General features: G+C 62.4%; 57 protein-coding genes and 1 pseudogene (2 of these 58 running past the window's edge). 35 read left to right on the plus strand and 23 right to left on the minus strand.

Features of this window, described 5'->3' with window-relative positions; all coding sequences use genetic code 11:
- From FS665_RS20985 to FS665_RS20995, 3 genes are all read right to left on the minus strand, one after another.
- Positions 1-280, minus strand: the 5' portion of a protein-coding gene (locus tag FS665_RS20985) for a PQQ-dependent dehydrogenase, methanol/ethanol family (RefSeq protein WP_145192918.1). Its footprint begins 1,889 nt before the window's first position; the window shows 280 of its 2,169 coding nt (coding positions 1-280); the start codon lies at positions 278-280; the stop codon falls past the left edge of the window.
- A 212-nt stretch (positions 281-492) separates the two neighbouring features.
- A complete protein-coding gene (locus FS665_RS20990) occupies positions 493-1,167 on the minus strand; it encodes a TraX family protein (RefSeq protein ID WP_145192920.1) in 675 nt (224 codons plus the stop codon).
- 3 nt (positions 1,168-1,170) lie between these two features.
- Entirely contained in the window at positions 1,171-2,250 is a 1,080-nt protein-coding gene (locus FS665_RS20995; RefSeq protein ID WP_145192922.1) for a metal-dependent hydrolase, read from the minus strand.
- Positions 2,251-2,865: 615 nt separating this feature from the next.
- On the opposite strand from FS665_RS20995, the gene FS665_RS21005 reads away from it, so the two are divergent.
- The 11 genes from FS665_RS21005 (at position 2,866) to FS665_RS21055 (ending at position 14,234) form a co-directional block, all read left to right on the plus strand.
- A complete protein-coding gene (locus FS665_RS21005; protein WP_145192926.1) occupies positions 2,866-3,927 on the plus strand; it encodes a 3-deoxy-7-phosphoheptulonate synthase in 1,062 nt (353 codons plus the stop codon).
- Between the two features lie 82 nt (positions 3,928-4,009).
- A complete protein-coding gene (locus tag FS665_RS21010) occupies positions 4,010-4,291 on the plus strand; it encodes a peptidylprolyl isomerase (protein ID WP_054899523.1) in 282 nt (93 codons plus the stop codon).
- Positions 4,292-4,324: 33 nt separating this feature from the next.
- Positions 4,325-6,259: an extracellular solute-binding protein gene (locus FS665_RS21015; RefSeq protein ID WP_145193031.1), complete on the plus strand. Its 1,935-nt coding sequence runs from the start codon at positions 4,325-4,327 to the stop codon at positions 6,257-6,259.
- Entirely contained in the window at positions 6,256-7,314 is a 1,059-nt protein-coding gene (locus tag FS665_RS21020; protein ID WP_145192928.1) for a microcin C ABC transporter permease YejB, read from the plus strand. Before FS665_RS21015 ends, FS665_RS21020 begins: the two co-directional genes overlap by 4 nt.
- Complete coding sequence (locus FS665_RS21025) at positions 7,314-8,330, plus strand: ABC transporter permease (RefSeq protein ID WP_145192930.1); 1,017 nt, start codon at positions 7,314-7,316, stop codon at positions 8,328-8,330. Before FS665_RS21020 ends, FS665_RS21025 begins: the two co-directional genes overlap by 1 nt.
- Before the next feature lie 84 nt (positions 8,331-8,414).
- A complete protein-coding gene (hbdH, locus tag FS665_RS21030) occupies positions 8,415-9,185 on the plus strand; it encodes a 3-hydroxybutyrate dehydrogenase (protein WP_145192932.1) in 771 nt (256 codons plus the stop codon).
- Between the two features lie 54 nt (positions 9,186-9,239).
- A complete protein-coding gene (eco, locus tag FS665_RS21035) occupies positions 9,240-9,716 on the plus strand; it encodes a serine protease inhibitor ecotin (RefSeq protein ID WP_145192934.1) in 477 nt (158 codons plus the stop codon).
- Positions 9,717-9,807: 91 nt separating this feature from the next.
- Positions 9,808-10,083, plus strand: a complete 276-nt coding sequence (locus FS665_RS21040) for a peptidylprolyl isomerase (RefSeq protein WP_008095636.1) — start codon at positions 9,808-9,810, stop codon at positions 10,081-10,083.
- A gap of 136 nt (positions 10,084-10,219) precedes the next feature.
- Entirely contained in the window at positions 10,220-12,661 is a 2,442-nt protein-coding gene (locus FS665_RS21045) for an autotransporter outer membrane beta-barrel domain-containing protein (protein ID WP_145192936.1), read from the plus strand.
- Between the two features lie 78 nt (positions 12,662-12,739).
- Positions 12,740-13,558 (plus strand): AraC family transcriptional regulator, encoded by an 819-nt coding sequence (locus FS665_RS21050; RefSeq protein WP_145192938.1) that lies wholly within the window; start codon positions 12,740-12,742, stop codon positions 13,556-13,558.
- Positions 13,559-13,619: 61 nt separating this feature from the next.
- Positions 13,620-14,234 (plus strand): LysE family translocator, encoded by a 615-nt coding sequence (locus tag FS665_RS21055; RefSeq protein ID WP_145192940.1) that lies wholly within the window; start codon positions 13,620-13,622, stop codon positions 14,232-14,234.
- On the opposite strand, the gene FS665_RS21060 is transcribed toward FS665_RS21055, so the two are convergent.
- Complete coding sequence (locus tag FS665_RS21060) at positions 14,182-14,907, minus strand: metallophosphoesterase (RefSeq protein ID WP_145192942.1); 726 nt, start codon at positions 14,905-14,907, stop codon at positions 14,182-14,184. The two genes, FS665_RS21055 and FS665_RS21060, sit on opposite strands and share 53 nt — an antisense overlap.
- 179 nt (positions 14,908-15,086) lie before the next feature.
- Here FS665_RS21060 and FS665_RS21065 point away from each other — a divergent pair, with 179 nt between their 5' ends.
- Complete coding sequence (locus FS665_RS21065) at positions 15,087-15,329, plus strand: hypothetical protein (protein ID WP_145192944.1); 243 nt, start codon at positions 15,087-15,089, stop codon at positions 15,327-15,329.
- 8 nt (positions 15,330-15,337) lie between these two features.
- Here FS665_RS21065 and FS665_RS21070 read toward each other — a convergent pair whose 3' ends face one another.
- Positions 15,338-15,838, minus strand: coding sequence for a methylated-DNA--[protein]-cysteine S-methyltransferase (locus FS665_RS21070; RefSeq protein WP_145192946.1), 501 nt, complete (start codon positions 15,836-15,838; stop codon positions 15,338-15,340).
- Positions 15,839-16,030: 192 nt separating this feature from the next.
- Between FS665_RS21070 and FS665_RS23460 the strand changes: the two genes are divergently transcribed.
- A complete protein-coding gene (locus FS665_RS23460) occupies positions 16,031-16,183 on the plus strand; it encodes a hypothetical protein (protein ID WP_178108386.1) in 153 nt (50 codons plus the stop codon).
- A gap of 60 nt (positions 16,184-16,243) precedes the next feature.
- Here the strand turns inward: FS665_RS23460 and FS665_RS21075 are convergent, their stop codons facing one another.
- Positions 16,244-16,573, minus strand: coding sequence for a hypothetical protein (locus tag FS665_RS21075; protein ID WP_145193033.1), 330 nt, complete (start codon positions 16,571-16,573; stop codon positions 16,244-16,246).
- Positions 16,574-16,711: 138 nt separating this feature from the next.
- Here FS665_RS21075 and FS665_RS21080 point away from each other — a divergent pair, with 138 nt between their 5' ends.
- Together FS665_RS21080 and FS665_RS21085 are read left to right on the plus strand one after the other, a co-directional pair.
- On the plus strand, positions 16,712-17,068 hold the full coding sequence (locus tag FS665_RS21080; RefSeq protein ID WP_256675121.1) for a hypothetical protein: 357 nt from the start codon (positions 16,712-16,714) through the stop codon (positions 17,066-17,068).
- A 272-nt stretch (positions 17,069-17,340) separates the two neighbouring features.
- Positions 17,341-17,577, plus strand: coding sequence for a hypothetical protein (locus FS665_RS21085; protein ID WP_145192948.1), 237 nt, complete (start codon positions 17,341-17,343; stop codon positions 17,575-17,577).
- A 7-nt stretch (positions 17,578-17,584) separates the two neighbouring features.
- On the opposite strand, the gene FS665_RS21090 is transcribed toward FS665_RS21085, so the two are convergent.
- Positions 17,585-18,859: a Y-family DNA polymerase gene (locus tag FS665_RS21090; protein WP_145192950.1), complete on the minus strand. Its 1,275-nt coding sequence runs from the start codon at positions 18,857-18,859 to the stop codon at positions 17,585-17,587.
- Positions 18,849-19,277, minus strand: a complete 429-nt coding sequence (locus tag FS665_RS21095; protein ID WP_145192952.1) for a LexA family transcriptional regulator — start codon at positions 19,275-19,277, stop codon at positions 18,849-18,851. Before FS665_RS21095 ends, FS665_RS21090 begins: the two co-directional genes overlap by 11 nt.
- A gap of 102 nt (positions 19,278-19,379) precedes the next feature.
- On the opposite strand from FS665_RS21095, the gene FS665_RS21100 reads away from it, so the two are divergent.
- The 3 genes from FS665_RS21100 (at position 19,380) to FS665_RS21110 (ending at position 21,157) form a co-directional block, all read left to right on the plus strand.
- Positions 19,380-20,099: an SOS response-associated peptidase gene (locus tag FS665_RS21100; RefSeq protein ID WP_145192955.1), complete on the plus strand. Its 720-nt coding sequence runs from the start codon at positions 19,380-19,382 to the stop codon at positions 20,097-20,099.
- Positions 20,100-20,127: 28 nt separating this feature from the next.
- Positions 20,128-20,448, plus strand: coding sequence for a hypothetical protein (locus tag FS665_RS21105; RefSeq protein ID WP_145192957.1), 321 nt, complete (start codon positions 20,128-20,130; stop codon positions 20,446-20,448).
- 91 nt (positions 20,449-20,539) lie between these two features.
- Positions 20,540-21,157, plus strand: coding sequence for a polysaccharide lyase family 7 protein (locus FS665_RS21110; protein ID WP_145192959.1), 618 nt, complete (start codon positions 20,540-20,542; stop codon positions 21,155-21,157).
- Positions 21,158-21,261: 104 nt separating this feature from the next.
- On the opposite strand, the gene FS665_RS21115 is transcribed toward FS665_RS21110, so the two are convergent.
- The 5 genes from FS665_RS21115 to FS665_RS21135 form a co-directional block, all read right to left on the minus strand.
- Positions 21,262-21,738: a nuclear transport factor 2 family protein gene (locus tag FS665_RS21115; protein ID WP_145192962.1), complete on the minus strand. Its 477-nt coding sequence runs from the start codon at positions 21,736-21,738 to the stop codon at positions 21,262-21,264.
- Between the two features lie 72 nt (positions 21,739-21,810).
- On the minus strand, positions 21,811-22,371 hold the full coding sequence (locus FS665_RS21120; protein ID WP_145192964.1) for a TetR/AcrR family transcriptional regulator: 561 nt from the start codon (positions 22,369-22,371) through the stop codon (positions 21,811-21,813).
- 126 nt (positions 22,372-22,497) lie between these two features.
- Positions 22,498-24,921 (minus strand): TonB-dependent receptor, encoded by a 2,424-nt coding sequence (locus tag FS665_RS21125; RefSeq protein WP_145192966.1) that lies wholly within the window; start codon positions 24,919-24,921, stop codon positions 22,498-22,500.
- Positions 24,922-25,026: 105 nt separating this feature from the next.
- Positions 25,027-25,950 (minus strand): FecR domain-containing protein, encoded by a 924-nt coding sequence (locus FS665_RS21130; RefSeq protein WP_145192968.1) that lies wholly within the window; start codon positions 25,948-25,950, stop codon positions 25,027-25,029.
- The gene (locus tag FS665_RS21135; RefSeq protein WP_145192970.1) at positions 25,947-26,462 is read right to left on the minus strand and encodes a sigma-70 family RNA polymerase sigma factor; all 516 of its coding nucleotides are present in this window, start codon (positions 26,460-26,462) and stop codon (positions 25,947-25,949) included. The genes FS665_RS21130 and FS665_RS21135 overlap by 4 nt, the downstream gene beginning before the upstream one ends.
- 214 nt (positions 26,463-26,676) lie before the next feature.
- On the opposite strand from FS665_RS21135, the gene FS665_RS21140 reads away from it, so the two are divergent.
- Complete coding sequence (locus FS665_RS21140) at positions 26,677-27,258, plus strand: GNAT family N-acetyltransferase (RefSeq protein WP_178108387.1); 582 nt, start codon at positions 26,677-26,679, stop codon at positions 27,256-27,258.
- Positions 27,259-27,267: 9 nt separating this feature from the next.
- Complete coding sequence (locus FS665_RS21145; protein WP_145192974.1) at positions 27,268-27,624, plus strand: cupin domain-containing protein; 357 nt, start codon at positions 27,268-27,270, stop codon at positions 27,622-27,624.
- Between the two features lie 266 nt (positions 27,625-27,890).
- Here FS665_RS21145 and FS665_RS21155 read toward each other — a convergent pair whose 3' ends face one another.
- On the minus strand, positions 27,891-28,883 hold the full coding sequence (locus tag FS665_RS21155) for a hypothetical protein (RefSeq protein ID WP_145192978.1): 993 nt from the start codon (positions 28,881-28,883) through the stop codon (positions 27,891-27,893).
- 393 nt (positions 28,884-29,276) lie between these two features.
- Between FS665_RS21155 and FS665_RS21160 the strand changes: the two genes are divergently transcribed.
- From FS665_RS21160 to FS665_RS21175, 3 genes are all read left to right on the plus strand, one after another.
- Complete coding sequence (locus FS665_RS21160) at positions 29,277-29,798, plus strand: GrpB family protein (RefSeq protein WP_145192980.1); 522 nt, start codon at positions 29,277-29,279, stop codon at positions 29,796-29,798.
- Positions 29,799-30,918: 1,120 nt separating this feature from the next.
- Positions 30,919-32,505 carry an ABC-F family ATPase gene (locus FS665_RS21170; RefSeq protein WP_145192982.1) on the plus strand — a complete coding sequence of 529 codons (1,587 nt, stop codon included), beginning with the start codon at positions 30,919-30,921 and terminating at the stop codon, positions 32,503-32,505.
- A gap of 162 nt (positions 32,506-32,667) precedes the next feature.
- A complete protein-coding gene (locus tag FS665_RS21175) occupies positions 32,668-33,861 on the plus strand; it encodes an MFS transporter (RefSeq protein WP_145192984.1) in 1,194 nt (397 codons plus the stop codon).
- Here FS665_RS21175 and FS665_RS21180 read toward each other — a convergent pair.
- From FS665_RS21180 to FS665_RS21200, 5 genes are all read right to left on the minus strand, one after another.
- Positions 33,823-34,866 (minus strand): dienelactone hydrolase, encoded by a 1,044-nt coding sequence (locus tag FS665_RS21180; protein ID WP_145192986.1) that lies wholly within the window; start codon positions 34,864-34,866, stop codon positions 33,823-33,825. The two genes, FS665_RS21175 and FS665_RS21180, sit on opposite strands and share 39 nt — an antisense overlap.
- Positions 34,867-34,997: 131 nt before the next feature.
- Positions 34,998-35,609 carry an FMN-dependent NADH-azoreductase gene (locus tag FS665_RS21185; RefSeq protein WP_145192988.1) on the minus strand — a complete coding sequence of 204 codons (612 nt, stop codon included), beginning with the start codon at positions 35,607-35,609 and terminating at the stop codon, positions 34,998-35,000.
- Between the two features lie 134 nt (positions 35,610-35,743).
- Positions 35,744-36,697 carry a LysR substrate-binding domain-containing protein gene (locus tag FS665_RS21190; RefSeq protein WP_145192990.1) on the minus strand — a complete coding sequence of 318 codons (954 nt, stop codon included), beginning with the start codon at positions 36,695-36,697 and terminating at the stop codon, positions 35,744-35,746.
- 114 nt (positions 36,698-36,811) lie between these two features.
- Complete coding sequence (locus FS665_RS21195; RefSeq protein ID WP_145192992.1) at positions 36,812-37,249, minus strand: DUF1294 domain-containing protein; 438 nt, start codon at positions 37,247-37,249, stop codon at positions 36,812-36,814.
- A gap of 1 nt (position 37,250) precedes the next feature.
- Positions 37,251-38,081, minus strand: a complete 831-nt coding sequence (locus FS665_RS21200) for an undecaprenyl-diphosphate phosphatase (protein WP_145192994.1) — start codon at positions 38,079-38,081, stop codon at positions 37,251-37,253.
- Between the two features lie 389 nt (positions 38,082-38,470).
- Here FS665_RS21200 and FS665_RS24015 point away from each other — a divergent pair.
- From FS665_RS24015 to FS665_RS21250, 11 genes and pseudogenes are all read left to right on the plus strand, one after another.
- A pseudogene (locus FS665_RS24015) lies at positions 38,471-39,142 on the plus strand (cache domain-containing protein); the annotation flags it as partial.
- A 138-nt stretch (positions 39,143-39,280) separates the two neighbouring features.
- The gene (locus FS665_RS24020; RefSeq protein WP_371921309.1) at positions 39,281-40,015 is read left to right on the plus strand and encodes a methyl-accepting chemotaxis protein; all 735 of its coding nucleotides are present in this window, start codon (positions 39,281-39,283) and stop codon (positions 40,013-40,015) included.
- A 119-nt stretch (positions 40,016-40,134) separates the two neighbouring features.
- Positions 40,135-40,701 (plus strand): nicotinamide riboside transporter PnuC, encoded by a 567-nt coding sequence (gene pnuC / locus FS665_RS21210; RefSeq protein ID WP_145192999.1) that lies wholly within the window; start codon positions 40,135-40,137, stop codon positions 40,699-40,701.
- On the plus strand, positions 40,698-41,249 hold the full coding sequence (locus tag FS665_RS21215; RefSeq protein ID WP_145193000.1) for an AAA family ATPase: 552 nt from the start codon (positions 40,698-40,700) through the stop codon (positions 41,247-41,249). Before pnuC ends, FS665_RS21215 begins: the two co-directional genes overlap by 4 nt.
- Positions 41,250-41,545: 296 nt before the next feature.
- The gene (locus FS665_RS21220) at positions 41,546-41,977 is read left to right on the plus strand and encodes a hypothetical protein (RefSeq protein ID WP_145193002.1); all 432 of its coding nucleotides are present in this window, start codon (positions 41,546-41,548) and stop codon (positions 41,975-41,977) included.
- Between the two features lies 1 nt (position 41,978).
- Complete coding sequence (locus FS665_RS21225) at positions 41,979-42,557, plus strand: adhesin (RefSeq protein WP_145193004.1); 579 nt, start codon at positions 41,979-41,981, stop codon at positions 42,555-42,557.
- 47 nt (positions 42,558-42,604) lie between these two features.
- Entirely contained in the window at positions 42,605-44,086 is a 1,482-nt protein-coding gene (locus FS665_RS21230) for a heme utilization protein (RefSeq protein ID WP_145193006.1), read from the plus strand.
- A 69-nt stretch (positions 44,087-44,155) separates the two neighbouring features.
- Positions 44,156-44,836 (plus strand): C39 family peptidase, encoded by a 681-nt coding sequence (locus tag FS665_RS21235; RefSeq protein WP_145193008.1) that lies wholly within the window; start codon positions 44,156-44,158, stop codon positions 44,834-44,836.
- A gap of 32 nt (positions 44,837-44,868) precedes the next feature.
- The gene (locus FS665_RS21240; protein ID WP_145193009.1) at positions 44,869-45,618 is read left to right on the plus strand and encodes a hypothetical protein; all 750 of its coding nucleotides are present in this window, start codon (positions 44,869-44,871) and stop codon (positions 45,616-45,618) included.
- A gap of 47 nt (positions 45,619-45,665) precedes the next feature.
- Positions 45,666-46,964: a transporter gene (locus FS665_RS21245; protein WP_145193011.1), complete on the plus strand. Its 1,299-nt coding sequence runs from the start codon at positions 45,666-45,668 to the stop codon at positions 46,962-46,964.
- A 102-nt stretch (positions 46,965-47,066) separates the two neighbouring features.
- Positions 47,067-49,289, plus strand: a complete 2,223-nt coding sequence (locus FS665_RS21250) for an LTA synthase family protein (RefSeq protein ID WP_145193013.1) — start codon at positions 47,067-47,069, stop codon at positions 49,287-49,289.
- Here FS665_RS21250 and FS665_RS21255 read toward each other — a convergent pair whose 3' ends face one another.
- A complete protein-coding gene (locus FS665_RS21255) occupies positions 49,290-50,615 on the minus strand; it encodes a sigma-54 dependent transcriptional regulator (RefSeq protein WP_145193015.1) in 1,326 nt (441 codons plus the stop codon). It abuts the gene before it with no gap.
- Between the two features lie 346 nt (positions 50,616-50,961).
- Between FS665_RS21255 and FS665_RS21260 the strand changes: the two genes are divergently transcribed.
- Positions 50,962-51,228, plus strand: coding sequence for a hypothetical protein (locus FS665_RS21260; protein WP_145193017.1), 267 nt, complete (start codon positions 50,962-50,964; stop codon positions 51,226-51,228).
- Positions 51,229-51,337: 109 nt separating this feature from the next.
- On the opposite strand, the gene FS665_RS21265 is transcribed toward FS665_RS21260, so the two are convergent.
- The 3 genes in view from FS665_RS21265 to cobN are tightly spaced (at most 35 nt apart) and all read right to left on the minus strand, a layout consistent with a single transcriptional unit that may run on beyond the window.
- A complete protein-coding gene (locus tag FS665_RS21265) occupies positions 51,338-51,970 on the minus strand; it encodes a VWA domain-containing protein (protein ID WP_145193019.1) in 633 nt (210 codons plus the stop codon).
- 35 nt (positions 51,971-52,005) lie between these two features.
- On the minus strand, positions 52,006-53,010 hold the full coding sequence (locus FS665_RS21270) for an ATP-binding protein (protein WP_145193021.1): 1,005 nt from the start codon (positions 53,008-53,010) through the stop codon (positions 52,006-52,008).
- 1 nt (position 53,011) lies between these two features.
- Positions 53,012-55,500, minus strand: the 3' portion of a protein-coding gene (cobN, locus tag FS665_RS21275) for a cobaltochelatase subunit CobN (RefSeq protein ID WP_145193023.1). 1,273 nt of this gene lie beyond the right edge of the window; the window shows 2,489 of its 3,762 coding nt (coding positions 1,274-3,762); the start codon falls outside the window, past its right edge — the gene reads right to left on this strand; its stop codon occupies positions 53,012-53,014.

The following is a 55,500-nucleotide window of genomic DNA, read 5'->3' on the forward strand; positions in this document are numbered from 1 at the left end:
CGCCATCGACCACGATGGGCGTGGCTTCGACGCCACGGTCGAGGTCGAGCTTGTAGCTCCAGGCCAGCCCCAGCTGATTGACGTTGTTTTGATCGATGGCTTTGAGGGGGCTGAAGCGTTGTTCGTCATAGGTGCGGCCATGGCTCATCCAGTTGCCGGGTTCCTTGTCGGCGTCGATGATGCGCTGGCCGTCGACCTGCGCGGCGAAAGCAGGCGCACTGCACACCAGGACCAAGGCCAGGCAGCGTGAGGCAAGGCGGTGCGGGCCGGATCGGTTCATGCTGATTCTCCGTTCTTGTTATGGCGACGCCGCAGTGGACGTCTGCAAGCTACAGAGCAACGCCCGTGCCAGCCCTGACGGTCACCCGTGTAGGCCACGTGCTAGAGCTTGCGGTCAGACAGTGGGCAACCCTTGCGGCCCCTGGCAGTGCGGCAGCGATGACACAGCTGGGCGTGCCTATGACACACCTGTGCCACTGTGCAATTGACGGGCTAGGCGAACAGGGCGATCAGCCCCAGGTGGGCCGGGTAGAACAGGTAGCCCCAGCGCCGCACTGCCGGCAGTGGGCTATGCTCGACGCGCAGCAGCAGGCGGCCGACGCCAATGGCCAGCGCCGCCGCACTCAGGGTGATCAGGCTGATCGGCGCCAGCAGATGGTCGCGCAGCCAACTGTTGGTCAGGTTGCCACCTATCGCCAGTAAGCACGGCAAAAGCCAGGCCGGTCCACCCCGCTGCAGGGCCAACAGGCAAGCGGCGGGCAGCAGTACACCGGGCAGGCCATACATCAGCCGCTGGTGGTACAGCGCCGCCAGAGCGACTGCGCCAAGGCCGGCCAGGTGCATCCAGCCCCCACGGTATCGCACGCCCCAGGCGACCAGCAGCCCCAAGGCGAGTGTCGGCATGATGTTGAAGGTCTGGGAGTCAGCGTCCAGCCAGCGATAGGGGGCTTCAGACAGCACGGCGAAGGCAATCATCCAACCCAGATAATGCGGCTTCAAAGCGCTGGCGCGCGCCACGTTGACCGCCATCGCCAGGCAGAACAACGGGAACGCCAAACGCCCGACGATGAATAAGCCATGCGCCTGCGGCCACAGGTAGCGCAGATGATCGACGACCATGGTCGCCATCGCCACCCATTTGACCAGGTCCAGGCCTGCCGAGCGCACGTCCTAAGGCCCAGGCTCGCGGCCCTGCCCCAGCTGCTTCTCGGTCCAGGTCGCCAGCGGCAACGGTGGGCGTTGCGCGAAGATGCGCTGCCAGATCAGTACCAACGCAGCACGGTCGAACCTCGGGCCGCTGCCCTTCCATACACTTGGGCGCTCGGCCACCCATTGGCCTCGATCACCGCGGTGGGCCATCTTGAAGCGGAAGGTGTAGTCGCCGGGGATACCCATGCGCAGATCGCTGACCACCAGCGCGTCACCGACCTGGTCGTAGCGCAGCCAGTCGTCGGTGAACCAGCGCAGGCGCTCGAGCAACGGCGCGTCTTTCAACTGCGCGGCAAGGCCAAGGTTGAGCGACAGGCGCTGCATCTCTGGCGGCGCATGGTCGAAGGTGCTGCTGATGCCTTCGTAGTAATGACCGTCAGGGGTCTTGGCCAACACGCGCCAGAGCAGGCTGTTGAAGGCCAGCGGCATTGCCCGTACCTCGCTGGTTTCGATGCCTTGGGCATCGAGGGCAGTCTGCAGGCGCTGTTCGGCGGCCATGCGTCCGGCCAGGCCCAGGCCCAGATAGGCTGTGCTCAGGAGCAACGCCAGGCTCAGGCAGCGCACCGCCCTGCCGTTGAAACCGACCCAGGCGCTGTAGATCACCGCCACCAGCAAAGGCACGGTGTACAGCGGATCGATGATGAACACCGCCGCCCAGCTCAGTGGCGTGAAGGGCAACGGCCAGAACAGTTGCGTGCCGTAGACGGTGAAGGCATCGAGCAACGGATGCGTGACCAGCACCAGCCAGAACGCCAGGAACAGCCTGCCCAGGCTGTAACCCTTGTCGGGCCAGCGCTTGCGGGCAAGCTGATGGACCAACCAGGCGAGCAACAGGGCGAGGCCTGTCAGCACGAAAATCGAATGGGAGAAACCGCGGTGATAGGTCATTTGCGAGACCGGATCGGCGTAGCGTATCACCACGTCCAAATCCGGCACGCTGCCCAGCAGCGCCCCGTAGATCAGCGAGCGGCGGCCCTGAATGCGGCCTAGCACCGTACCCTGCAGGGCGGCGCCGAGTACGGCTTGGGTTATCGAGTCCACGGCAAAGCTTCCTGAGGGCAACGGTAGGAAACTAACCCTCTGGCAGCACACCGTGCAAATGCCTGAGCACTCCAGGCTTGTCCAGATATTACGGCGATAGCATTTATCCATTGAACAGTGCCCACCCGTGCAGTAAGCTCGGGTTCATTCACTGGAGCCGCACATGCCCAAGCACACCCGCAATCATGCCAACCACACCGGCCGCAGCCTGCGCCGTGTGCTGGCCGTTGCTGACTGCCAGGCCGCCGCGCGTTCCTATTTTGGGTATTGGTTTAGCCACTAGGCGCCGATACCCACACGGCGCCCACCTTCGAGGGGCCGCCGAACATGAGAATACTCAAACCCCCGGTCGGCTCCCCGATCGGGGGTTTTGCTTTTTCAGGCTTCGCACTTTCAACGATTCACATCGAGGACAGCTCCATGACTTACGCCACTTATCACTATGCAAGCACCTACGCCTGGCGATTTAGCCAATTCCGTTCGGGCCAGCCTGCCGCCTCCGTTCGGTCCATCCCCGGTGGCAATGCTGCAGACCATCACTCATCGATCAGTCGAACACCTCGATAGGGCCGACTGCGCGGGCCAGAACCCGCCGTCCGCCCAAGGAATCACGCCATGCACGCTTCGAACCTCGCCCTGCCCCTGAGCCAACCACACGCGGCCAACACCACCGTCAGCCAGCGCCTGCCCAGCCCGCACCTGCTCAAGCAGCAAATGCCATTGCCCAGTGACCTCGCCCAGCAGGTGCACAGCCACCGCCAAGCCATTCGCGCCATTCTCGAAGGCCGCGACGAGCGCCTGCTCGTGGTCGTCGGGCCTTGCTCGATCCACGATCCCCGCTCCGCCTTGGAATACGCCGATCGCCTGGCGAACCTGAGCCGTGAGGTCGACGACAAACTGCTGCTGGTCATGCGCGCCTACGTGGAAAAACCGCGCACCACGGTGGGCTGGAAGGGCCTGGCCTACGATCCGCACCTCGATGGCAGCGATGACATGCACGCCGGCCTTGCCCTGTCCCGTGGCTTGATGCTGAACATGATCGAGCGTGGCCTGCCGGTCGCCACCGAGTTGCTGCAACCCATGGCGGCGGGCTACTTCGACGACGTGCTCGGTTGGGCGGCGATTGGCGCGCGCACCACCGAGTCGCAGATTCACCGGGAAATGGTCAGCGGCCTGGCGTTGCCGGTCGGGTTCAAGAATGGCACCGACGGCGGTATCGGCATCGCCTGCGATGCCATGCGCAGCGCGGCCGCGTCGCACCGCCACTTCGGCATGGATGCCCAGGGCTACCCGGCGATCATCGAAACCCTGGGCAACCCAGACACCCACCTGGTGCTGCGCGGCGGCCACCAAGGCCCGAACTTCGATGCCGGGAGCGTCGCCCAGGCCCGCCAAGGGTTGGCCAAGGCCGGTTTGCAAGCCCGCATCATGGTCGACTGCAGCCATGCCAACAGTGGCAAGGACCCTGCCCGTCAGCCTGCCGTGTTCGACGACGTGCTGGCCCAACGCCTGGCCGGTGACCGTTCGCTGGTCGGGGTGATGCTCGAGGGCCACCTGTTCGACGGCTGCCAGACCCTGGGCAAGGGCACGCTCAAGTACGGCGTGTCGATCACCGATGGCTGCCTGGGCTGGAGCGCCACCGAAACCCTGTTGCGCCAGGCGGCGATGCGGCTGTAAGGCCGATGCAGCAAGCCTGGCGAGACACGACCCGATCAAGTGCGCTAGGCTTGCCGTCTTTACCCCCCAAGGAGTAGTACCCATGGCACGCGCCACCGCCCGCCACATCCTCGTCAACTCGGAAGAAAAGTGCAACGAGCTCAAGGCCCAGATCGAAGCCGGCGCCGACTTCGCTGAAATCGCCAAGGCTAACTCCACCTGCCCATCCAGCCGTCAAGGCGGCGACCTGGGTTCCTTCGGCCCAGGCCAGATGGTCAAGGAATTCGACACCGTGGTGTTCAGCGCCCCGGTCAACACCGTGCAAGGTCCGGTCAAGACCCAGTTCGGTTATCACCTGCTGGAAGTCACCAGCCGCCAGGATTAAGTCATCGCCTTGATGGCCCTTTGCGTGGGAGCGATGCTGTTGCGCCGTGGCCGGCTCACCAAACGGTGCGCCCAGGCCACCCGCTTGCCTGAGCCGATCCATGAACAGGCGGTGCCGGCCGTCGTACCGTCGCTCCCACGCTGGCTTTCAGCACTGGCGCTGTCATGCCTGTGCTTGACCAGCCACGCTGCACCTACCCACGCCCTCACCGTCTATGGTGAAGCGCCTCGCTATAGCGAGGCATTCCAGCATTTCGACTACGTCAACCCCCTGGCCCCCAAGGGCGGCCTGCTGCGGCGCTCGGCCATCGAAATAGGCCAGTTCGACCACGTGTTGCCCTATATCGACAAAGGTACCGGCGTCAGTCAGGTCGATGGCTGGTTGTACGCGCCCCTGGCGCAGCGCTCTTTCGACGAGCCCTATACCGTCTACGGCCTGATTGCCCGGCGCATGGAGCGCGGGCCGGATGACGCCTGGCTGCGCTTCGAGATCGACCCCAAGGCGACTTTCGCCGATGGTCAGCCAGTGCGCGCCGAGGATGTACGGTTCACCTTCGACAAGCTGATGGCCGAAGGCAGCCTCAAGTACCGTACCCAGTTCGCCGAGGTTGCCGCCGTCACGGTCGAGGGCCCGCGACACGTGCGTTTCGACTTCAAGCAGCCCCACGGCCGAACCTTGGCCCTGGACTTGGCCAGCCTGCCAGTACTGCCCGAGCACGATTGGGCCCGGCGCGACTTCACCAACGGGGGCGGCTTCGAGCAGCCGGTCGGCAGCGGCCCCTACCGCATCGGGCGCATCGATAACGGGCGCAGCGTCACCTTCGAGCGCGACCCGAAGTGGTGGGCCAAGGACCTGCCGGTCAATCGCGGGCGCTATAACTTCGAACGCATCCGCATCGAATATTTTGGCGACACGGAAGTGGCACGCCAGGTGCTCAAGGGTGGCGGTTATGACTACAACCGGGAGTTCTCGGCCACCGCTTATACCCTCGGCTACAACGGCGCTCCGCTGGACGACGGGCGCCTGCAACGCGCGCACCTGGCGCCGGCCAAGCCGCAGGCGGCGCAGGGCTTCGTGTTCAACCTGGACAAAGCCATGTTCAAGGATCGCCGCGTGCGCCAGGCCCTGGCCATGCTGTGGGACTTCGAGTGGAGCAACCGGCAGATGATGCGCAACCTGTACATCCGCCAGCAGAGCGTATTTTCCAACACGCCGCTGGCGGCGCGGCAGTTGCCGGACGCAGGTGAGTTGAAGCTGCTCGAACCGCTCCGCGGGCAGATTCCGCACGAGGTATTCGAGCACGTGTACAGCGCGCCAGTCACCGATGGCTCAGGCATCATTCGTACGCAGCAGCTGCAGGCGCTCACCTTGTTGCAGCAGGCCGGGTGGCAGCCCGATGGCGACCACCTGGTCAATGCCCAAGGCGAGCCGCTGGCATTCACCTTCCTTAACGGTCAGTCGGGCATGGAGCGCCTGCTGCTGCCCTGGAAGCGCAATCTGGCGCAGATCGGCGTCACTTTGAACATCCGCAATGTCGACGCCGCGCAATACGTCAATCGCCTGATGGCCCGCGACTACGACATGATCGTCACCGGCTATCCGGTAACGCTCTCGCCCGGCGCCGAGCTGTACAACTACTTTGGCTCCGCCGCGGCCAACGACCCTGGCTCCAACAACCTGATGGTGCTCAAGGATCCCGCGGTGGACCGACTGATCGACGGCCTGGTGCGCGCCGACACACAAGCCGACATGTTGCGCCATGCCCGAGCCCTGGACCGGGTGCTGCAATGGAACTACTACTGGATTCCCAACTACTACCCGCCCGGAACCTCGACCGTATGGTGGAACCGCTTCGGCCTGCCGCGCACCCAGCCCGCTTATGACGAAGGCCTGGACAGCTGGTGGGAAGTCAGCCCGGCGGCGCTGAGCAATGCCCAGATGGCCGACCGACAGAAGACCCAGCCATGACCGCCTACATCCTGCGCCGCTTGCTGTTGATCATCCCGACGCTGCTGGCCATCCTGCTGGTGAACTTCGCCATCGTTCAAGCAGCGCCCGGTGGCCCGGTCGAGCAGGCGGTAGCGCGTTTGCAGGGGCTGGGCGGCGGCGGTGCCGGCGCGCGAGTGGAGGTGGCAGCGGGCGAGTCGCGCGCCTCGCGAGGCCTCGACCCGCAGCTGATCGAAACCATCAAGCGCCAGTACGGTTTCGACAAGTCCCCCGCTGAACGTCTGTGGCTGATGCTGGGCCAGTATGCTCGGCTGGACTTCGGGCAGAGCTTCTTCCGAGGGGCCAAGGTCACCGACCTCATCCTCGACAAGTTACCAGTCACCTTGTCGCTGGGCTTTTGGGCCACGCTGATCACGTACCTGGTCTCGATCCCGCTTGGTATCCGCAAGGCGGTCAGGCACGGCAGTCGTTTCGACGCCTGGAGCAGCGCGTTGATCGTGGTGGGTTACGCCCTGCCGTCGTTTCTGTTCGCGCTTCTGCTGATCGTCGTGTTCGCCGGCGGCACATCGCTCAATTGGTTCCCGGTACGCGGCCTGGTCTCGGACGACTTCGAGCAGCTCAGCCTGCTGGGCAAGCTCGCCGATTACTTCTGGCACTTGGTGCTCCCCGTCGGCGCCCTGGTGATCGGCGGCTTCGCCACCTCGACCTTGCTGACCAAGAACGCCTTTCTCGACGAGATCGCGCGCCAGTACGTGGTCACCGCCCGCGCCAAGGGGCTCAGTGAACGGCAGGTGCTCTACGGTCACGTGCTGCGCAACGCCATGCTGCTGGTGCTGGCCGGCCTGCCACAGGCGCTGATCACGGTATTTTTCGCCGGCTCCTTGCTGATCGAGGTGATTTTCTCGCTCGACGGCATTGGACGCATGAGTTACGAGGCCGCAGTGGCACGCGACTACCCAGTAGTCTTCGGCACGCTGTTCATCTTTACCTTGGCCGGCCTGCTGTTTCGCCTGATCGGTGACCTGGCGTTCACCGTGCTGGACCCGCGTATCGATTTCGAGACGAGGGCGCACTGATGCTTTCACCGGTATCACGGCGGCGCCTGCAGCGTTTTCGCCGCAATCGCCTGGGCTGGGTGTCGCTGTGGCTGTTCGGCGGCCTGCTGCTGCTCAGTCTGTGCGCCGAGCTGGTCGCCAACGACAAACCCTTGCTGCTCGGCTACAAGGGCGAGCTGTATGTCCCGGCGCTCAAGCGCTACACCGAGCAGCAGTTCGGTGGGCAATTGCCGTTCCAGCCTGACTATCGCAGCGCCTACGTGCGCCAGTTGATCGACAGCCAGGGTGGCTGGATGCTGTTCGCGCCCATCCCGTTCAGCGCCGATACACCCAACTACGACCTGCAAGTGCCAACTCCCAGTGCGCCGAGCCTGAGCAATTGGCTGGGTACTGACGATCAGGGCCGCGATGTATTGGCAAGGGTGTTGTACGGCACGCGCACCTCGCTGTTGTTCGCCTTTGCGCTGACCGTGGTCAGCGTGCTGATCGGCCTTGCGGCAGGTGCGCTGCAGGGTTATCACGGCGGCTGGGTCGACTTGCTCGGCCAGCGCCTGCTGGAGGTGTGGTCAGGGCTGCCCGTGCTGTACCTGCTGATCATTCTCAGTGGCTTCGTCGAGCCGGACTTCTGGTGGCTGCTCGGGATCATGGCGCTGTTCTCCTGGCTGACCCTGGTCGATGTAGTGCGCGCCGAGTTTCTGCGCGGGCGCAACCTGGAATACGTCAAGGCGGCCCGCGCCTTGGGTCTGTCTGACACCCAGGTGATGCTGCGCCATGTCTTGCCCAATGCCATGAATGCCACGCTGACTTATGTGCCATTCATGCTCACCGGTGCGATCACCACGCTCACCGCGCTGGACTTCCTTGGTTTCGGCATGCCAGCAGGCAGCGCTTCGCTGGGCGAGCTGGTGACCCAGGGCAAACAGCACCTGGAGGCGCCTTGGCTTGGCTTTACCGCGTTTTTCGCCCTGGCCTTGATTCTCTCGCTGCTGGTGTTCATCGGCGATGCCCTGCGCGAGGCGTTCGATCCGCGGCGTTGAGCTCATCGGTGGGCGGCAGGCGACAAGCGCCGCCAGTGCGTACTACTCTGGCGCACTCAATCTGCAACATTGGAGGAGCAGCGCATGACCCTGACTGGCAAAACCGCACTCGTGACCGGCTCAACCAGTGGCATCGGCCTGGGCATCGCCCAGGTGTTGGCCCGCGCGGGGGCGAATATTGTGCTCAATGGCTTTGGCGAGCCGTCTGCGGCCATGGCCGAAATTGCCCGGCATGGAGTCAAGGTGATCCATCATCCAGCCGACCTTTCGGATGTCACGCAGATCGAGGCCTTGTTCGATTCGGCCGAGCAGGCGTTCGGGGGCGTCGACATTCTGGTCAACAACGCCGGCATTCAGCACGTGGCACCGGTCGAACAATTCCCGGTCGCCAGTTGGGACAAGATCATCGCCCTGAACCTGTCGGCGGTGTTCCACGGCACGCGGCTTGCCTTGCCCGGCATGCGTCAACGCAATTGGGGCCGGATCATCAATATCGCTTCGGTACATGGGCTGGTGGGTTCGACCGGCAAGGCGGCTTATGTCGCAGCCAAGCACGGTGTGGTCGGCCTGACCAAGGTGGTCGGGCTGGAAACCGCCAGCAGCAATGTAACCTGCAACGCCATCTGTCCCGGTTGGGTATTGACGCCATTGGTGCAGCAGCAAATTGACGACCGCGCCGCCAAAGGGGTCGATCCGCAGCAGGCGCAGCATGACCTGCTGGCCGAGAAACAGCCTTCGCTGGCGTTCGTCACGCCCGAGCACTTGGGCGAACTGGTACTCTTTCTGTGCAGCGAAGCCGGTAGCCAGGTTCGCGGGGCCGCCTGGAACGTCGATGGTGGCTGGTTGGCCCAATAAGAGGCCAAGCAGGCCTGGCCGCGTTTCGCACCTGTTCATCTGCAAGGAGGCCTTATGCGCCCTTTCACCTTCATCGCGCTTGCATCCCTGAGCCTGGCGGCTACTCCGCTGCTGGCGGCCAGCCTCAAGGACGTTGCGCCCTACCCCGAAGCCGAGGCCGGTTTCACCCGCCAGGTCATCCACCTGCCCGCACAAGACGATGAGTCCGAGTACAAGCTGGAGATTCTGGCGGGCAAGACGTTGCCGGTCGACTGCAATCGTCAGCACCTGGGCGGTAGTTTGCAAGCGCACACGCTCGAAGGCTGGGGCTACAGCTACTACCGTCTGGACAAGGTCAGTGGCCCGGCCAGCACGCTGATGGCCTGCCCCGACCAGAGCAAGACCGACGCCTTCGTGCCCGTGGTGGGCGATGGTTTCATGCTGCGCTATAACAGCAAATTGCCGGTGGTGGTGTACGCACCTGAAGGCGTGCAAGTGCGTTATCGCTTCTGGTCGGCATCGCCTGAGGTGCGCACTGCCCACGTGGAGTAGTCTTTCGCGGGGCTGCGCGCCGGCGACTGGACGAAGCCCCACGATCAGGCATAATGGCGCCCTTTTTTGCTCTGCGAAGCACAGGTGTCCGATGAAAGCGCAAGCCCGTCATATTCTGGTCAAGACCGCTGACGAAGCCGAAAAGCTCAAGCAGCGCATCGCCAATGGCGAGGCCTTCGACGTGTTGGCGAAGAAGTTCTCCACCTGCCCGTCAGGTAAGCGTGGCGGCGACCTTGGTGAGGTCCGTCCGGGTCAGTTGGTTGGCGCGATTGACCAGGTGATCTTCAAGAAGCCGCTGCGCGTGGTGCATGGCCCGATCAAGAGCAAGTTCGGTTATCACCTGGTGCAAACCTTCTACCGCGATTAAATGGCCACGGGCCACCTAGCATTTCTGCCAGTTGCCCGTTTCGCCTCGCATCACCTACAAACATCGGCAGGGCCGAGGTGGCGCACGCTGCGCTGCCGCTGGTAGTGGTCCGTTCAATGGCCACGGAGACCTGCCCATGCGCTGCCCTCGCCTGCTTGCGCCCGTTGCACTGCCCTTGCTCGTCTTGCCGCTGCTCGCCCCCGCCGAATCACTGGTCGTCGGCCCGGGCGACGACCTTGGAGCGGTCAGCCAGACACCTGCCATCGACGATTTCTTCATGTCAGGTGGAACCGTGCAATCGCTCAATCAAGGGCAAGGCTACGACACCTTCGAAATGACCGGTGGACGAATCGTCGGGGCTTTCGAGGACGGTGATTCGGCCCTGTTCAAAGGCGGTCGGATCGGCCGGGTGGACCTTAAACTGGCCGACAACTATTTCGAGATGTCCCAGGATACGGCGGTCGAAACCCGCATCGATGGCAACCTGGTCAGCGGTTTCGGCAACGACACCATCATCCTTCGCGGCGGCACCATCGGTGGCAACATCAGCACCAGTGGCGGCGTCGACCTCATCACCATCAGCGGCGGCACCCTGCAGGGCAATGTGCTGGCCAGCGCTGGCAACGATGTCTTCACCTGGTCCGGTGGCAGCATCGGTGGCCGGGTAGATCTGGGTATCGGAGACGACATGGCCCTCATCAGTGGCCTCAACGCGCAGGCCTTGACGGTCGATATCGATGGCGGCAGCGGCATCGACAGCCTGCAGTTCAGCGCCAGCGAGATCCCAGGCGGCGCCCGTTACTTGAATTTCGAGTCCATCGAGCTGCTCGGCAGTCGATTGACGCTTGACGATCCCCTGACACTCGGCGACGCCGACACCGGTACCGGCCGCCTCGCGCTCGACGTCAACAGCACGCTGACGTCACGCCAGGGCTCGATCTCGCCTTTTGACAGTGGGCAGTTAGCCACCTTGAGCAATAGTGGCACCCTCGACCTGCGCCGAGGTAACGACGCCCTGGGGCGGCTGACGATCAACGGCGATTACCAGGGCAACGATGGCCAGTTGCGCGTCAACAGCGTGCTGGCCGGTGACGACTCGCCGTCTGACCGCTTGATCGTCAGCCGCGGCGCAATCAGCGGCAGTACCCGCTTGAGCGTCACCCATCTTGGCGGCCTTGGCGCTGCTACCGCGCAAAACGGTATTACCGTGGTCGAGGCGCGTGACGGTGCTACCAGCAGCTCCAACGCCTTCGTGCAGACCCAGACGCTGTCGGTTGGCGCGTACGACTACAGGTTGTTCAAGGGCGGTGTCACCGCGGGCAGCGAAAACAGCTGGTACTTGCGCTCGACCTTGGTCGCAGCGCCTGCCCCGCAACCCGTGCCGCCAATCGAGACGCCACCTGAGCAGCCTGAACAACCGGGACAGCCCGAGCAACCTGAGCAACCTGAGCAACCTGAGCAACCTGAGCAACCTGAGCAACCTGAGCAACCAGGACAGCCTACCGAGCCGGGCACGCCCTCCGAGCCTGCGGTTCCTGCCCCAGCGGTGTCGCCACCGGTCGCGGCCCCAGCGCCTGGCCAGCCCGACCTGCCAGCTGCGCTGCCCGGTCAGAGCCTGCCCCTTTATCGCCCTGAAGTGCCGGTCTATGCCGCAGCGTCCAGAGGCGCCGCGCTCATTGCCCGCCAGGCACTGGGCACCTTCCACCAACGCCAAGGCGACCAGCGCCTGCTCAAGGGTAAGGGCGGCCTGCCGGCCAGTTGGGGGCAAGCCTACGGCGCTGACGTGCGGCAACAGTGGAGCGGCAGCGTGAGCCCGCGCCTGGACGGCAGGTTGTACGGCTTCAAGGTGGGCCAGGACGTCTATGCCCGGCTCAGCGACAGCGGCTACCGCCAGCACCTGGGCGTGTATGTCAGCCATGGCCGCCTGGATGCAGACGTCCAGGGCTTCGCGCTGGCCATGGAAAATCGTGATGTCGGTGATCTGAAGCTCGATGGCGACAGTGTCGGCGCCTACTGGACCTTGGTTGGCCCCCACGCCTGGTACCTCGACGGCGTGTTGCAGTACACCACGCTCGACGGCCGCGCCCGTTCCACGCGCGGCAACAAGCTCGAGATCGACGGCCATGCCTGGACGGCTTCGCTTGAATCGGGTTACCCGATCCGCCTGTCCGAGCGCTGGAGCCTGGAACCTCAGGCCCAGCTGATTGCCCAGAAGGTCGCGATCGACAGCGCCAACGACAGCGTTTCGCGGGTCAGCCATGACGCACAACTGGAGCTGAGCGCCCGCCTTGGCGTGCGCCTCGAAGGCGCGTTAGGCAGCGCCAGTGGGCGTTCGTTGCAGCCCTATGTGCAGCTCAACCTGTGGCATGGCGACGGCGGGCGCGACACCTTGACCTTCGACAAGCTCGACACCGTCAAGACCGACTACCGCTACACCTCGATTCAGGTCGAAACCGGCCTGGTAGCACCGATCAGCGATGCCCTGAGCGTGCACGGCAGCGTGCAATACTCCAGCAACCTCGACAGTCGCCAGCAACAGGCCAGCGGTATCAACCTGGGACTGCGCTGGCAATTCTAGCGGCGCGCGGCCAGCAGCCTGATCGATGCTGTAGCATGCAGGGTGCTGTCATCCTGCATTGCCAATCAAGGATCTGCCATGCCCACTGCCCGCCTGCAACTCTGGCGCGACCCAGCGCTGCCCTGGGTGGAAAGTCGCCGCGCCTGTCATAGCCGTGCCTGTTACCAGGCGCACAGCCACCCCACCCTGTCGATCGGTGCCGTGGATGCAGGCTACAGCTGGTTCACCGGCGCCAGTGACGGGCGCGAGCGGCTGACCCCTGGCACGCTGGTGCTGGTACCGGCGCAGCGAGTCCATGCTTGCAACCCTGATCCAGGTCGGGCCTGGAGCTACCAGATGCTGCACGTGGACGCCGGCTGGTTGACCCGCCTGCGCCTGGAGTCGGGCCTCGCTGCCGTCGGGCCCGCTGCGCCGGCACGCATCAGCCGGCAAGCGGTGCTGTACCAAGCCTTTTGCGCACTGAACGATTTTTTGTTTTCCAGTGCAAGCACCGGCGAGAAGGAAGCTGCGCTGGTGGCATTTCTCGGCGACCATGATTTTGCCGCGCAGCCTGCAGCGCAGGCCGCCCCGGCTCCGGTACTGGGTAGCGCTGCCTTGGCTGCGCTGATCGAATACATCCAGACCCAGGACCCGGCTCAGCTGAGCCTCCAGGCACTTGCGCAGCAGGCCGGACTCGGCCGTTATCAACTGATCCGCGCCTTCCGCGCGGCGACGGGTTTGACGCCGCATGCCTATCTGCTCAACGCACGGGTCAACCGCGCACGGCAACTGCTGCTCGATGGTCTGCACCTGGCCGATGTCGCCTACCAACTAGGCTTTGCCGACCAAAGTCATTTCCAGCGGGTGTTCAAGGCCCATGTCGGCGTCACCCCCGGCCAGTACCGCCAGGCGCAATAATCTTCAATACCCGCCTGGGTCGCTGATCGCAAACTGCGGCTTTGCTGACCAGAGGCCGCCCATGCAACAATTCCTGATCATCGCCTGCGCCCATTTTCTTGCACTGCTGTCGCCTGGCCCGGACTTTTTCCTGGTAGCGCGCACGTCCATTGCCGCAGGTTGGCGCCTGGCCAGCGGGGTCTGCTTGGGCATCGCCCTGGCCAATGCCCTGTTCATCGCCACGGCCTTCGCTGGGTTGGCCATCCTGCGTGAAGGCAGTGCGCTGTTCATCGCCCTGCAACTGGCCGGCGCGGGCTACCTGCTGTACATCGGGTCGTTGTTTGTGCGCCATGCTGGGCGCAGTGGATTGGCCTCGGTGGCTGCCAATACGCGAGTTCACAGCTGGTGGCGCAGCTTGGGCACGGGTTTTCTGTCAGCGTTGCTCAACCCCAAGAACGCCCTGTTCTATGCAAGCCTGGCTGGCATGCTCGCCAGCGCCAGCGTTGGCTGGAAGTGGGCCTACAGCCTCTGGATGTTCGGCGTCGTGCTGGTGTGGGACCTGCTGGTGGCGCTGGCCATCGGCAACCCGCTGTTGTTGCGGCGTTTCGTGCGTGCGCTGCCATGGCTGGAACGTGCGTGCGGGCTTATGCTGATGGCGTTGGCCGTGGCCCTGGTGTTCCATATGGCGCGGGGTTGAGCAGGCGCAGGCGGTGCAGGTCCATCAGGCTGAAATGGCCACTGGCCCAGCCTGCGGTATCCAGATACCAGACATTGCCTAGCCGCTTGGCCTGCAACACCGGCGTGTGGCCCACCACCAGCGCCTGCACGCCTTGTACCGGTGTGGCGTTGGCGCTTTTCAGGCGTCGGCGCGACCATTGGCACACTTCGCGCACCTGCGCGTCATCGTCGAACAGCAGGCTGTCACGCAGCGCCGGCCAATCGTCGAAGGGGCTGTCGGCGTGCAGCAGCCCTACCGGGCCAGTGGGCGTCTGCAGTTCCAGGGCGATCGGCAGCTGCAGAAACTGCTCGACGAACACCGCCTGCCGCTCCCTGGGGCTGTCGATGAACCAGCCACCCCCGGCAGCACGGTACATCTGCAGGTCGAGCCTGCCGCCGTGGAAGCAGCTGATCGCCAGCGCCTCATGGTTACCCTGCACTGCATGAAACCAAGGCTGGGCCAGCCAATCCAGGCACTGTTCGCTGTGCGGTCCGCGATCGACCAGATCGCCGACGCTGAATAGCCGGTCGACGGCCGGATCGAAATCTACCGCATCCAGGCACTGCTGCAAGCGTTGGAAATGCCCATGGATATCGCCCACAGCCAAATCACGCCCTTTGCTATTGGCGGCTACCCGCCGAAAATGGCTCATCACGTACTCCTGTGCGCTTGGCGCTGTCTGCCCTCAGCATGGCACAGTGCGATCCCAAGCGGCAGGCGATGATGGCACCTGCCGTGCTGGTGCAGGTGGATGGACCAGTAGTATGCTCGGCACTTCACTCATTGGGGGAATGGACTCACCATGAAACTCTGCGCCGCTTTGCGTGGCTTATGAAATTCCTGCTCGCGACACTGTTCAGCTTTGGCGTTACTTACTATGTGGTCGGCCTGTTGATCCAGGGCCACATGACTGACATCGCCGAAGGTCTGCGTCATCGGCCCGACGCGCCGACGCCTGGGGAGTACCTGCGCGAGGTGCAAGCCCATGCGCGCCGGGCACGTCGGCGCTATACGTTGGGTGCCGGAGCGGTGACGGCCCTGATCGTATGCCTGCTGCTGAGCTGGCTGAGCTGAGCTTGGCGTCAGAAATCCAGAGCCAGGCTCTTGCGCCCTTCCAGCGCCAGCAAGTACTGCTTGGCCGCCAGGCCGCCAGCGAAGCCGGTCAGGCTGCCTGACGCACCTATGACCCGGTGGCAGGGCGCGATGATGGAAATCGGATTGCGCCCATTGGCTGCCCCCACCGCACGTACGGCAAGGGGGCTGCCGATTTGCCTGGCAATGTCGCTGTAGCTGCGCGTCTCGCCAAATGGGATCGTCAGCAGTGCCGTCCACACCTGGCGCTGGAATGCGGTGCCGGCAAAATCCAGCGGCAGGTCGAACCGTCGACAGGACCCGGCGAAGTACGCTTGCAACTGCCGTGCGGTCTCGCGCAATAGCGGATGCTGGTCATCGCGGTGCAGCGCGCCGAGTCGTACCCGGTCATGCCGCTCGACTTCCCACAGTACTGCTGCCAGTCGCTCGCCGCGCGCAACGAGCGTGAGCGTGCCAACGGGAGACGGCAGGTAGGTGAATGCATTGGACATTACACAATCCTGTTGAAGATACGTGCGCTCACCTTAATACGGCTGCCTTGCCATCACGCTCGGTTTCTTGCGCGTTAATCAATTGAGCAGCAATTAGCAGTGATGCCTTGCAATTAATTTGAAAATAAATGAATCGCTGCATTGCCGCGCAGGTCAAGAATTATGAATGCAGTAAGTCTGACGAGGTGAAACATGACCATCGAAGCAGAAACTCTCGCTGAACTGACCCAGGCCCTCAAAGCCCAGGGTGCCAAACGAGTGGCTGACCTGACATTCATCCGCGCGCCGTATCGGGTTGGCCATCGCTGGATCTGCAACGTCGAGCAACGCCGCGCAAACCGCTAAGTGCATGCTGTATGAGGGCCGGCCTCCCCGGCCCTCATGCACCCATGCCAATGCAGTCGTTCAGTCAAGGCACTCCCGCGCGGCAACCCGTAACTTGTTGGTCGACAAGAAGCTGCCTTTATAGAAAGTTGCTCGACTGCCCTCTTTCGATTCGATAACTTCCAATACTTCATCAGAAGCGATGGCACTCGGTGCGGTAATACGGTAGCCGTGATTGATTGACTTCTTTGTTGTCTGTGGCGACAGCGCCTGCCACTTCGGCAGTACGCAGGCGGTATATTCCGACGGCGACTTGACTGTCAGTTTGCTCGCCGTGGGCTTACCGGGATTGGCGCAACCGACCAGGCTCAACGCCACGGCGCCACTCAATACAATACGAAACATAGGCATTTGCATTTGACCCATCTGGAACATGGCGCATTCTAGCTCGGTTATCGCTTGAGCGGTATTGTCGAACCTTGCCCTCGCGCCAGGGTTAAGGCGCCAATGGGTTATTTCTTTAGGTGAGCGGAACGATTTCATACGGCCATGATTCTCATGCGTATCAAGCGCACTGTTCAGGAGAATCCCATGGTGTGGTGGCTGGAAATCCTCGCCCAATTCGTGACTTCCACGGGCCTTGCCGTGTCGAGCATCTTCGTCTTCTGGGCCTACACCCTGGCATTTGGCAGAGGCTACACAAAAGTGTTGTCGGCGGCGCTGGCAGCCGCACTGTTGAGCATTGCCGCATTCCCCCATGGGGTCAGCTTCGTGATGGGCAACCAACCCTTGCTTGGCAATGGCAGCGAATTCGTGCTGCTGCTGGCTGACGCCTTGGGCGTGATCACCGCCGTACTGGTTGCCTCGTTCTTCTTCAGCCCTGGGCGCTTGTTCGACGAAGCCTGAGGCCGGCTTATCGATCGGCCGCTCAGGGATTAGAGATCAGGCCCCTTGGTTCCAGTGATAGGCAATGGTCAATACCGCCACCACCAACACGACCTCGACCACCAGGTAGACGCCGTAAAAATCTTCCGCAAACATAGTTAGAACTTCCCCAGGCAGACAACAGACCAATGTTCGCCGCACCTCTGCGTGTTTCGGCTTATCGCTCAGAGCCGACGCCTGGCGCGGAAGTTCAGCCGAATTTCAACCTTCGTCGCATGCCTAGGAGAGACTTGATGAGTATTCGTAGCCTGGCTAAAAACCTGCCGGCTGACCCCGCTCGAGAAGGCTGGGTATTGGGCTGGGGTGTGCTGCGCGATCTTCATCCGTGGCATTTCGTCGATATCTATGCAGACCAGAGCACTGCTCAGGCTGAAGCGCGCCGTCGTGGTGAAGATTATGTCGTCGAGTTTGGCTCGCATCGACTTGGCTCGAACGACTTCATCTGTGGCGTGACGCCGCCTGAGGGCTGACAGGCGCTCAGCATTTGACCGTCCACAACTGATCGAGCCGCGTGGTATAGGACTGGCTCAACAGCTCCCTTCGCATTGCCCAATCCGCCGCAGCCGGCACGCTCGCGGTGCGCAAGGTACCCCTGCCCCAGCGCTGGTTGATATCGTCCATCACCTGCATCAGCCGGGCACAGTCCGGTGACTGCTCGAGCGCGAACAGGTCCTGGGAGAATTCGCCCGGTTGCCGTAGATCCATCAACAGCACCTCGGCCTTGCTGTAGCGCATGCCGGGGCGAAAGATGCGCGACACCGCGTCGGTCGCCAGGCGGGTCATCAGCAAGGTGTCGCAGGTCGGGTACGGCAGCTCGACCAGGGCGCCCTGGGCATGGTGCAGTTCGTCGGGGTTGAGCATGCCGGTGCGAATGCTGATGCGCATGCGCTTGCACACCGAGCCCTGCGCGCGCAGTTTCTCCGCCGCACGGCCGACGTAGGTGGCGACCGCCTGCTTGATGGGTGCGAGTTCGCTCAGGCGCCTGCCGAACATGCGACTGCAGCAGATTTCCTGCTTCGGCGGCTCAGCCTCATCCAGCTCAAGGCACGAGGTGCCAGCCAGCTCGCGAGCGGTCTTCTCGATCACCACGCTGAATTTCTCTCGCAGCGTCCAGGCGTCGGCTTTGGCCAGATCCATTGCCGTGTGAATGCCCATCGCCTCCAAGTGCGCGCTCATGCGCCGGCCGACGCCCCACACCTCTTTGACCTCGGTGTTGCGCAACACCCAATCACGCTTGAATGGCTCGGTAATGTCCACCACCCCGCCGGTCTGGGCCAGCAGGCGCTTGGCGGTGTGGTTGGCCAGCTTGGCCAGGGTCTTGGTCGTGGCGATGCCGACCCCCACCGGTATGCCGGTGCATTGGACGATCTTCGCGCGCACCTGCCGGCCGAAATGAGTCAGGTCACCCTGGATGCCTGAGAGGTCGGCGAAACATTCGTCGATGCTGTACACCTCGGTCGCCGGCACCATCGACTCGATCAACGACATCACCCGCTCGCTCATGTCGCCATAAAGCGCGTAATTGCTGCTGAAAGCCACGACGCCATGGCGGCGCAGCTTGTCCCTGGCTTGGAAATACGGCTCGCCCATCTTGACGTACGGCTTGGCGTCGTAGGACCTGGCGATCACGCAGCCATCGTTGTTGCTCAGCACCACGATTGGCGTCTTGGCGAGGTCCGGGCGGAACACGCGTTCGCAGCTCGCATAGAACGAGTTGCAGTCGATCAGCGCGAACACCGGCTCATTGCGCATGGTCACGCACGCTGTAGCGCACCACGCCCCAGAGCAGCAGCTCATCGCCTTCGAGGATATGCCGCGGCGGATAGGCGGGATTTTCCGACTTCAGCATCACCACGCCATCACGGCGGTACAGGCGCTTGCACACGGGCTCGCAATTGACTGCAGCTATCACCACGTCACCATGCTCGGCCTCACGGCTGCGATCCACGATGACAATGTCGCCTGAGTAGATACCCGCCCCTTGCATGCTGTCGCCTTCGACTTTCACCAGATACATATGGGGCGCACGCAGGTCAAAGAGTTCGTCAAGGGAGATATGGCCTTCCAGGTGGTCCGCTGCAGGCGAGGGAAAACCGGCAGGAACGCGAAATGCATAGAGCGGAAGAGGTTCAGTACTGCCGGCTGGCGTACCCAGGTAGGTGATGGTCATGATGGAAGGTCCGATGCAAACTGTATGCATATACAGTAAATCCAGCATTGGCCGCCGGGTCAATCCTGGCTCGCGATAATTCTGACGGACGAGAGGTTAATCATGTGCGGACGGTACTCGATGTACGAGTCGATGGATCATTACTTGCGGCAATTGTCGCTGGATCTGGTGGTGATCAACGGCTATGACGCGGAACCGATCAGCCGCTACAACGTCGCGCCATCGACGCAGGTACCGCTGCTGCGCCAGGTTGAAGACGGCGTGCGTGTGGACCCGCTGCGGTGGGGCTGGTCGCCGTTCTGGGCCAAGGGCAAACGCCCCGACCCGATCAATGCCAGGGCCGAGACGGTCATGACCGGCAAGTTCTTCAGTGAGCTGTGGCCGGCCGGGAGAGCCTTGGCGCCGGCCAATGGCTGGTACGAGTGGCTGCCTGATCCTACCGAACCCAAGCGCAAGCAACCTTACTACATCACCAGCGCCGACGGTTTGCCGCTGTATTTCGCCGCATTGGCCCAGGCGCACCCGGGGCTCGAAGCTGATCCGCGCGATGGCTTCGTGATCATCACCGCCGCTGCCGACCAAGGTTTGCTCGACATTCATGACCGCAAGCCCCTGGTGCTGGCGGCCGACACCGCGCGCGAATGGCTGGACCCGGCCACCACGGCCGAGCGTGCGGCAGCCATCGTGCAGCAGGGCTGCAGGCCGGCGGCAGAGTTTCACTGGTACCCGGTGGACAAGGCGGTCGGCAACGTGCGTAACGACAACGAGACGTTGATTGATCCGATAACTGACCAAAATGCTCAAGGTCAGCTAGAGTTTTAATGTGTACCCGCACCGTGAGATACCCATCATGCTAAAACAAGAAGCAGACGATGTGATTGAGCGTATCCGGGCCGACCTGATGCGCCATGGGGTGGTGATCGGTTTCGATCCGGAGCTGACCCCGGAGCAGTTCGGATGCGACCTGGACCATCATGTTGCGCACGCCAGAGACGATCAGGAAAACCGCGTCGTGCGTATCGTCATTCATGACGAGGGGCTATGGGCGCAACTTCGCCAGGGCACGGTCTACCGCTGCATCGTCAGTGAGTGCCAGGGCAAGCTGTTTGGCATGCCCATGACGATCGAGCCGAGGACCGATGCCTCCTACACCATTTTGTACAAGCTCTGAACGTCCATAGGGTTGGCTGCTGGCCAGCCAACCCTATGGACGTGCGTGGCACCCGCCGAAGGAATCGGAACTCTACGACAAGGAAGCGACCATGCAGTCTTTTGGTAACGTAACCGCTAACGGCAAGACTTATCTATACCCCGCCCTACCCCCCGCAGACCGCCTGTGGGTCGACGAGAACCAGCATGTGCATTATTGGTGTTCGGTTCAGGACGATGCGGCGGGCACTTCTCAATATCCGCGCACCGAGGGCCGGCAGACGCTGCCAGGCTCCAGTGAATCGTTCAACTGGACACCGGGCAGCGGAAGGCACGCGATGGCCGGCCGCGTGCGCGTGCAAAGCGCTCCATCCAGCGGCAAGGTCATCATCGGGCAGATTCACGCAGTCAACGCGCCCAACCCGTTTCTCATGGTGACCTGGTGGAGCGGCTCGGTACGCATCGAGTCACGCAGCTCGCCGCTTGGGCTTGCCCGCACGTTGTTGGAGAAGCCCGTAGCATTGGCGCAGACCTTCGAGTACAGCGTGCAAGTCGATGAGGGTGGAGAGCTCAGCGTTTCGCTCGATGAGCTGAGCACCAATATGGCCGTGGGTTCGGGCTGGAAAAAGTTTCAGTTCTACTTCAAAGCGGGTGCGTATGTGATTGATAACAAAGGGAAGGCATCGGAGGGAGGTTGGGTGGTTTATGAGGGATTTGAGGTCGTCGGTTGACCGACTGCAGCTTTCGAGTAGAGCCAGCGCTTACCTAGCCATACGAATGAGAGGTTAATGTCCGCAACCTGACCCTTTTAAACAAAGGATCAGGTTGCAGTGACTTACAGACCCAGCTCGGTCAGGCCCGGATGATCATCCGGGCGGCGCCCCAGAGGCCAATGGAATTTACGCTCGCTCTCCTGGATGGGCATGTCATTGATGCAGGCGAAGCGACGGTGCATCAAGCCATCGGCTTCGAACTCCCAATTCTCGTTGCCGTAGGAGCGGAACCAGTTACCTGAATCATCGTGCCACTCATAGGCATAACGCACGGCGATCCGGTTGTCGGTGAAGGCCCACAGTTCCTTGATCAGGCGGTAGTCCAACTCTTTTTTCCACTTGCGGGTCAGAAAAGCCTGTGCCTCTTCGCGATTATTTGCAAATTCGGCTCGGTTACGCCATTGGGTGTTCAGCGTATACGCCAGGGCGATCTTTTCTGGGTTGCGCGTATTCCAACCATCTTCAGCGAGTCGGACTTTCTCAATTGCCGACTCGCGAGTGAAAGGCGGCAGTGGCGGACGAGCTTGTTCATTGGACATGGGGGTACCTCCAGGTGAGTGGATGAAGCAAGACGTTGCGCAGTGGTTGAATCAGGTTGTGACGGTCAAACCTTATGGTCGCTCGGCGTGGGTGAGCAGCAACTTGGCTATTTCTCTGGCGCTGTCGAGGGCGGTAAAGTCGCCCATCACCCGAGCGACGGTGATCGTGCCCTCTATCAGCAGGAAGAACTGCCGGGCTAACGCGAGCGGATCTTTCACGCCCAGTTGATTCGTCAGCTCCACGGTGTAATCCAGCAGCTTTTGTTTATGCAGCTTGGCGATCTGCCGGACAGGGTCCTCGGCATCACCGACCTCCCCTGCCGTGTTGATGAACGCGCACCCTCGAAAACCGTCAGATGCAAACCAACTGCTGAGCACATCGAACATGCCCAGTAATCGATCCTGAGGTGAACGGGCCTTTTCGCATTCGCTACGAAACCACTGCATCCAGCGGACATCGCGTGCATTGAGCGCCGCTGCAGCGACGTCGTCTTTATTGGCGAAATGACGATAAATACTCTTGCGGGCAACGCCCGAGGTTTTTACCAGCAAGTCCATGCCAGTAGCATGGATGCCATTTTCGTAAATTAGCCTTTCAGCCGTGGCCAGAATCTTTTCGCGGGTATCGGTCATTTGCTTGTCCATGGATGCAGAGTAGAACGATCGTTCTCCATGGTCAAGCGAGTTTTACCCTATTTACCCGTTCCGGGCGTAAGGCTCGACGGCAGCTAAAATAGCCCCCGCCACCGTCGAAGCCTCCTAAAAGGCATAGCGCGTACTGAACATCACATTACGCGGCTCCCCGTAGTAACCCGTAAAGAAAGTAGGATCCAGCGCGCTGAAGTACTTTTTATCGAACACGTTGTTCACATTGACGCTTGCGCTCAGGGCCGGAGTAACGTCGTAACGCGCCAGCAAATTGAACACCGCGTACTGCTGCTGAGTGGCCTTACCCTCGCTGGTGGTCAGGCTCAGGCCGCTTTGCCAGTTCATGCCGCCGCCGACGGTCAGGCGGTTCAGCTCCCCCGGTAGGCGATAGGTAGTCCAGAGCTTGACCAGGTTAGCCGGGGCTTCGGTTCTGATGCGCTCGTGATCGGCATCCTTGGTGATGCTGTGGCTGTAACTTGCGCTGACATTCCAATCGGTCAGGACCTCGCCATAGATCTCCATGTCGATACCGCGTGTCTTGGCGCCAGCCACAGCTCGATAGGCTGATTCACGCACAGTGCCCTCGACCGTCTCGCCAGTGGCCACGCCGAGGTTGTCCTGCTTGATCGCATACAATGCCAAGGCCGTGTTGACCCGGCCATCGAGGAACTCGCTTTTCAGGCCGATCTCGTAGTTGTCACCCTCGCGCGGCTCCAGCGTTCTGCCGCTTTGGTCACGAATCGCCTGTGGCTTGTAGATCTTGGTGTAGCTGGCATAGACCGAGTGGATGTCGTTGAGGTCGTAGACCACGCCAGCATAGGGCGTGACGAAGCCGCTTTCGCGCGTTTCGGCAGAATTGGAAGAGCGGGTATAGGGTGGGTTGTAGATCGCCTTCTTCTTGTAGCTGTAGTTACCGACGCGCGCACCGACAATCAGTGACAAGTCGTCAGCAGGCTTGAACCGGGCCACCAGATAAGCGGCGTCCTGCCGTATCGTCGTATCGTCATTCATCAGCTTGCCTACCGAAATCGGGCGGGCGGTGTCGTTGTCCCACTGGTAGATATTGTCGGGGCGCATTTCCAGGTCGTCGTCGTCCGGATCGCTGTAGTCGTGGAACTCCGAGGCGCTCAAGCCGAACACCAGCTCATGCTCGCGGCCGAAAAGCTCGAACGGCCCCTGGGCCATGGCATCGATTCCGAGCTGACGCTGGGAGCCGTAGCCGTCCCCACCATACAAGTAGGCACCCTCGCCGGTTTCACGATCCGGCGTGCCGCCGCTGAGCGATGCCAGCGAATAGTCACGGGTGCTGTACATGTTGTTGACAGCCACCTTCAGCTTCCAGTCATTGACCAGGCCCTGCTCCAGGGACGCGAAGGTGTTCAGGGTGTTTTGCCGACGATAGCTCCAGCGTGCGCCAGCGTTGGTGGAGCGTGGGAAATCGGTCTGCTGGCCGTCACTGTAGAACAGCGGAAAGCTGGCGAACGACACGCCACGTGGATCGTTCTTCTGGTAGTCGAAACCCAGGGTCAGCAGGGTGCTGTCTGTGAGGTCTGCCTCAAGAATGCCGTAGTAGGTCTGCTTTTCCTGTTGGTAGTGATCGATGTAGCTGTTGCCCTGCTGATAGGCCATGACGGCCCGCCCACGCAGGCGTGCATCGTCAGTCAGTGGGCCGGACATATCCACCTCGGTGCGGTAGGTGTCCCACGAGCCGGCGCCGGCGCTCACCGAGCCCTGGAATTGCGCCGTAGGCCGCTTGCGAATCAGGTTGATGCTGCCCGATGGGTCGCCAGCCCCGGTCATCAGCCCGGTGGCCCCGCGGACGATCTCCACCCGGTCATAGATCGCGGTATCGGTCATGCTCTGCGGGCTCGCGCTCGTCTGCACGATCAACGACGTGGGGATGCCATCGAACTGGTAACTTTCGATCGCGTAACCCCGCGAATAGATGTTTACCCGCTCACTGTCGATGTTTTGTACGGAGAGCCCAGGCGTCTGCTTGAGCACATCGCTCAGCGTATTCAACTGCTGGTCCTCGATACGCTGGCGCGTCATCACGCTGACCGTTTGCGGTGTTTCGCGCAGCGAGAGTGCGAGTTTGGTGGCCGTGTTGGTGGACCCGGTCGTGTAGGAGCCGGTACCTTCTGTAGTAGCCCCCAGATCAGCGGCATTGATGCTGGTGGCACCCAGCTCCAGGGTCGCGCCGTTTTCGGTCTTGGCCAGTACGAACCGTTTCTCGCCGACCTGTACTACCCGCAAGCCGCTGCCCTGAAGCACACGGGCGAAGCCCTGATCCAGTTCGAAGCGGCCTTGCAGTCCTGGCGAACGCAAACCTGCGGTCTGTTCCGAGCTAAAGGTGATCATTACCCCGCTCACAGCGGCGAACTCGCTGAGCGCTCCCGCCAGGGTGCCGCTGCGAATGTCATAGTCGAGGGGTTTCGCCAGAGCAGGCTCCACCCGAAGTATCGATCCGGCGATACACAGGGCCAGTGCAGTCCGTTGAGCGCAGCGGGAAAAGAAGGTGGTGCGTACTTGCATGAAAGCGTTCCTGTCAACGTTGGCAATGTGTGCGTCTGATGCGCACATGCAGGTAGAGCCGAAACAGGAATGAAAATCTGTTACCCACCCATGCAAAAAATTGCTTCACGCCGTCCGACGTTCGATTCTCACCCAGTAGCGCGTCAGACGACGTACCCGCACGGGGAGTGAGTCTTGCAGATTGGCGAGAGCGCCTTCGAGATCATCGAGCAGAAATGTGCCAGTGAGCCGCAACCCGGCGACATCTGACGAGCACGTAAGAAAACCATGGCGGTAGCGGGATAGCTCGACCAGTAGCTCGTCCAGTCGCCAGTCCAGCGCGACGAGCATGCCGCGCGTCCACGCCGAGCCTTGCTCTGCAGCCGGCTGCAACGGCCCGGTACCGACCGCGCTGAAGCTCACGGCCTGTCCCGCCGCGACGCGCAACGCCTGGCCAGGAGCCGATCGTGGGCAAACGTCTACCGCGTGGGCTTCAACGGCAACCCGAGTGATGCCATCGCCTTGGCGTACCGTGAAGCGGGTACCCAGCGCCTTGATCTGCCCTTCAGCGCTTTGCACGCTCAGTGCCCGGGAGTCTTTGGCAGTTTCGACGAGGATGGTGCCCTGGCGCAGGATAATCAGCCGCTGTTGGGTGCTGAATCGCACATCGACGCGGGTGTCGGCGTCCAGCATCAAAAGGCTGCCATCAGACAGCGTGATCTGCTTGCGTTGCCCGACGCTGGTCCTGTAGTCGGCGTCGGGTACTGAAACCCGGTAGCCGCCCCAGCCCAGCACGCCAACGCCAAGTAGAAGACCAATCGTCTTTACCGCTGCACGCCTGTGCTGCCGAGCCTCCTCAAGCGTTGCGACGGCAAAGCCAGGAGGTGCCAGGCTCATGCGCTGTTGCAACTTCTCAACGCGAGCCCATGCCTTGGCATGCAACGGGTCAGCGTCAAGCCAGGCTTGCCATTGAGCCCGAGTGGCCGGCGTGGCGCCGCTGTCATGCAGGCGCACATACCATTCGACTGCCTGGGCGAGTGCCTGCGTCATTCTTCATCCATCAACAGGCAGTGCAGCATGCCTTTGGCCAAGTGCTTGCGCACCGTGCTCACCGACACCGCAAAACGCTGCGCGGTTTTTTCGTAGGTAAGCCCGTCCAGCTGCACGGCGAGAAAGATCTGCCGCGTGCGCTGGCCCAGGCCGTCAAGCATGCGATCGATGGCCACCAGGTTTTCCAGAATGATTGCACGGGTTTCTGCAGACGGCGCGTGGACTTCCGGCCTGGAGGCCAATACCTCGAGGTAGGCCTGCTCCAGGCTGCGACGGCGATAGAGATCGATGACCAGACCGCGAGCGATGGTCGCCAGGTACGGCCGCGGCTTGTGTAAAGCATCAGCCGTGCGCGCGAGCATCACACGAATGAACGTGTCCTGGGCAAGGTCAGCCGCATCGGCTGAACTGTTCAGACGCTCACGCAACCAACCGCGCAGCCAGCCGTTGTGGTCGCGGTACAGGGCATGCAGGTGTTGGTTGACCGTGGCTTGGGTGTCCGATCTGGACATCTTCTTCACTCGACCCGAAACGCGAATAGGAATGTATCGCGATTGTAGGGGTGTTGAGGCTCACTGGGAAGTGAGAGCGTGGGTCCGCGTCGCGCCTCGTGTCGTCAATGTTCGCCCAGAGCAAGATGGCAACGGTACAACCCCCCTACCCTAAGCCCCTGCCGAAGGCGCAATCCTTGATGACTAACCACCCGATCCAATGGGAACCCTGTTCATGTCTATCGACTTCAGACCCGCACACGTGTCGGATGCGCGCGATATCGCGCGCTTCTTTCAACTGACATCGGAGGGCATGGCCGATTACATATGGAGCACGCTCGCCGCACCTGGGCAGGCGTTGCTGGATGTCGGCGCGTCTCGTTATGCCAGGGAGCAAGGCGACTTCTCCTACAAAAACTGTTTGATGGCCACGTTCGACGGACGCGTCATCGGCATGATGCACAGTTACGCCTTGGGTGAACGCGGCGACAGTCCGGCAGAAATGGACCCGGTCCTGGCGCCTTACGCCGACATGGAGATACCCAACACGCTGTACATCTCCAGCCTGGCCCTGGATGAGGGCTGGCGCAACCAAGGGTTGGGCGTGCAGTTTCTTCGCCAGGCCCAGCAACGTGCTGACGACGCCGGCCTGGAGGGCCTGTGCCTGATCGATTACGCAGACAACCACGGCGCACGCCGCTTCTACGAACGTCACGGGTTTCAGGTCGTCAAGACTTGCCAGATCGTCGCGCACCCGATGCTGAACGTAACCGGTGAAGCGTACTTGATGCATCGCCCCACTCATACACGTACCTGAGAGAACACCATGAACAACCTGACCGTATTCCGCGAACTGGATATCCAACCGGTGCGCGACCTTCCCTTCTTTGAAGAAGTCATGGAAGGCGACCCGCATACGCTGACCTCCAAGTACTACCACGATGAACAGCAAGGTCGTATTTGCGGGGAATGGGAAGCGAGTGTCGGGGCGTGGCGCATCGACTACAAAGTCTGGGAGTTCTGCCATGTCTTGAGCGGGCGCTGCGTCATCGAGCTGGAAGGTCGCCCCGCGGTCATCCTGGCCGCAGGTGACACATTCATCATCGAACCGGGCGCTAAGGGTAAATGGACCGTGCTCGAAGACATGAAGAAAAACTTCGTGATTCTCCTGCCTGCGAGCTAAGCATCCGCCTTTGTTGGCTTGCCTGCTGACGACACCTCGTTGCATCGCGTTTTCATCGGCCCACCTGGTCAGTACTTTTGTGCTCAAAGCACGCAAGGGTGGGCTCATGACTGGAATCAGCCCTGCGTTCATCGCGAATCAGCTTGGCTACAGCGTCGAGATGTTGCGTTCTATCTTCGCAAAATGGATGGCGGCGCGGCTGATAACTCAGGTGAGTGCTGCATAAAACGGGGGCACTTCTGCAACCCGCCTGAGTTCGTTCAGCCTCAGCGCACTATGAGTTCATCAGGAAAATAAACCCCCATGGAACCGTTGGTTCGAACTCCCAGCACCTCGCCGGCCAAGCTCTGCACCACCGTCTGCCCGCCCTCTATGAACGTTTTGCTGCGTTGATCCAGGGCTTGCACGCCCGGTGGCAGGCTAAAGTGCATCTGGCCCTGATCACAGCTGACCTGGATATCGGCCGGATAGTGAATAGCGCCGAAGTCGAAGGGTTGGTTTGCGTAGCCTCGCCACCAGTGCGCGTCGCCGTAGGGGCGATCCAGAATCATGTTCAGTGAGCGCAGTTCGATTCCCAATAGCGTGGCCGGGCTCTCCTCGGACCTAGCCTCCCAACCCATGGTACTTGAGAACACCTCTACCGGGCCAGGCCAGACGATACCCCCTAGCTCGGTACCTCGCGCCAGTGTGCACCGGTGCATCTTCCACTCGGAAAACGTGAAATGAGCACCGAATGGAAAGCGGAACTCTACTTCCCCAGGCTCGCAGTTCCATCCTGCCAAGTCATGAGCGGACAGGGTCTCGACCGTCGCGAAACCGTGGCCCTGCGCCAGTTTCAGACGACGCACAGGCATACCCATGATGTGACCTGGCGTGCGATCGAAATCAGCCTGATCCAGGCTCTGCATGCCATAGGGCACTGGATCGCCGGACAGGTCGTTGAAAGGCTGCAGGTTGCGCAGATGGACCTGGGTACCCGCCGGAAGCACTAGATCCCCAAGCACTTCCTCGTGTTCGAGGCGGGGATTGTGCGAACGCCAATCCTGCCAGAGCCTGTGGGTGGACTCGATGTAAGGCAAGCTGCCGGCTGCCAGCAACATCAGCAACAAGCCGAACCTCCAGCGCCGCGCCAGCATATAACGACGACTTCGCGGAATCAGGAGGGCTATCAGGCCGGCGATGAAGAGCCAGAGAAAAACCTCGGAAAAAATGTAGATCATGTAGCCGAGCAACATGACCGGCAGATCGACGGGAATCATGGACGTCCTTGTGAGCCCTTCTATCGACGTTGCAGGATAAACCAGTTGGCAGTGGTGCCCCAAGCCCGATCCTGGCGCTCTACGTGCTGCAGTCGTCAACCACTTCCCCTCTCAAGATCTCGAGCATCCTCAAAGTGATCATTTGCCTATACACGGCAAGCGTCATTTTGGAAGGACCACTGCCAAGCACCGGCTCTGATCGTTCGGTGTCCGCCACGGGGGATCACAGCCGCCAGGGATGTTAGCTCGACAACGCCATTACTTGTTGTGAGCTGACTTGCCAATCACCCAGCGACTGCTGCACTGCCGGGAGTCCGTCATCTCCCACTGGCCAACGCACAAGTCTTGGGCGAGAATTTAGCGCATACAAGCATTATCGACCAGGGAATGGCAATGGCACTGACCAGCAACATCGCTTGTTACAACCCCATCTGGCCCGCGCAGTTTCAGGCAGATAAATCGATCATTGCCTCGGCTTTTGGCGATGAGCTGATCGAGATACACCATGTTGGAAGCACATCCGTTCCTGAACTCGCAGCGAAGCCTGAGATCGATGTGCTCGTCGAGGTCCTCGATCACAAAAACGCTCAGGCGCGGGACCAGCTGTTGATGGGTTTGGGTTACCTTCGAGGAACTGATCTGACGACGGACCATCATTTCTACCGACGCAACGTGAATGGAGTTCGCACGCACAAGCTTCACGTTTGTACCCGTGGCCATCTTGCGGTTGCTCAGATGCTGAAATTCAGGGACTTGCTCAGATCCAACGCCCTAATGCGTCGCCAGTATGAGGAGCTGAAGCTCAGACTCGAGGCTAGCAACACAGGTGGGATGGCTGAATACTTGAAGAAAAAAGCGCCGTTTATCATCGACGCTTTATCGGGCCTAAACGGCGTTCAGAAACCCAACACCTGAAAGCGGCTGCGCAGGGATTGAGCCATACAGCCTTTGAGACATGTATGCGGACATACCGCCCGAAGTATCTAAGCTAGTAACCATTATAGGCGGCAGTCACTCACCGATATCACACGCCCACTGAATCCGAAACCGCATGGGAACAGTGCTGACGCGCTTGCCGGCGCAGCAAGCCAGTAAGATCGGGCGACTGCTGCAACATCAGTGGGTAAAGCCCAGCTGCAACAAGGTGATGGTTGAGTGGACAATATTTCGAGACTCGAAGCGATTATTTCAGATGATCCCACTCGTTTCCGGCTACTCGCAATAGTGCGCTCCTTGGGACTGCCAGACTGCTGGGTCGGAGCAGGCTTTGTACGTCGGGACATCCCATCCGTTCCGAAAAAATAACTTGGGCGCACCCGCATATTTTAGGAGAGAACCATTAAGGCTCGCCCCCTACACCCGGGCGGAGGCCGAAATATCCACCTCACATCTCTATTCCACGCTTCGCAACGACGCCAAGAACTACGCTGCGTTCTTCGAGTTCTGCCTCTTCACCCGGGTGGTCCTGGCGAAGCCATGGGCCTGAAGTAGAAAGATGTCGACATCGCTCAGCGATCGGCAACGATTTGCCGGATCATCGTCAACCTGGCGCCGGAAAAGCCCACGAAGACCAAGCATCACCGAGCGGTGCTGCTCAACGAGCGCGCGCTCGACGCCATTGCCCAGGCCAGTGGAAGGCGACGCTTCGGCGCATAGCCTACACATCGGCGCATCCTGTGAGCCCTTTTGTGTTCCAACCGAGCAAAGGTGGGCTGTGGATCAACGAGCCAAGTGTTACAATCCGCCACTTCAAATCAGCGCTCAAGGCGCTGAACATCCGTGAACGCCGTCAGTACGACACCCGCCACACCTACGCAACCATGTGCCTCATGTCTGGGATGAACCCTGCGTTCATTGCGAACCAGCTGGGCCACAGCGTCGAGATGTTGCTTTCGACCTACGCGAAATGGATCAGCTCCTCCTCGGATTGGAGGGAGCTGGAGAAGCTGCCGCCCCGAGTCGAATTGGCCCAAAATTGGCCCAGAACTGACGAGAGGGCCTAAATACACCTCTGGAACCCCCGCAGGACAAGCACTTGATCTCTACCGCCAACATCACCATGCAGTTCGGCTCCAAGCCGCTGTTCGAAAACGTTTCGGTCAAATTCAACAACGGCAACCGCTATGGCCTGATCGGCGCCAACGGTTGTGGCAAATCGACCTTCATGAAGATCCTCGGCGGCGACCTGGAGCCTTCCGGTGGCCAGGTCATGCTCGAGCCGAACACTCGCCTGGGCAAGCTTCGCCAGGACCAGTTCGCCTATGAAGAATTCACCGTGATCGACACCGTGATCATGGGCCATGGCCAACTGTGGAAGGTCAAGGCCGAGCGCGACCGCATCTACTCGCTGCCGGAAATGACCGAGGACGACGGCATGGCCGTGGCCGAGCTGGAAACCGAATTCGCCGAAATGGACGGCTATACCGCCGAGTCGCGTGCCGGTGAACTGCTGCTGGGCCTGGGTATTCCCCTGGAGCAGCACTTCGGCCCGATGAGCGAAGTGGCGCCGGGCTGGAAGCTGCGCGTGCTGCTGGCCCAGGCCCTGTTCTCCGACCCGGACGTGCTGCTGCTCGACGAGCCGACCAACCACCTGGACATCAATACCATTCGCTGGCTGGAAACGGTTCTCACGGCGCGTAACAGCACCATGATCATCATTTCCCACGACCGTCACTTCCTCAACAGCGTCTGTACCCACATGGCCGACCTGGACTACGGTGAGCTGCGCCTGTTCCCGGGCAACTACGACGAGTACATGACCGCCGCCACCCAGTCGCGCGAGCAGCTGCTGTCGGACAACGCCAAGAAGAAAGCGCAGATCGCCGAACTGCAGACCTTCGTCAGCCGCTTCTCGGCCAACGCCTCTAAAGCCAAGCAGGCCACCTCGCGGGCCAAGCAGATCGACAAGATCCAACTGGCCGAGGTCAAGCCGTCCAGCCGCGTCAGCCCGTTCATTCGCTTCGAGCAGACCAAGAAGCTGCACCGCCAGGCGGTGGTCGTCGAGAAAATGGCCAAGGCATTCGACGACAAAGTGCTGTTCAAGAACTTCGATATCACCGTCGAAGCGGGCGAGCGCGTGGCGATCATCGGCCCCAACGGTATCGGCAAAACCACCCTGCTGCGCACCCTGGTCGGCGAAATGACCCCGGATGCCGGCTCGGTGAAGTGGACCGACAGCGCTGAAGTGGGCTACTACGCCCAGGACCATGCCCACGATTTCGAAGACGACATGACCCTGTTCGACTGGATGGGCCAGTGGACCAGCGGTGAGCAGGTCATTCGTGGCACCCTCGGGCGCATGCTGTTCTCCAACGACGAGATCCTCAAGTCGGTGAAGGTGATTTCCGGTGGCGAGCAAGGTCGCATGCTGTTCGGCAAGCTGATCCTGCAAAAGCCTAACGTGCTGGTGATGGACGAACCGACCAACCACCTGGACATGGAGTCGATCGAAGCGCTGAACCTGGCGCTGGAGAACTACCCGGGCACGCTGCTGTTCGTCAGCCACGACCGTGAGTTCGTGTCCTCGCTGGCGACCCGCATCATCGAGCTGAGCGCCGACGGCGTGGTCGACTTCAGCGGCACCTACGACGATTACCTGCGCAGCCAGGGCGTCGTGGTCTGATGTAACGGCCTGGCCGCTCGAAAGCGGCCAGGCCGATTGCTTGCTCAACTGCTTACCGCGGCAACGTGACGTCCTGTCGACTCATTCGTTAGCCTGCTTTCATTTTCTTCGCGTAGCGGCCATAGTTACGGCACGCCCAACCGCCCGCCCGCGAACGAGCCCATGACCGCGCCACAACACGCCCCCGCCAGCAGCACCTTCAGCGTCACCCTGCAGATCCTCTCGATCGTTTTCTATACCTTCATCGCTTTTCTCTGCATCGGCCTGCCGATCGCGGTGCTGCCCAGCTACGTGCATGACCAGCTCGGCTTTGGCGCGGTGATCGCCGGGGTAACCATTGGCTTGCAATACCTGGCTACCCTGCTCAGCCGTCCGTTTGCCGGGCGCGTGGCCGACACCCTGGGTGGCAAACGGGCAATCCGCTTTGGCTTGCTCGGCATCGCCGGCTGCGGCGTGTTGACGCTGTTGTCGGCCTGGACGTTGAGTGTGCCTGTTCTGAGCCTGGGGCTGCTGCTCGGCGGTCGCGTGCTACTGGGGTTGGCGCAAGGGCTGATCGGCGTGGCCACCCTGAGTTGGGGCATCAATCAGGTCGGCTCGCAGCACACGGCGCGAGTGATTTCCTGGAACGGCATCGCCTCGTACGGCGCCATCGCCATCGGTGCGCCGCTGGGCGTGCTGGCAGTGGCTGGCCTGGATTTCAGCGTGCTCGGCCCTGCCCTGCTGCTGCTCTCAGGGTTGGCACTATGGGTCCTGCGCAAGCGCCCCGACATGCCGGTGACGCGCGGCGAGCGCCTGCCGTTCTGGTCGGCATTCGCGCGTGTGGCACCCTGCGGGTTGGGCTTGACCCTGGCCTCGATCGGCTACGGCACGCTGACCACGTTCGTGACCCTGTACTACCTGGAACGCGGCTGGGTAGGTGCAGCCTGGTGCCTGAGCGCCTTCGGCCTGTGCTTCATCGTTTCACGCTTGCTGTTCGTCAATGCGGTGAACCGCTTTGGCGGCTACAACGTGGCCGTGGCCTGCATGGCGACTGAAGTGCTGGGGCTGGCGCTGCTGTGGCTTGCACCGTCGCCGGCTTGGTCGCTGGTAGGCGCCGGGCTGACGGGCTTTGGTCTGTCGCTGGTGTACCCGGCGCTGGGCGTCGAAGCGATCAAGCAGGTACCGAGCAGCAGCCGCGGCGCCGGGCTGGGCGCTTACGCCGTATTCTTCGACATGGCGCTGGCGATTGCCGGGCCATTGATGGGCGCAGTGGCGGTGCACCTGGGTTACGCCTCGATCTTCGGCGTGGCCGCCCTGCTTGCCCTGGCAGGCGTTGGCCTAACGCTGGCCCTGGCGCGGCGGGGCCAGCGCCGCTGAGGCTTCGATCGACGCTGCTGCGCCCAAAGCTTGAGAAAAAAAGGCGGCCGTATCACGCTGCAGCGAGCGATGAATATGCCTGCGATCGACGCCCTCGGCGTCCTTGCAGAGCGCCGGCATGCGTGCGCGCTGCGGCGCATCGCAACCGGCCATGAACACGAAGTGTCCGGCGCCTGCCAGCAAATGGTAGTCAGGCGTGATCGGCAGCTTGCGCGCCAGAGCCTCTGCGTTGCGGTCGACCGCGACCAGCTGATCGCCGTCGCCGCTGTAGATCAGCACCGGTACGTGCACACCAGCCAGGGCATGGCGGCCGAACATCAGGCTCAGCGGCGCCATCAGCATCAAGGCGCCGACCCGCGCATCGGCCTTGGGCGCCAGCTCGCTGCGGTCGGCAATCAGCACACCGTGGGTTTTGCAGGCGTCGGCGTCGCTGGGGCGCTCCAGGCAATAGGTGCGCAGCCGCTGCAGATCTGGCTGCGCGCCGGATAGGATCAACGCAGTTTCACCCCCTGCCGAATAGCCGATCACCCCCACCTTGCCGTCGTTCAGGGCAGGGCCCAGCAAGGTGTCCTCGCGGGCGGCGCTGATCGCCTCGCTGACTTGCAGAGGCCGGCCGTAGAGGTTGCTCAAAGTACCCAGGCGGCTGGGGTCGCGGGCATTGTCGCCGGGGTGGATGACCGCGACCACCACGAAGCCCTGGCGCGCCAGGCTGGTCGCCAGGTAGTGCAGCGCAAGCGGACTGCCGGTGTTGCCGTGGGACAGCATCAGCAGCGGGAATTGCCCCCGGGCCACTGGCGCTTCCCGCACTACGTCGAGCGAGTAACCGTCGATGCGCGCAGTGCGCGGCGTGCCGTGGGCCGGATAGAACGCCAGGGCCTGCATGGGCCGGGCATCGACTGGGTCATCCAGGATCATCTGGTGAAGGCCAGCGACCCAAGGCGCGGCCTCGGCCTGGGCGATCAGCCCGCCCAGTAGCACCGCCAGCATGCAGCGCAAGGTGTTCATCGGCCAGTGCATTCCACGACGAGCATGAGGTTAGCGTCAGCATAGAGCTGGCTTGCCGCTGGCAGATGAAAAATGGATGAAAAAACCGGCTGGCGCTAGGCGCATCAGCCGGCGGGTCTAGCAACGCATGATCAGGCCGCTGCGAACAGCTCACCTGCGATTTGCGCTTGCGCGGCGTCGAGCGCCTGGGTGCGTTGCTCCGGGCCGTAGGCCAGGCCATGGGCGCGGACGATCTGCAGGTCGGTGATGCCGATGAAACCGAGGAACACTTTGAGGAAGTCCTCATGACCAACACCGGTCGGCTGGCCGGCATGCAAGCCACCTGCGGTCGAAACCAGCACCACTTTCTTGTCACCGCACAGGCCCTGGGGACCAGCTTCGGTGTAGCGGAACGTCTTGCCGGCGACGGCGACGCGGTCGATCCAGGCCTTGAGCTGGGTCGGCACGCTGAAGTTGTACATCGGCGCACCGATCACCACGGCATCGGCAGCGAGGAATTCCTCAAGGGTTTCGGCGCTGAGTTTGGCTTCGAATGCCTGGGCGGCATCGCGCGCTTCTTCCGGGGTGCCAGCCACCATCAAGGTCGCGGAGGAAAAATGCGCGATGGCGTCGACGGCCAGGTCACGATAAACCACCTCGACGCTTGGGTCGGCGGCTTTCCAGGCCTCGACCACGTCACGGCTCAGCTGGCGAGAGGCGGAATTATCGCCAAGGATGCTCGAATCGATGTGCAGCAATTTCATAGGACGCTCCTGTAATGAAGACCGCAGCGGTGGGCGGTTACGATGGCGAGAATCCTACCGAGATGACGAATGACTGAAAAGCTGCTGAAAACGCGTTAGTTCGTCCCACCAATGGAACAATGCCGGAAGGCCGCTCAGCGAGCGGTTGCCGGCGGGAGTTTGCCTGCCGCCATGCACGCCTTGCGATCGGCTTCGGCATTCGCGCCAAGCTCCTCAGCCAACAGATCGATCAACCCCCGCACTGAGGGCAGCAAACCGCGTTTCGACGGGTAAACCGCATGGATGAGCCCGCTAGGAGGTCGATAAGCCGGCAATACCTCGACCAGCAGCCCAGCCTCCAGATCTCGCCGGACCATGACCTCCGGCATCTGTACTACGCCTACCCCCTGAAGCGCAGCACGGTGCAAGGCGTCCAGGTCGGCCGTGACCAAGCGCGGCGAGTGAGGCACCTCCACCCGATCACCTGTAGGCCCGATAAAGGCCCAGCGGTGGTCGCGATTGGCCGGCGCCAGGTCCATGCTCGGCAGCCCGACCAGATCGCCAGGTACGTCCAGGCCAAGGCCCTCGACCAGCGCAGGCTTGGCTACCAGTTTCTGATAGCTTTCGCCAAACACTTTGAGGAACAGGTTTTCATCCTGCAGCGGCGGAAAACGCACGCGCAGTGCGATGTCAAAGCCCTCGCCGAGCACATCGACGCGCCGATTGGTGCTCTCTACCTGAATCTGCACCTTGGGGTGAGCGACCATGAACTTCGCCATGGCATCGCTCACACCCATGGCGCCCAGCGCTGGTGGACAGCTCACGCGAATCAGGCCGTGGGGCTCGGACCGGGACTGCTCGATGACCTTCTCGGCAGCATCCGCCTCGATGAGCATGGCGACGCAGTGGCGATAATAGTCCTGGCCAATTTCGGTGACGGTGAACTTGCGTGTCGAGCGTTGTATGAGCCGCACGCCAAGCCGCTCCTCGAGCGCCAGGACCCGGCGGCTCAGCTTGGACTTGGGGATACCAATGGCGCGCGCAGCAGCAGCGAAGCCTTTGTGCTCGACCACCTGGGCGAAATAGTACAGTTCGTTGAAGTCAAACACGGGGCGATCCGCTGGCTGGGGACGTGCGGCATTATCGCAGGGAAGCTCAGGCATGTCCTGACGCTTGCGAGCTTCAGGATGCCTGGCCGTTCACTCGTGTGGCGGGCCTTGGCTTCAAGCAACGAACGGCAGAAAACGACTGCCCAGGAACAGATAGTCGACCCATACCGTTTGATGCACCAGCACAATCGCCCAAAACACCAGCTGATAAGACAGCTTGCGGGTCTTGTGTCGAAGCAGCTGCTGGGCCACCAGCGCGCCGGGCCAGCCGCCCAACAGCTCGCTGGCGTGCAGCACTTTTTCCGGCGTGCGCCAGGCGCCGTGCAGGGCCTGGCGCTTGTCCTGCCAGTACAGCAGCGCGCTGATCAGGCTGGCCAGTGGGTACAGCGCCAGCGGCACCCAGGTGTGCCCGTCCAGTCCCATCTTCAGCGCGCCGAGGCCCGGCAGCAGGCACAGCAGCGCCAACACCAACAGTTTCCAGCGGCCATGGCGCCCACCACCGTCTGCCCGCTTGGCGCCGTTGCGCGGCGCCGTCGTCTCAGAGCGGGCCATGTCAGCCGTGCGCCGTCGACCAGTCGACCCAGCCAAACTGCCAGGTCGCCAGGATCAACAGCCCAAAGACGATGCGATACCAGGCAAACGCCGCATAGCTATGATTGGCGATGAACTTGAGCAAGGCGCGCACGGCGATCATGGCGAAGATGAACGAAGTGACAAAGCCGATGGCGAACACTGGCAGATCCCCGGGCTGGAACAGGTCGCGGTACTTGTAGCCCGAGTACACCGCGGCACCCACCATGGTGGGCATGGCCAGGAAGAACGAGAACTCGGTGGCCGCCTTGCGTGACAGGCCAAACAGCAGGCCACCGATGATGGTGGACCCGGAGCGCGAAGTGCCAGGAATCATCGCCAGGCACTGCACGAAACCGATTTTCAAGGCGTGGCTCCAGCGCATTTCATCGACGTGCTCGACCGCCACCTGGTGCTCGCGGCGCTCGGCCCAGAGCATGATCACCCCGCCCACCACCAACGCTGCGGCCACGGTAATCGGGTTGAACAGGTACTCATGGATCAGATCGGCGAACAACACGCCCAGCACCACGGCCGGCATGAACGCGATCAGCAGGTTGCCCGTGAAACGCCGTGCCTTGGGCTGGCTGGTCAGGCCGAACACCACGTCGAGGATCTTGGCGCGAAACTCCCACACCACCGCCAGGATCGCCGCCAGCTGAATGATGATGTTGAAAGCGATCGCCCGTTCACCGCTGAAGTCGATCAGGTCGGCGACGATGATCTGGTGGCCGGTGCTGGAAATCGGCAAGAACTCCGTCAGCCCTTCGACCACGCCCAAGATGATTGCCTGAAAGGCGGTCCAAAAATCCATCATTCCCCCGATGGAGCGCTGCTCGTTGCAGGCCCCTTATTTTTTGATGTGCTGGTGATTGCCACGCCGGGCGCGCCTTTTTACAGCGACTCCTGGGACCGATGCCAGGGGAAAAGTTCACTGCGGCTAAAGGTTTCATCTTGCGCGGCCGAGATCCTAGCAAAGCGGTACGGTAAACACCCGCACGCCCGGTGACAAAGTTGCCAGTTACTAGCACTTAGCCATTAGTCGGGTGCCTGGCGCCGACAAAGCATGCTTGCATGTACCTGAATAACAAGAACAAGGCAGGAGTGGATTCGATGAGGGCATTGAGGTCGATGTCGATCAGCCGTCGTTTGTGGCTGATCCTGGTGGTGGCGGTAGGCATGTTGCTGGTGCTGGGGCTGTTGATGCTGCGCCAGATTCACGGCGACCTGTACCAGGCCAAGGCGGAAAAGACCCGCCATGTCGTGCAGACGGCAGCGGGCGTGTTGGCTTACTACCAGGGCCTGGAGGCGGCAGGCACGCTCACTCGCGAGTTGGCCCAGCAGCAGGCCTTGCAGGTGGTGCGGGCGCTGCGTTATGACCAGAACGACTATTTCTGGATCAACGACCTGACCCCGCGAATGGTCATGCACGCGGCCAATCCCAAGCTCGATGGCCAGGACCTTTCGGCGATTCGCGACCCGGACGGGTTTGCCGTGTTCAACGAAATGGTCGCCCTGGCCCGTGCACAAGGCGCAGGCCCGGTCGACTACCGCTGGCCCAAACCGGGCGCTAGCGATCCGGTCGCCAAGACCTCGTATATCCAGCTGTTTCAACCCTGGGGCTGGATCATCGGCTCCGGCGTATATGTCGACGATGTACAGGCCGAATTCGCCCGCCAGTTGCGCGACGCCTCGCTGCTCGGCCTGGGCATTGCCCTGCTGATGGCCTTGGTCGTCATGCTGATCGCCCGCAGCATCGCCCGTCCGCTGCAAGCTGCCGTGCAGGCCATGGGCAACATTGCCAGCGGCGAAAGCGACCTTACCCGGCGCCTGGACACCCAGGGCCGCGACGAGATCAGTCACTTGGGCCAGCACTTCAATCAGTTCAACGGCAAGCTGCAAGGCGTGGTCGGCCAACTACAAGATGCCGCGCAGGCCCTGGCGCAGTCAGCCGGTCACGTCGGGGACAGCGCCAGCGCGGCGCAGCAGCACAGTGCCCAGCAATCGCTGCAGATGGACCAGGTGGCCACGGCGGTGAACGAGGTCACCTACGCCGTGCACGATGTGGCTGAAACAGCCAAGCAGGCCGCTGGTGAAATGCGTGCTGCGCAGCAGCAGGTCGAGCATGGGCAGGAGGCGATCCACGGCAGCTTGCAGCAGATCGATCGCCTGTCGGCAACCATCGAGCAGGCGGTGCAGGTGATCCGTGAGCTGGCCGGGCACAGCACCCGGATTGGCGGTGTGCTCGAGGTGATCCGTGCCATCGCCGAGCAGACCAATCTGCTGGCGCTGAACGCCGCCATCGAAGCCGCCCGCGCCGGCGAGCAAGGCCGAGGCTTTGCGGTGGTGGCCGACGAGGTGCGTTTGCTGGCCCAGCGCACGGCGCAATCGACCGCCGAGATCCACACCATGATCGAGCACCTGCAAAGCCAGTCGGATGCCGCCGTCAAGGCCATCGACACCAGCAGTGAAGCATCGCACCAGACCGTCCAGCAAGCCCGTGAAGCCGGCAGCAGCCTCGAAGCCATCAGCCAGTCACTGCACAACCTCACCACGCTCAACGCCTCGATCGCCAGCGCAACCTCAGAGCAGGCCCATGTAGTCGAGGAAATCAACCGCAACGTTCTAGACACAGCCGGTATCTCGCAACAGGCGGCCGAAGCGGCGCGACAGTCCAGCGATGCAGGGGTGGCGCTGGGACGCCTGAACGACCAGCTGGAACAGCTGCTGCGCCAGTTCCGCGTCTGACGCGCGGCGGCAACGGCCCGCGACGCCAACGGCTGGCGCGCGGGCCAAAGCCGCACGCGCCTACACCTGCCGGCCAGCACAGGCTACAATCGCCGCCCTCCCCCCGCCAAGGATCGCCGATGTCCGGCCTTGAACTCATCGCCGCCGTGCTCGGCATCACTGCCGTCTGGCTCACCGTCAAACAGAACGCCTGGTGCTGGCCGATCGGCCTGGCTGCGGTGCTGATCTATGCCGAGTTGTTCTTCGAGGTGAAGCTGTATTCCGGCATGTTGCTGCAAGGCGCCTATGCATTGTTGCAGCTGTATGGCTGGTGGCAATGGAAGCGCCCCGGCCGCGTCGAGGACGCCCGACGCGTGTCGCGCTTGCCGGCAGCGGCGCTGGCATTGGGTTTGCTCGGTGGGCTGGTGCTGAGCGTGGCGCTTGGCGCGGGCATGTCGACGTGGACCGATGCCGCCCTGCCGTGGCTGGACGCGACGTTGACCGGGTTCAGCCTGGTGGCGCAGTTGTGGATGGCGCAAAAGCGCCTGCAATGCTGGCCCCTGTGGATGCTGATCGATGTCGCCTACGTCGGGCAGTACCTGCACCAGGGGTTGTATTTCACTGCAGGCTTCTTCGTCGTACTGACCGTCATCGCGGTGCGCGGCTGGCTGGAATGGCGCCGTGACCCGGCCCTGGTGCACGGATGAAAGTGGTGGTGCTGTGCGGCCCGGAGTCGAGCGGCAAAAGCTGGCTCAGCGGCGAAATCCAAGGCCATTTCGGCGGCGTCGTGGTGCCTGAATACGTGCGCCACTTCATCGACGAGCAAGGTCGTGACACGTGCTACGCCGACATCCCGAGCATCGCTCAGGGGCAATTGGCATGGGAAGACCATGCCCGCCAGCAAGCGCCCGAGCTGCTGATTCTCGATACCCACTTGCTGAGCAACATGCTCTGGAGCCAGGCGTTGTTCGGCGACTGCCCCATCTGGCTGGAACAGGCCCTGCTCACCCGCCATTATCACTTGCACCTGCTGCTGAGCCCGCAGGGGGTGGGCTGGGTCGACGACGGCCAGCGCAGCCAGCCAGCCCTTGCGGACCGCCAGGCTTTTTTTGAAGCCAGCCGTCGATGGCTGATAGGCCACGGGCAAAACTTTCAGGTCATCGAAGGCGGCTGGCCGCAGCGCAGTGCAACGGCCCTGCAGGCGATACAGCACTTGTTGCACGGCAAATTACCGGTTTGTCCTACGGAGTGTTAATGCGGTGACACACATGCCCCACGCTAACCCTCTGTATTCAATGTGCAATGCGCCTGGCCTGCACAAGTGTCAAGCGTGTGAAACATTCGTGAAAACCTCCGGGATGTCAGGCGCCTGCTAGGCAAAACGCCATCGGTCAGGAAAGGTGTCTCAGCGCTGATACAGGAAAACCCTCGGTGAAGTCAGCTAGGTGCTGCAACCGCTTGATTCACATGCAATAAACAAAAGCGGCACACATTTCGCTCTACTCCCTCGCAACGCTGAACAGACCAGCGCTCGAGGAAGGAGTAGCCGCCATGGGGAAACTGGATAAAGGCATCGCTGGCCTGCTGCTGGTCGGATGTGGATGGGCAGCGGTGCTGCCGGCATTGGCTGACAACGGCATCATCACCATCACCCGCGATGTGCAGCCGCGCATGGCCGTGCGCGCACCGCTGGCGCCCGACCCCTACCCTACCACCGCCAATGCCAATCCCGTGACGTATGTGGTCAAGCAGACCAACGAGCTCAGTGACGGCGACTTCGCCAACATCACCAGCGGTACCGGCATCTCCTCGTTGATCACCCAGCAGACCAACAACCTCGGCGGCAACATTGGCAACCAGACGCAATTGCCAAACATGGCCGCTGGGCGTGGCACGGGCGGTGGCAATGGCATTGCCAACATGGTCAATTCCAGCGTGCAACGCGGCCTGGCCCCGTTGCAGATCCTCACCGGAGGCAAATGAGATGAGGATCACGCTGCTTGTGCTGACCCTGCTGGGCAGCGCCTCGGCGCTGGCGCAATCGCCAGTCCCGCAGATCAACGACGCCACCATCGACAATTCCGGTGCCCGCTACCAGGGCAACTTCAGCGTCAACCAGGCTGCCGGCGATCAACAGCAACAGGCCAACGCCCGCGCCCTGTCCAGCGGTGATGCAGCACGCGCGACCACACAGATTCAACAGCGCCAGCAGGCCATCGTCGACCCCAACATGGGCGCGCGCGCCAGCATCCAAGGCGACGCCTTCAGCAACGGTAGTGGTGCCTTGGGCGTGAACCAAAGCGCCGGCGCCGCGACCCAACAGGCCAACGCCCTGCGCATCAGCATCAGTACACAACCGCAAAGCATCGACGACAGCGTCCTTCTGCAGCAGAACGTGGCGCTGGTCAACAACTCCGATCCAGCTGATACCTCGCCCGGCTATCGCCAGGTCACCACCGGTGATCAGGCGTTCACCGGTAGCCGTGGGGTCATTCAGCTGAATCAGAGCGCTGGGGTGGGCAACCAGACGGCAAACACCCTGAGCGTAAGGGTCGCGAACTGACCCGGACAGGTAAAGAACAACACTTAACCTACACACGGAGAGACACCATGAAACCTTCGATGGCACTCAAGCCTCTGGTTTTCGCAATTGCTGCGGTCATGGCTGTTGCTGCACAAGCGGGCCAGAACGATCGTCGTGGCAATGGCTACAACTACACCCCACCCGCCCGTGCAGTGCTGACCGATGCCACGGCCAACGCCAATGACGGGCAGCGCAGCACCGGTAACACCATCAATAACCAGGGCACCATCAACGAAGCCGAAATGAGCAGCTCCGGCACCGGTGCCAGTGGCAACGTCGGCGTCAACGTCGCGGCCGGTAATGGCAACCAGCAGGCCAACGCCTCGGCCATTGCCAATACTGCCTCCGACAACGCAGCCATCGACAACAGCTTCGTGTTCGGCACCTCCAATGCCACTGCCGAAATCACCCAGCGCAGCAATGGCAACAAGGTCAACAACTGGGGTACGCAAAGCTCGGCCGTCATGAGCGGCTCTGCTGAAGGCAGCAGTGGTAACGTGGGGATCAACATCGCCGGCGGCGACCTCAACCAGCAGAAAAACAGCATGGCGATCGCCAACAACTCGGCGGCCATCGGCAATTCCACTGCTACCGCTTCGGCCAACCAGACTGGCCCTGGCCTGGAAGTGAACAACGCTGCCGACCGCACCTACACCGTCGACACGCTGACCTTCACCACCTCCTCCAGCGGCTCGGCTTCGCGCAGCGGCTCGTACGATGCCAGCGTCGACAAGAACGCCAGCGCCAGCTACAGCGCCTCGGGCAGCAACAGCAGCAGCGCCAGCGGCTCGCACAACAGCAGCTCCAGCGGCTCTACCAGCCTGACCGCCAGTGGCTCGAACAGCAGCAGCGCAAGCGGCAGCAACAGCGCCAGCGCCAGCGGCTCGAACAACTGGGCAGCCAACGGCTCTGCCAGCAGCGACCACAGTTCGTCGTCCAACACTACCCTCAGCGCCTCGCTCGATGCCAGCGCCAACGGCAGTGCTTCGTCGTCGCAGACCTTCGGCAACTTCACCCGCTCGCAAAACTCGGACTTCGACAACTCGCTCAGCGCATCCTTGGACGCGTCGGTCGACAAGTCGCATGAGTCGGCGAGCAATTCGTCGTTCGACAAGTCGCTGAGCGCCTCTTTCGACCGTGCCTACGATTCTTCGTATGACCGTAGCCGCGACTCGTCCTACGACAAGGCGCGTGATACCTCCTACGAGAAAGCCAACGCCTCGGCATGGGACAAAGCCAACGAGTCGGCCTACGACAAAGCTGGCGAAACGGCCTCGCAGTCTTCGGACAGCATCTCCAAGAGCTTCAGCGAGTCTAGCGAGTTTGCCCTGAGCAACACCGTGTCGTTCCAGGTGCTGACCCCTACCGGCTGGGCCAACCCAGTCACCAATACCGCAACCCTCAGCGGTTCGGTCAATGGCGGCAGTGGCAACCTGGGCGTCAACGTGGCAGCCGGTGTGGGCAACCAGCAGAGCAACTCGCTGGCCATCTCCAACACCTCGATGTAACAGCGCCGGTCCAGAGGCTCCCTACGGGGAGCCTCTGTCTAACAAGAAAAAGACAGGGGGGCGTGGAGCATGCGTATTTTCGCCTTGGCATTGTTGCTGAGCCTTGCCGCTACCGGCGAAGCCTCGCAAATGCCGTTGTCCGTGCTGCCAGGCGGTGCAGTGATCTACAAACCGATCCAGAGCATCCGCGAACGCAAGTTCGTCGACCTGGTTCAGCAAAAGACCGATTTCAGCTGCGGTGCAGCGTCGCTGGCGACCATTCTGCGTCAGGCCTACTGGCTCGATGTCGATGAGCACCAGGTGATCGAGGGCATGTTGGCCCACGCCAACCAGGACCTGGTCCGCACCCAGGGTTTCTCGATGCTCGACATGAAGAAATACGTCGAAAGCCTGGGCATGCGCGCACGTGGCTACAAAGTGGCACCCGACACCCTGCACAGCATCCGCATCCCGGTGGTGGTGCTGATGGACATTCGTGGCTACAAGCACTTCGTGGTCATGCAGAAAGTCGACCGTGGCTGGGTCTACATCGGCGACCCGGTACTGGGCCACAAACGCTTCAAGCTCGATGATTTCGTCAAGGGCTGGAACGGCATCATCTTCGCCGTGATCGGCCAAGGCTACGACAAGCAGAACGTCCTGCTCGATCCACCCTTGCCCCTGAGCGCCAAGGGCCAGGTCAGCAACTTCAAACCGGTACAGGACGCAGAGCTGATGGACTTCGGGTTCATCCAGAGCGACTTCTTCTAACGCTGTAGGGCATGACGCTTCAGGAGCACCTCATGAAGACTTCCCTGTGGCTGGCAGCCGTGTGCCTGGCCGCCAGCCTGCCAACCCAGGCAGAGACATTCAAACCGATCGAATTGAAAGATCAGGAGCTGGCCGGCTTGCGCGGGCGCTACGTGATGCCCGGACGCATCGTCAGCTTCGGCATCGTCATGACCAGCACCTGGCAGAACGCCAATGGTCAGGTGATCGGTGCGACGTCGACCATGCAGGTTCAGCAATCGACCATCACCCCGCAGTTCTACGTGTCGATGATCGATGAACATGGCGCTGGCGTCGCTAACGCCTCGGGGACCCCGGGCACCGGGACGGTCACCGGCGGCAGCGGCCTGAACACCACCGAGGGGGTGACCCAGGTGGTGCGCGCCGCCGGCGATTTCAACATGGCCCACAACAATGTCGACATCAACGTCAGCAAGGGCGACCAGGCGCCGGCCACCCAGCCGCAGGGCCAGGCGTTGGCGGCGGGCGGCACCCTGGTGGGCGCCAACGGCGCCGGGACAATGAGCGTCTCGGCCGGCAGCGCAGGCGTGCAGATGAACATCGTCGCCAGCGCCAACCAGGGCAGCAGCCTGCAGCGCCTGGGCCAGGGTGGGCTGATGCAGAACACCACGTTGCTAGGCTCCAGCAACCGTGTCAGCAACCTCACCTCGCTCAATGTGGTACTGCGCGACAGCCCAGCGGCAAGCGGAGGCGTCAGCGCCAATCTGGATCAACTCAAAGGGCTTCGCAATCTCGGATACTGATCTACGCTCAAGTCTCATCGTATGCAGTCAGAAGGGACGACGAATCCATGCACCGTTTGTTGACGTTCAGAGCTATCGTTTGCATAACTACAACAACACTGGCCCCGGCCACGCTGCTTCAGGCGGCGACCGACCCCCAGGTCGAGGCACTCAAACAGGAATTGCTCGCGCTCAAGCAGCGTTATGAAGCGCAACAGAACGCACTGATGGTGCTCGAACAACGGCTGCGCCAGGTCGAGGAAGCCCCCGCACAGCCGGCACCGAAGCGCTTGACCAAGTCCCCGGCCGAAGGCGTCAGGGGCGGCCAGACCGTGGCCTCTGGCGCGCCGGGGACCACCGGCGGCGCCAGCGGCAGCTCCTATGGGCAATCGCTGCAGGACAATTCCGAGCCTGCGCAAAGCGTGTCCAACCTGTATGACGAAGCCAGCGGCTTCTTCGGCGGCGGCAAGTTCAGCGTCGAGACCGGCGTCACCTACACCCACTACGACACCCGCGCCCTGACCCTCAACGGCTTCCTGGCGCTGGATTCGATCTTCCTCGGCAACATCAACATCGACCGCATCAAGGCCGACAACTGGACGCTGGACCTGACCGCACGCTACAACGTCGATCAGCGCTGGCAGTTCGACATAAACGTGCCGATCGTCTACCGCCAGTCCACCTACTCTTCCGGGGGCGCCGGGGGCGCTGCCGGGATCACCAACGACGAATCGGTAACCCGTGACCCGGCGATCGGCGACGTCAACGTCGGCGTCGCCTACAAGTTCCTCGACGAAGACGACACCTGGCCGGATGCTGTTGCCACGCTGCGGGTCAAGGCCCCCACCGGCAAGGACCCTTACGGCATCAAGCTGATCCAGAGCCCTGGCAACGACAACCTGGCGGTGCCGGAAGACCTGCCGACCGGCAACGGCGTCTGGTCGATCTCGCCGGGCCTGTCGCTGGTCAAGACCTTCGACCCGGCCGTGCTGTTCGCCAGCGTGCAGTACACCTACAACATGCAGGACTCGTTCAGCGACATCAGCCCACAGGTCAACACCAAGGTGCCGGGCGACGTCAAGCTCGGCGACTCCTGGCAGGTGGGCGGCGGTATCGCCTTCGCCTTGAACGAAAAAATGAGCATGTCGTTCTCGGTCACCGACCAGTTCTCGCGCAAGAGCAAGATCAAGCCAGACGGCGGCGATTGGCAGTCAGTGACCAACAGTGACTACAACGCCGCCAACTTCAACATCGGCATGACCTTCGCTGCCAGCAATAACCTGACCATCGTGCCGAACCTGTCCATCGGCTTGACCGATGACGCGCCGGACTTCTCCTTCAGCCTGAAATTCCCGTACTACTTCTGATGACCGGGGCGCGCGGCGCCCCGCAATTGGTTACCAACCTTGTAGACCACGGCTTTCCTGAAACCGGCCTGTTATCATCGCGCACATATGTGTGACGATTTCATGTCAATAAGGAAAGTGTGCGTGAAAAACCTGCTTGGCCCCGCTCGGATCCGGTTGCTGGCCCTGCTGACCTTGGTGCTGATCATCCCCATGGGGGTGCGCACCTTGCTTGGCTGGTCCAATCCGTTCGGTTACCTGTCGGACCTCGCGCTGGGCAGCGTGCTCGTGCTGCTGTTGCAGCGCCGCCCGTGGTGGCTGGCCTTGCCGGTACTCGTGGCCTGGGCCGCGCTATGGGTGGCCTCGGCGGAACTGGTCAGTGCCGTCGGCAGGCTGCCCAACGCTGCGGACCTGACCTATCTGTTCGACCCGCAGTTCATGGAAAACTCCACCGGCGGCGGCCTCGCCCATCCCTGGTTGGTGCCCTTGCTGGCCGCTGCGCTGGCCATCTGGCTATGCAGCGCGTGGCGTAGCCGCCAACAGCCGGGGCGTCCCTTCAAGGCAAGCAGCTACGCGCTTGCGACAGCCCTGCTGGCCACGCACTGGGCGGGACAACACCTGCTTCCCAGCGACGCCGATCAGTGGCGCCAGTTCAACCTGCCGCATCAGCTGATGTCCGCTGCGGTGGGCGATGCCCAACGGCGCGTCGAGCAGTGGGCTGGCCAGGCGCCTGTGCTTACGCCATTACCCAGTACTGGGCTGACGCAGCATGACCTGAGCGGCCAGAAGCTGCTGGGCGCTCCGGGGCGTGCCCGCAATCTGTTGGTGATCACCCTCGAAGGCATTCCCGGCGCCTACATTGCCGGCAATCGCCAGGCCGTGGGCAGCCGCTTCGAGGAAAACCTCATGCCCAATCTCAGCCACTGGGCAGAGCGCGGCATGAACACCCCAGACTACGTGCTGCACACCCACCAGACCATTCGCGGCTTGTATGCGATGTTGTGCGGCGACTACGACAAGCTGGCCAACGGCACGCCCAAAGGCGTCGAGCTGTTGACCCAGCAGGTGCGCAACCAGGCCTGCTTGCCGAACCAGTTGCGCCAGGCCGGTTTCGCCACCCATTACCTGCAAGGTGCCGGCCTGCGCTTCATGGCCAAGGACCGCATCATGCCCCACGTCGGCTTCGACTCGGTGCATGGCCAGGAATGGTTCGGCAACGCCAACTACCTGGACTTTCCCTGGGGCAAGGACGACAGGGCGTTTTTCGAAGGGGCATTGGACTACGTAAGCCAGCTGCGCCAGCAGCAGCGCCCTTGGCTGCTCACCCTGCTGACAGTCGGGACCCACCAGCCCTATTCGGCGCCCGAGGCCTACCTGCAGCGTTTCGCCACCGCCAAGCAGGCGGCCGTGGCTTACCTCGATGACGCCCTCGGGGCATTCTTGGAAGGCCTTGAACGCCAGGGCGTGCTCGAAGACACCCTGGTCGTCATTACCTCGGATGAATCACATGGCATAGACGGCGTGCGCCTGGCTTCGTCGTGGGGCTTCAACCTGACCCTGGCGCCTGAGCAGGCGCAACTGCCGCGTATCAAGCCGGGCACCTACGGCCACGTCGATCTGGCCGCCTCCCTGCTGGACTACTTCGCCCTGCCCATACCGCTCGCGCTTGGCGGGCGCTCGCTGTTTCGCGACTACGACAGCGGTCGCGAGATGATCGCCTATACCAACGGTATGCTACGCTATCACGACGGCAAGGGCGTGCTCACCGAGTGCGATTTTCAGCAGCGCTGCCGCCGCTATGAAAGCCCGGGCTTCATAGCCTCCCAGGCCAGGTACCTGGGCCTGGCCGAGGCTGGCGTCGGTGCGCAGATCGGCGCCTTGGCCGGTGTGCTCGATCAATCGCTGCTGCAAACGCCACTGAACCTGCGCTATCAATTCGGCAGCCCTGCTGCCATCGCGCTTCGGCCCCAGGTCGATGACGATTGGGCGGATAACCTGATCGGCGCGCAGTACCTCGAGATGCCAGAAGGCTCGTTGACCCGAGTAAGGGTGAAGGTTCGCGCGCTGGATGCAAACCACACGGCTTATATCCAGCTCAAGGCCAAGGAATTCGAACAGGACGTACCATTGGGCCTGCCGCCGGAAATGGCCGTCACGGCCGATAGCCCGCTCGACATGGAATTCAGCTTCGCCAACCCGACCCAACGCAAGGCGTTTTCCTTTCACCTGCTCGGTTATGGCGGCGGCGAGGTGGAAATCAGCGACTTCAGCGTAATCACGGGCGAGCCCGACAGTGAAGACCCGGTCGAGGACTTTTCCGACGGGCACATCGCCCAGTCGAGTTGATCAGCGGATCTGATGCTTGTGCAGCAGGCGGTAGAACGTCGGCCGTGAAATTCCCAGCGCCTTGGCCGCGATGCTCATGTTGTTGCTGTGTCGATCGAGCACGTCGCACAATGCCTGGCGCTCGGCCCGGTGCTTGTAGTCCTCCAGCGTTCCCAGGGGTTGATCGACTGGCTCCTGCACCTGCAAACCCAGGTCTTGCGCCTCGATCTGGCGCCCTTCGGCCAGCACCAGCCCGCGCCTGACACGGTTAGCCAGCTCACGGACATTGCCTGGCCACGTGTGCCGGCCCATGGCCGCCAGGGCATTGTCGCTGAAGGACCGGGGACGGCGGCCGGTTTCCACGCTGTAGAAATGCGCAAAGTGGTTGGCGAGCATCGACAGGTCCCCGTGCCGGTCACGCAGCGGCGCTGTCACCACTTGCAGCACGTTGAGCCGGTAATACAGATCTTCGCGAAAGCGCCCTTGTTCGATGGCTCTTTCCAGGTCGACATGGGTTGCCGCCAACACCCGTACATCGACTGCCAGCGGCTGGCTGCCACCGACCCGCTCGATGTGCTTTTCTTGCAGAAAGCGCAGCAGATTGGCTTGCAACTCCAGGGGCAGGTCGCCAATTTCATCGAGAAACAAGGTGCCGCCATGCGCCGCTTCGATGCGCCCGACCTTGCGCTGGTGCGCCCCGGTGAACGCGCCCTTTTCGTGGCCGAACAGTTCGGACTGAATCAGGTTATCGGGGATCGCCCCGCAATTGATGGCCACGAACGGCATCTCGCGGCGCTGTGATTGCCGGTGCAGGGTCCGCGCTACCAATTCCTTGCCCGTGCCGCTTTCGCCACGGATCAGCACCGGCGACTCGGTAGGCGCCAGTTTGCTGAGCAATTTGCGCAGCTCGAGGATTGGCCGGCTATCACCCAGCAGTTCATGCGCCTGCTCGTCGACGGTGACGCTGCCCTTGCCGCGCAGGCGGGCCATGCCAAAGGCGCGGCCCAGGGTGACCAGCACGCGGGAGTAGTCGAACGGCAGAGTGTGAAAGTCGAAGAACCATTCGCAGACGAAGTCGCCAACATTCTGCAGGCGCAGTTGCTCGGCATCGAGCACGGCAATCCATTCGGTATTGCTGCGCTTGATCATGTCCTTGACCGCGTCCGGATGGCGTAGGTGCGCTTCCTGCAGACGCAGCAGGCCAATGTCGCAGGGATGCTCCAACGCCAGGTCCAGGCCACAGGAATGCACCTCCCATCCGGCACCCGCCAAGCCCGGCAGCAGACGGTGACAATCCTCACAGGGGTCGACGATCAATAGACGGCGAAGCGCGGCAGTATCGGGCATGACCGTTCCTTGGCGCCAATTGTTGGGTTTTTTTCGCTAAAACAGCAAGTTGCGGCGCCCAGTTAACAGTAGCAACGAACTTGACGCTGCCCACGACCGTCTGTCTGCCGATGACGGGATGTAGAAAGTGCTTCGGGAATTTTTCAAATTGAAAAACGTCACAGGCGGCGCGTGAAAAATTTAATCCGCCGTCCAGCAATAAATTTTACCGCCGCTGTGTGACTCCACCCCCAACTTGGAGCATCAGTACAAATAACCCCGCGCTGCAGATCGCTCAATCTATTCATGCGACAGAGCAGTCAAGCGGACCTCATTTCGCTGTTTGGGACCAAAGAGAGACCGAACCATGAATGCCCCGCTCCGTGTCAACGAAGCCTTGCTGATTGCCGACCACGCCTTCGAACCTTTCCAGTGCGTAGCCTGGGACGCGCCCAACGGCACTGGCGAGCTGAGCCTGGCGGTGATCGACCGGACCAACACCCGGATCGGCAGCAAGCAGGTGTCTTCGCGCATTTACTCCGACCTCGCCCAGTGGGCGAGCCTGATCGAAGAAGTACGCGCCGAGCTTTGCCAGAAAGGTTATGACCTGCAACCTTGGTCCATGCCCAAGTAGCAGCGCCAAGTTGCACGCTGCCCGCTGCAAGAAAGAGCCGTCACGAATGCCACGCTCTTTCTTGTAGCCAGCAACTTTGAAGCTTATAACTTGCGACGCTGCGAAACGGTCATTCCAGGACTTTGAAGTGCTGCAGATGCTGATAGTCAGCGTGTAGTTCGGCTGCCAGTTGCCGGGCACGTCCCAGGCGCACTGGCGCCAATTCGATGTCTACCAGCAGTGTGGCACAGGGCATGGGCTGCACCGCTTTCCAGCGCTGCAATCTGCCATCGGTGAACACCAGGCAACGTTGCACTTGATCGGGATGGGATTTTTGCCAGGCTTCGAGCCAGCGCCGTGCTTGCTCAAGCGATGCGATCAAGGGCGTCCCACCCCCTGCCCCCAATGCCTGCAACCAAGGCTGCAGGCTGGCCGAGGCCTTCAGCCCATGGCGCTGCCAGCGCGGCTCTGCGCCGCTGGCCGTCAGCAACGCCAAGCGCGCGCGTTGCCGATAGGCCTGGTCGAATAGCTGGGCCAACAAGCCTTTGCACTGGGCCAGGGCCTGGTGCCGCCGGGTCGATGCCGAGGCGTCGACGATGACCAGCCAGACCTCGGTGGCCTGCGCATGACGCTGCTGCCAGCACAAATCCTGACGTGATTTCGGACGCCCCTTGAGCAACGTTGCCAGCCATGCCACGCGCCCGCGGGAGGCCGCACGGGCGCGGCCGCGGGCAGTGCCGGCCAGCTTGCCGGGGCTGGGCATGGCATCCGCCAACTCAAGGGAAGGTTGACGGATGCTCAGGGCTTTTTTGCCCAGTTCGGCACCTCACGCCGCGCCCCGCTGGCGACTGGCTGCGCGGGCAAGGCGCCGTCATTGCCCTGGCCGCCGTCATCGTGCCTGCCCTGAGTACCAGTGGCCCCAGGTGGGGTGGCAGACTGCGGTGCCTCAGGGGGTGTGCGGCGGCGATGCCGCAGTGCAAATTCGGCCACCGCTTCGACATCACTCTGCGCGATCGCCTGCCCCGCGCGCCAGGCGCAATGGGCACGGGCGGCGCGCAACCAGACCAGATCGGCACGCAGGCCGTCGACACCAGCAGCAAAGCAGCGCTCGGTGATCCAGCTCAGGGCCTGGTCATCCAGTGCGATCGCCTCCAGGCGCTGGCGTGCAGCCTGGCAACGCTGGCGCAACTGGGCCTGGGCCTCGGCCCAGTGTGCGCAGAACCCCTGTGGATCGGCGTCGAACGCCAGCCGGCGGCGGATGATCTGTTGCCGCGCCTGGGGTGGCGGCAGGCCTTCGAGGGCAATGTTCAGGCCGAAGCGGTCGAGTAGTTGCGGGCGCAGTTCACCTTCTTCGGGATTCATGGTGCCGATCAACACGAAACGCGCAGCGTGCCGGTGGGAGATACCGTCCCGCTCGACCCGATTGGTACCGCTAGCAGCCACGTCGAGGAGCAGGTCGACCAAGGTATCGGGCAGCAGGTTGACCTCATCGACATACAACACGCCGCCATCGGCCTGGGCCAGAACACCCGGGCTGAACTGCGCCTTGCCTTGCCCGAGCGCGGCGTCCAGGTCCAGGGTGCCGACCAGCCGTTCTTCGCTGGCGCCCAGCGGCAGCGTCACGAACGGCCCCTCGCCGAGCAGGTCGGCCAGGCCGCGGGCCAGGGTACTCTTGGCCATGCCGCGCGGGCCTTCGATCAGCACGCCGCCGATCTTCGGGTCGATGGCGGTCAGGCACAGCGCAAGCTTGAGGTCTTCGGCGCCCACTACGGCAGCCAGCGGAAACTGTATGGGGTCACTCATTTCAAGCCTGTTCCTCGCCATCGAGCAGCTGTTCCTCGAGCGCCTCGCGATAGTCACCAGGCGACTGCCACAGCCCGCGTTGCTGGGCTTCGAGCAGGCGTTCGGTGAGGTCGCGCAGGGCTTCGGGGTTGTGCTCGCGCATGAAGTCGCGGGTCGCCGGGTCGAGCACATAGGCATCGGCCAGCGACTGATAATGATGATCATCGATCAAGTGGGTGGTGGCATCGAAGGCGAACAGGTTGTCCACCGTCGCGGCCAGCTCGAAGGCACCTTTATAGCCATGCCGCTTGGCGCCGTCGATCCACTTCGGATTGAGCGCGCGGGCGCGCATGACGCGGTTGAGTTCTTCTTTCAAGGTGCGGATGCGCGGCCGGTCGGCCTGGCTATGGTCGCCGTGATAGCTGGCCACCGCTGCGCCGGACAGGCTCTCGGCGGCCGCCAGCATGCCGCCCTGGAACTGATAGTAATCATTGGAATCAAGCAGGTCGTGCTCGTGATTGTCCTGGTTCTGCACCACCGCCTGCACCTGCCCCAGGCGCGTGGCGAACTGGGCCCGCGCCGGAGTGCCCTCGTCGCTGGCGCCGTAGGCGTAGCTGCCGTGGTTGAGATACACCTGCGCGAGGTCGTCGCGGCTCTGCCACAGGCGCCCGTCGATGGCGTTCTGCACCCCAGCGCCGTAGGCGCCAGGTTTGGCCCCGAATACCCGCCAGCCGGCTTGCCGCGCGGCCTGCTCTGGCGCCACACCCTGCGCCTGAAGGCTGGCGCGCTCGCTGCGCACGCGCGCAGCCAAAGGGTTGAGCGCATCGGGCTCATCGAGTGCCGCCACCGCCTGAACGGCGGCATCGAACAAGCGAATCAGGTTGGCGAAGGCATCCCGGAAGAACCCTGAAACCCGCAGCGTCACGTCTACCCGCGGACGGTCGAGTACGCCCAGCGGCAGAATCTCGAAGTCATCGACGCGTTGGCTGCCCTGCGCCCACACCGGCCGCACGCCCATCAAGGCCATGGCCTGGGCGATGTCGTCGCCACCGGTGCGCATGGTCGCGGTACCCCACACCGACAAGCCCAATTGACGCAGATGATCGCCGTGTTCCTGCAGGTGCCGTTCCAGGATCAGGTTGGCCGAGGCGAAACCCAGGCGCCAGGCGGTGGTGGTCGGCAGGTTGCGCACATCCACGGTAAAGAAGTTGCGCCCGGTCGGCAGCACGTCCAGGCGCCCACGGCTGGGTGCGCCACTGGGCCCTGCGCAGACGAATCGCCCGGCCAGCGCAGCCAGCAGCCCAGCTGTTTCGGCAGCGCCGCAGGCGTCCAGACTGGGCGCGACCTGCGTGCACAGGGCATCGAGTACGTCTTGCACGGGCTGCCACTGCGCCTGCTCTGGCAACTGCACATGGCCCGCAAGCGCCTGCTCGATCAACTGCAGGGCCAGCAGCTCGAGGCGCTCGCGGGTGTCACCCTGGGTGCGCCAAGCGTCATCGCTGACTGCCTGCAACAACGCCGGCGACGGGCCAGACCAAGCCTGGCCCAGGTCGCAGTCCAGCGGGTCGATGCCCAATGCCAACGCCTTGGCCAACGTGCGCAGCAAGCTGGCATTGCCACCTCGACCGTCGCCGCGCTCGACGCGCAGCAATGCCAGCAAGGTGTCCAGGCGTAGTCGCTCCTGGGGTGACTGGCCGAAAATGTGCAGGCCATCGCGAATCTGCGATTCCTTGAGGTCGCACAGGTAGGTGTCCAGGCGCGGCAGCCACAGCGCCGCATCGTCCAGCTGGCCTTCGATCTGTAATTCGCGGTCGATGTGGTTGGCTTTGACCAGCGCCAGAATATCGCCCTGCAATTCACGGGCACGCCGCGGGTCGAGCAACTGAGCTTCGTAGAATTCGTCGGCCAGCTGTTCCAGGTCGCGCAGCGGGCCGTAGGTTTCGGCACGCGTCAGCGGCGGCATCAAATGGTCGATGATCACCGCCTGGGTACGGCGTTTGGCCTGCGCGCCTTCGCCTGGATCGTTGACGATGAACGGATAGATGTTGGGCAGTGGGCCGAGCAGTGCGTCCGGCCAACACTGCGCGGACAAGCCGACGCCTTTGCCTGGTAGCCACTCCAGATTGCCGTGCTTGCCGACATGAATCACCGCATCGGCCGCATAGGCGTGGCGCAACCAGAAGTGAAAGGCCAGATAACCGTGGGGCGGCACCAGGTCGGGGTCGTGATAGACCGCGCTTGGATCGAGCTGATAACCGCGTGCCGGCTGGATGCCAACGAACGTCTGCCCGAAGCGCAGGCCCGCCACCATCAGCCGCCCAGCGCGGAACATTGGATCCTGCTCAGGCGCGCCCCACCGCTCGAGTACAGCCTGGCGGTTGGCCTCAGGCAAGCGCGCGAACGCGGCCTGGTACTCATCGAGGCTCAGGCTCTGCGCGCAAGGGCGCTGGTCGAGATGGTCGAGGTCATTGGTCACGCCACCCAGCAGACGATGGATCAGCTGCGTCCCGC

The sequence above is a fragment of the Pseudomonas sp. URMO17WK12:I11 genome (assembly GCF_007677725.1).
Classification (GTDB): Bacteria; Pseudomonadota; Gammaproteobacteria; order Pseudomonadales; family Pseudomonadaceae; genus Aquipseudomonas.

Coding starts and splice junctions, on each gene's coding strand:
- FS665_RS21145 (WP_145192974.1), top strand. CDS start 27,268: ATGAACAACCTGACCGTATTCCGCGAACTGGATATCCAACCGGTGCGC.
- FS665_RS21060 (WP_145192942.1), bottom strand. CDS start 14,907: ATGAGCCATTTTCGGCGGGTAGCCGCCAATAGCAAAGGGCGTGATTTG.
- hbdH (WP_145192932.1), top strand. CDS start 8,415: ATGACCCTGACTGGCAAAACCGCACTCGTGACCGGCTCAACCAGTGGC.
- FS665_RS21235 (WP_145193008.1), top strand. CDS start 44,156: ATGCGTATTTTCGCCTTGGCATTGTTGCTGAGCCTTGCCGCTACCGGC.
- FS665_RS23460 (WP_178108386.1), top strand. CDS start 16,031: ATGACCATCGAAGCAGAAACTCTCGCTGAACTGACCCAGGCCCTCAAA.
- FS665_RS21080 (WP_256675121.1), top strand. CDS start 16,712: ATGATTCTCATGCGTATCAAGCGCACTGTTCAGGAGAATCCCATGGTG.
- FS665_RS21140 (WP_178108387.1), top strand. CDS start 26,677: ATGTCTATCGACTTCAGACCCGCACACGTGTCGGATGCGCGCGATATC.
- FS665_RS21120 (WP_145192964.1), bottom strand. CDS start 22,371: ATGACCGATACCCGCGAAAAGATTCTGGCCACGGCTGAAAGGCTAATT.
- FS665_RS21065 (WP_145192944.1), top strand. CDS start 15,087: ATGAAATTCCTGCTCGCGACACTGTTCAGCTTTGGCGTTACTTACTAT.
- FS665_RS21270 (WP_145193021.1), bottom strand. CDS start 53,010: ATGAGTGACCCCATACAGTTTCCGCTGGCTGCCGTAGTGGGCGCCGAA.
- FS665_RS21160 (WP_145192980.1), top strand. CDS start 29,277: ATGGCACTGACCAGCAACATCGCTTGTTACAACCCCATCTGGCCCGCG.
- FS665_RS21115 (WP_145192962.1), bottom strand. CDS start 21,738: ATGTCCAATGAACAAGCTCGTCCGCCACTGCCGCCTTTCACTCGCGAG.
- FS665_RS21110 (WP_145192959.1), top strand. CDS start 20,540: ATGCAGTCTTTTGGTAACGTAACCGCTAACGGCAAGACTTATCTATAC.
- FS665_RS21230 (WP_145193006.1), top strand. CDS start 42,605: ATGAAACCTTCGATGGCACTCAAGCCTCTGGTTTTCGCAATTGCTGCG.
- FS665_RS21220 (WP_145193002.1), top strand. CDS start 41,546: ATGGGGAAACTGGATAAAGGCATCGCTGGCCTGCTGCTGGTCGGATGT.
- FS665_RS21055 (WP_145192940.1), top strand. CDS start 13,620: ATGCAACAATTCCTGATCATCGCCTGCGCCCATTTTCTTGCACTGCTG.
- FS665_RS21180 (WP_145192986.1), bottom strand. CDS start 34,866: ATGAACACCTTGCGCTGCATGCTGGCGGTGCTACTGGGCGGGCTGATC.
- FS665_RS21255 (WP_145193015.1), bottom strand. CDS start 50,615: ATGCCCGATACTGCCGCGCTTCGCCGTCTATTGATCGTCGACCCCTGT.
- FS665_RS21105 (WP_145192957.1), top strand. CDS start 20,128: ATGCTAAAACAAGAAGCAGACGATGTGATTGAGCGTATCCGGGCCGAC.
- FS665_RS21020 (WP_145192928.1), top strand. CDS start 6,256: ATGACCGCCTACATCCTGCGCCGCTTGCTGTTGATCATCCCGACGCTG.
- FS665_RS21095 (WP_145192952.1), bottom strand. CDS start 19,277: ATGACCATCACCTACCTGGGTACGCCAGCCGGCAGTACTGAACCTCTT.
- FS665_RS21045 (WP_145192936.1), top strand. CDS start 10,220: ATGCGCTGCCCTCGCCTGCTTGCGCCCGTTGCACTGCCCTTGCTCGTC.
- FS665_RS21245 (WP_145193011.1), top strand. CDS start 45,666: ATGCACCGTTTGTTGACGTTCAGAGCTATCGTTTGCATAACTACAACA.
- FS665_RS21155 (WP_145192978.1), bottom strand. CDS start 28,883: ATGATTCCCGTCGATCTGCCGGTCATGTTGCTCGGCTACATGATCTAC.
- FS665_RS21070 (WP_145192946.1), bottom strand. CDS start 15,838: ATGTCCAATGCATTCACCTACCTGCCGTCTCCCGTTGGCACGCTCACG.
- eco (WP_145192934.1), top strand. CDS start 9,240: ATGCGCCCTTTCACCTTCATCGCGCTTGCATCCCTGAGCCTGGCGGCT.
- FS665_RS21250 (WP_145193013.1), top strand. CDS start 47,067: ATGTCAATAAGGAAAGTGTGCGTGAAAAACCTGCTTGGCCCCGCTCGG.
- FS665_RS21240 (WP_145193009.1), top strand. CDS start 44,869: ATGAAGACTTCCCTGTGGCTGGCAGCCGTGTGCCTGGCCGCCAGCCTG.
- FS665_RS21125 (WP_145192966.1), bottom strand. CDS start 24,921: ATGCAAGTACGCACCACCTTCTTTTCCCGCTGCGCTCAACGGACTGCA.
- FS665_RS21265 (WP_145193019.1), bottom strand. CDS start 51,970: ATGCCCAGCCCCGGCAAGCTGGCCGGCACTGCCCGCGGCCGCGCCCGT.
- FS665_RS21130 (WP_145192968.1), bottom strand. CDS start 25,950: ATGACGCAGGCACTCGCCCAGGCAGTCGAATGGTATGTGCGCCTGCAT.
- FS665_RS21195 (WP_145192992.1), bottom strand. CDS start 37,249: ATGGCCCGCTCTGAGACGACGGCGCCGCGCAACGGCGCCAAGCGGGCA.
- FS665_RS24020 (WP_371921309.1), top strand. CDS start 39,281: ATGGACCAGGTGGCCACGGCGGTGAACGAGGTCACCTACGCCGTGCAC.
- FS665_RS21050 (WP_145192938.1), top strand. CDS start 12,740: ATGCCCACTGCCCGCCTGCAACTCTGGCGCGACCCAGCGCTGCCCTGG.
- FS665_RS21005 (WP_145192926.1), top strand. CDS start 2,866: ATGCACGCTTCGAACCTCGCCCTGCCCCTGAGCCAACCACACGCGGCC.
- FS665_RS21200 (WP_145192994.1), bottom strand. CDS start 38,081: ATGGATTTTTGGACCGCCTTTCAGGCAATCATCTTGGGCGTGGTCGAA.
- FS665_RS21215 (WP_145193000.1), top strand. CDS start 40,698: ATGAAAGTGGTGGTGCTGTGCGGCCCGGAGTCGAGCGGCAAAAGCTGG.
- FS665_RS21010 (WP_054899523.1), top strand. CDS start 4,010: ATGGCACGCGCCACCGCCCGCCACATCCTCGTCAACTCGGAAGAAAAG.
- FS665_RS21260 (WP_145193017.1), top strand. CDS start 50,962: ATGAATGCCCCGCTCCGTGTCAACGAAGCCTTGCTGATTGCCGACCAC.
- FS665_RS21185 (WP_145192988.1), bottom strand. CDS start 35,609: ATGAAATTGCTGCACATCGATTCGAGCATCCTTGGCGATAATTCCGCC.
- FS665_RS21135 (WP_145192970.1), bottom strand. CDS start 26,462: ATGTCCAGATCGGACACCCAAGCCACGGTCAACCAACACCTGCATGCC.
- FS665_RS21025 (WP_145192930.1), top strand. CDS start 7,314: ATGCTTTCACCGGTATCACGGCGGCGCCTGCAGCGTTTTCGCCGCAAT.
- pnuC (WP_145192999.1), top strand. CDS start 40,135: ATGTCCGGCCTTGAACTCATCGCCGCCGTGCTCGGCATCACTGCCGTC.
- FS665_RS21015 (WP_145193031.1), top strand. CDS start 4,325: ATGCTGTTGCGCCGTGGCCGGCTCACCAAACGGTGCGCCCAGGCCACC.
- FS665_RS21085 (WP_145192948.1), top strand. CDS start 17,341: ATGAGTATTCGTAGCCTGGCTAAAAACCTGCCGGCTGACCCCGCTCGA.
- FS665_RS21175 (WP_145192984.1), top strand. CDS start 32,668: ATGACCGCGCCACAACACGCCCCCGCCAGCAGCACCTTCAGCGTCACC.
- FS665_RS21090 (WP_145192950.1), bottom strand. CDS start 18,859: ATGCGCAATGAGCCGGTGTTCGCGCTGATCGACTGCAACTCGTTCTAT.
- FS665_RS21040 (WP_008095636.1), top strand. CDS start 9,808: ATGAAAGCGCAAGCCCGTCATATTCTGGTCAAGACCGCTGACGAAGCC.
- FS665_RS21075 (WP_145193033.1), bottom strand. CDS start 16,573: ATGCCTATGTTTCGTATTGTATTGAGTGGCGCCGTGGCGTTGAGCCTG.
- FS665_RS21225 (WP_145193004.1), top strand. CDS start 41,979: ATGAGGATCACGCTGCTTGTGCTGACCCTGCTGGGCAGCGCCTCGGCG.
- FS665_RS21100 (WP_145192955.1), top strand. CDS start 19,380: ATGTGCGGACGGTACTCGATGTACGAGTCGATGGATCATTACTTGCGG.